Below are 57,671 nucleotides of genomic sequence, written 5' to 3'. Positions count from 1 at the left end.
ATCCAGAAAGGGAGCATTCTGAAACCCTTGAGCAGGGAGACCCTAAGATCCGTCCAGAGTTTGTTGGATTATCCGAACTTGGCTTGATAAAGGACTTTAGAAAAGGATCTGTGTCATTAACGCTTTACAATCAAAATATTAGAAATGTAATAAACCGTGTTAACAGTGTTTATAACGATACCATCTTGAATCGCATTTATACCAATGCCGGTAAAGCCAACTTATGGGGTGTCGAGTTGGGAACTAACCTGAAACCTGTTAATTGGTACCAATTTTATATAGGAGCTAACGTATATGATTATAGCCTTAAAGGTTCACTATTTGATAATGCAGTAAGAGTTAATACATCTAGTGTAGTTTATTCTGTTAACACGAATTCAAACATCCAGCTTAGTAAAACTACAAGCTTTCAGTGGAATGTGAATTACTTGTCAGAGCGGGTTACTGCACAGGGAAAAGATTCGAGGTACGTGATTCCAAATGCTTCTTTGAAGAAAAACTTCTGGAATGGAAAAGCTTCGGCTACTTTGCAATGGCAAAATATCGATCTTGGGATTTTTAATGCTAATGAACAAAGGATAACTACGTGGGGGAGTAATTTCTATACAACCACCAATTACATCCAGGAGAAAGACCTCTTGCTTCTAAATCTAAGTATTAACTTAAATCAGCTAGGCAAAAAGTTGAAATTGCCCGCTAGTGAGTTCGGTGAGCGGGAGTTTTAAATGCTTTGTCTTTTCATTCATTTTTTGTTTTCCTCCGTAAGGCTCTGCACTTTACGGATTTTTTTTATCTAACTGAGGAGATAGAAAATTACCTAGGTCGATTTAAATATTGATAACCAGTTATTTAATTGGAATAGAAAGGAGAATTCCCCATTATATAATAAAACCTATAAAATCTATAGATTAATTGATTATTTCGATTTTATCTTTATATTTGTTGTAGAGTTCTAAAGGATAGTGCAGTTGGATGTGTTGTTAGAATTTGTTGGAAGGTTTAAACAAATTAGCAATGAAACATTTGTCCTTAAGTATTAGAAATTCACATTTGTCTACCCCCTTAAAGCATTGGACAAGCTCAACGCTGTATTGTTGCTGCTGTTGAATGCTGTACTAAACAAAGTTTTTTAAGCTTTTATTTTTGGATAAGAAAGGCAGGAATTAATCCCGCCTTCCGAATGAGATCAGCACGTAACGCCAATCACTCACTGATCTACATTCCGCGTTTCTATTAACAAATGGGTCATTAACAAAAACAAACAAATATATGGAAAATTTTTCCGCTTCCATGCCGCCTATGCGTGATCATTCCAGAGAAAGTCATATCCTTGGCTTATCTCTTACTTGCAATCTGAAATTTTACAAAACGGTCTGTTGTTGTTAGTATCTCTGCTTCTCATGAGCATTTGCTAATACTGTCCAGCTACTGAATGTTGCTGGTTCCGAATTCTTTCAAAGACAATTAATCTTACATCTATGACAAGTGCTGATTTTATCCTTATTGGTAAAAAAATTCTTGTGGGTATTATAGTATCTATTATCCCGCTTCTTATTCTTCTTGGAGGATTGTATCTGGTTCAGGAATTATTAAAATAATTGGAAAGCAAAATGAAAACCCCTAAAAGTACTGTGCAGAAGATCTTTAGAAACGCTATTCTAAGTCTGTTTATTTATGCCTTACCTGTGATATTAATGTTTATCACGTTCTACATTAAAGGAGAAAAGCCTTGGTTGAAGAAGGACACAAAGCAACAAACGATTTCTCAACAAAAACAAAAAGATCAATAAAAGCTACCATGATAAAATTTATAGAAGAGATTTTCAGAAATCTTAATACCTGGGGCTTGACAGCCTTAACTTTTATTCTCGGCTTTGCTGAGTTTTCTCTGGGACTTTATGGAAAAAAATGGAGTAAGAATGAAAGGTTGTTAGACATAGCTTGCTATACCGTGCCTAAGCTAGTTGTTGGCCCTGCAGTAGCATATTTCGGTCTTAAGTTCCTTCCTCATGCCTTTCCTGCAGCCAAAGGGACGCTTAGTTGGATTCCTTTTACGTTTGGTGCTTTAATTATCGCTATCGCGGATGATTTGACGCAGTACTGGTACCATAGACTACACCATGAAATTCCTTGGTTATGGAGATTTCACCGAACTCACCATTCAGCTCCTTATATGGGAATGGCAATGGCAAGCAGGCAGAACATATGGTATACCTTCTTTTTCTCTCAAACTTATGTTACAACTATTCTGGTATATCTTGGATTGGGATATCCTGCTCTATTTGTGAAAGCAATTAAGTCCTTGATTACCAAACTTGCTCATTCAAGTATTCCATGGGACAGGCCTTTTTACCAGATCAAATGGTTGCATCCTATTGCGTGGGTGCTAGAAAGGACTATATCTACACCGGCAACACATCATGCACATCATGCTGATGTTACAGACGATGGTGTTGGATATTACAAGGGTAATTTTGGGAATATGTTCTTCCTTTGGGACATCATTTTCGATACAGCCCACATATCTCGTCAGTACCCCAAATCTTACGGTATATCACATTATGAAGGCGATGAATGGTATGCCCAGCTTTTTTGGCCGGTTTTAAAATCAAATATAGCAGGCAGTGAATTATCTGCCGAGGGTCCTATAGTAAGGGAAGATGTTCCAAAGCAATTTGCAAACGAAGATGATCAGGAAGAAAGGAGCGAAGAACTTTTGTTACAACCATCTCTGGTGGCTGCCACATCCACTAATCCTTCGATACTTCAGTAAAGAATACCATGAAACGAAATTTCTTTTTAGCTGCCTATATATTTTTTAATGGTGCTGCCGGTCTTACAACCAGTTTAGCGCAAAGTTCAGCTAGACCTAATGTTATATTTATTTATACCGATGACCAGCGCTACGACGCTTTGAGCGTTGTGCAGAAGGAGCAAAATAAAGAGGCCAGATTTCCCTGGTTCAAAACCCCCAATCTGGATCGCTTAGCGGCAGAAGGAGTGAGGTTCAGAAATTCTTTTGTTACTAATTCACTTTGCTCGCCAAGTCGTTCTGCATTTTTAACGGGCAAGTATAATCACCTGAACGGGATTGCAAATAATCATACTCCGCTTGCTGATACGACTGTTACGTATGCAACAGAGCTAAAGAAGAACGGATATAAAACCGGCTTCTTCGGAAAGTGGCATATGGGACGTCAAAGCGGGAAAAGACCCGGGTTTGATGAGTCAGCAAGTTTTCTAGGCCAGGGACAATACTTGGATTGTCCTTTAGAGATAAATGGAAAGACAACATCAACTAAAGGGTGGGTAGATGATGTAACTACTGATTATGCACTGGAGTTTATTCGTAAGAATAACCAGACTCCTTTTGCATTAGCCCTTGCGTTCAAGTCCGGACACGGACCCTGGCAGCCTGCTCAAAGGCATGCCTCTGATTTTTCGGATGTTTATCTCACCAAGCCAGCTACAGAACAAGATCTGCCTCCATACCTGGGAAAAATTGACGTTGGTAATAAAAACAACAACCCAAATGTTCAAAGGAAGATTAATAATTCCTGGACTGAAAATAATGATGAAAAGGTTAGGAATTATTTCAGATGTCTTGCAGGCGTTGATGATAATGTAGGCCGGGTGCTGAACTTACTGGATTCTCTTCATCTGGCTGAAAATACAATTGTAATATTTACCAGCGACAATGGATTCTTTTTGGGGGAACATGGTATAGGAGATAAACGCGCCGCTTACGAAGAATCGATTCGTACCCCTTTGTTAGTTCGGTACCCTAAAGCTTTACCTAAAGGAAAACTTGAAGATAAGCTTGTTTTAAACTTAGACATCGCTCCAACAATCCTTGACGCTGCTGGAATTAAAGCACCAGAGACCTTTCAGGGAAAAAGCTTAATTGTATTGGAAACCGGAAAAGTGAAAGACTGGCGTACATCGTTCTTATACGAATATTTTTACGAAACTAATTTTGCATTGCCAACGATAGAAGCTGTGAGAACAGAGACGGCAAAGTTGATAAAGTATCCTGGCCAGGAAGATTGGGCTGAATTGTATGATCTGACACAAGATCCTTATGAAACTAATAACCTGCATAATACTCCAGCAGGTGCAGCCTTGAGAAAAAGCCTTGAAGCCGAGCTGAAAAAGCAGAAAGAAGCTGTCAATTATTCCATCCCGGCATATGCAGACAAACGGCCGCTGGATGAGAACGGCAAATACATCCCGCCAAAGCCCAAAGTAACATTATAGGAATTCAATAACAGGTTCCGGCAACAGGCCGGAACTGCTTTCAAAAAACATTTAAGTAATGAAAACTAATAGCCAAAAGCTATCTGGGACTTCTCGTCCCTATCCGAAGGGTTTTTTGCCCGATTTTAAGAGTCTTAAAATTCCCTCTTTTTACCGTAAGCCCGTTTTTACACTACTAACGGTTGGTGCCCTGGGATTGTCTCTCAGTGTACTCCCAGAGGTTACGCTCGCACAGGAGACGAAACCTCTTATTCAATCTAATTTGGTGGGTACTATCTATGATGCAAAGACAAAGGAGCCTTTAATTGGAGTAACAGTTCAGATTAAAGGAACCACCCACACCGCTAATACCAACGTACAGGGGAAATTTACTTTTGTTACTGGACAAAAGTTCCCATACACCCTTGTTATCTCTTATATAGGGTATGAAAAACAAGAAGTAGTGGTAACAGGAAGTCCGGTTACAGTACTGTTAAAAGAGTCAGCTAACCAGTTAAGCGACGTGGTTGTTGTTGGTTACGGAACTCAGAGAAGAAAAGATGTAACAGGTTCGGTGTCTTCTGTGAAACTTGATGACGTCAGAAGTCTACCGGTGAGTTCTCCTGAGAGATTACTGCAAGGAACCATCCCCGGGATTCAGGTAACACAAACATCCGGTCAGCCGGGAGGAGGCGTCAGTGTTCAAATTCGTGGCAATAATTCTATTACTGCGGGAAGCGATCCTCTTTATGTAATAGATGGATTTCCGATTAATAATGATTATTCTGTTGCTGATGCCGGAGTTACGAACGGTTCAAAGATCAACCCAATGTCTTTTATTAACTCAGCAGATATTGAGTCTATCGATGTATTAAAAGATGCTTCTGGAACTGCTATCTATGGTTCTCGCGGAGCAAATGGGGTTGTTATTATAACCACTAAAACTGGTAAGCCCAGTAAACCATCAATCAATTACGATGCATACTACGGCGAGCAGAAGGTGATTCGTACATTACCGTTATTAAATGCCGCTCAATGGTGGGATTTAAGAAAGGATGCTGCAAGAAATTCTGGTAAGAATGTAGTGGTGCCTGTAACAAGTGGATATAGTCTTGACACTACAGGTACCGGTACAGACTGGCAAGATGCTGCGTTCAGACAAGCTCCATACCAAAGTCATAATTTGTCGATCTTATCGGGATCAGAAAGAACAAGATTTGCGATTTCCGGAAATTACTTTAAACAGGATGGAGTATTGGAAAATACAGACTTCATTCGTTATTCAGGAAGGGTGAATGTTGATCACGAGTATAACAAGCGCTTAAGAATATTCTCAAGCATTATAGCAAGTAATACGAAAGCCCAGGTAGCTCCGGCTAATATCGTGAGCAACCTTGTATTAACTCCTCCATCTCTGCCTATTTATAAAGACGATGGCACATTCGTAGTATTAAGTCCGTTTGAATCAGCTCTGCAGAATCCCATCAACTCACTATATAATCAAATAAACGAGACTCGTACCAATCGTCTCCTTGGGAACTTTTCAGGAGAATACACCCTTGCGAAAGGTCTGAAAGCCAAAGTTTTGTTTGGGGTTGATGTGATAGACAACAAACAAAACCGTTACCTGCCAATCTCAACTGGGGAAGGCCAGGCAGCCAGTGGAATTGCAACAATAGGAACTTTATTCACCAGTTCATGGCTTAATGAGAATACCTTAACCTACGATAAAGAGTTTGGTAAGAAGCACCGTGTTAACGCATTGGTCGGTTTTACCGCACAAGAGTCTAACTCTAAAGGCGCTATAGCTGAGGGTGCAGGGTTTGCGACAGATGAATACACCTATAACAATTTAGGTACAGGTGTAACCCAAAGAGCGGCCTCCTCCAGCGCCCTTAAATGGGCATTAGCTTCTTATCTGGGAAGACTAAATTATTCATTCGATGGTAAATACCTTGCTACTATCACTTTGCGTGCTGATGGTTCTTCCCGTTTTGGAGAAGGAAACAAATGGGGATATTTCCCTTCAGCAGCTTTGGGTTGGAATGTAACGAGCGAACGCTTCGCTAAAAAGTGGGAGGGCATTAATCAGCTAAAATTAAGAGCAAGTGCAGGGTATACTGGTAACCAGAGTATTCCTCCATATTCCGCTCTTGGTCAGATTAACTATTACCGCTACAACTTCTCCAATACTACAGTGTCTGGTTTTGCTCCTGCCAATGTTGAGAATAGTGAGTTGGGCTGGGAAAAGACATTGCAATTTGATGGTGGCATTGATCTTGGCTTGTTTAGTAATCGCATTGCAATCACGGCCGATTATTATTATAAGAAAACGACAGACTTGCTATTGAGTCGGACAGTTCCAGGAACTTCAGGGCTTTCAGACCCAGCTAATAGCCAGGCATCTGTTGTATATCAAAACATTGGAGCTGTTTCTAATAAAGGCTTCGAGCTTTCGGTGGCAACCAAAAACCTGACAAAAGGATTCAAATGGAGTACTACGGTTATATATTCCATAAATAGGAATAAAATATTAAGTCTCGGAGACGGGGTGGATCAGTACATTCCTTCTATAAGTGTACCGTCTATTGCAAAAGTGGGCTATCCATTGGGCTCGTTTATCGTTTATCAGGCTGATGGTGTTATTCAACCGGGCGAAACTCCTTTAACGCCTCAAGCTAATAAAGCAGCAGGCGGGCAGAAGTACAAAGACTTGAATGGTGACGGCCAGATCACCCAGGCGGATGACCGTATCGTCATTAAGAACCAACCAGGTTTTCTTGCTGGGTTAACCAATAATTTCAGTTACAAGGGTTTCGATTTCAACGTATTCTTTCAGGCTAGCATAGGAGGAAAGTTGTACAATCAAAACCGTGCAAATCTTGAACTTGCTACAGGCTATGTAAATGGATCTACGGAGCTATTAAACAGATGGACTCCAACCAATACCAATACTGATGTTAAAGCAGCTTATCAGGACCCTGCCATCACTATTTCTGACAGGTTTATTGAAGATGCTTCGTATGTAAGATTAAAAAGCGCTTCATTCGGATATAACTTCCCTAAACGGTTCGCAGCCAAGATTAGAACTCAAAATGTAAGGCTATATATATCAGGACAGAATTTAGTTACCTGGACTGACTATACAGGCTTTGATCCCGAGGCTAGTGTAAATGGCCAAAGCTTAATAAATCGTGGTATTGATAACAGCGTATATCCAAATAATAAGTCTCTTCAACTAGGATTATCTCTGAGCTTGTAAACCGCTATTCCAATTTGTAAAACAATGAAAATCTTAAAATATTCCATTTTATCGCTTGCTGTTTTATCAACAGTATCCTGCAAGAAATTTCTAACGGAAGATCCCGAAGGTATTCTTACATCTGATCAGTACTATAAAACACAGGCAGATGCAGTGAACGGAGTAAACGCAATTTATTTCTCACTTAACCAGGGAGGCAGCTCCCTCCAAACGCCCTATAACACCTTGTTCAATACCGGTATGAACATGGCAGATGACGACGAGGATCCGGGACCAGGGGCAACTAACCCGGATGTTCGCTCCTTATCTGTTCTTGCCCATTCATCGACCAATCTTCGTATATACGAAATCTGGCAGCAACATTACGCTACTATTCGTAGAGCGAATATTGCTATTGCAAAGATTCCTTCAATTGAATTTGATGCAAATTTGAAAGGCCGACTTATTGGAGAAGCCAAGTTTTTAAGAGGGCTTTATTACTTCAATCTGGTTCGTCTGTATGGGGATGTTCCTTTAATTACAGAAACTCAGGATTTCATTAAAGCTTCAGATTATGCAATAGCTAAATCTCCATCAACAGATGTTTACCTTCAGATAGAGAAGGATTTGAAGGAAGCTGCAGATGCTCTGCCGGTTTCTTATACATCTCCTAACGTTGGCCGGGCTACTAAGGGTGCAGCTAAGGCATTGTTAGCTAAAGTTTATCTTACAAAAGCATCTTTACCCTTAAACATTACAGCTCATTATGCCGACGCTGTAAGAGTTGCGGAAGAAGTCCTATCTCCCGGAGATGGTGGAACCGGTAACTTCGGTTACGACTTATTTGATAACTACGCTGATGCTTTCTTACCGGCCAGCAAGAATGGTAAAGAGCATATATTTTCTGCCCAGTTCAAGTCAAATTCGCAGGGACAGGGAAATAACGAGAACCCTCGTGCTATCATGAGTAACATTCCAGGCCTTACAGGTAACTATGCTCATATGACCAGATTCTATACCGTGGGTGCAGACAAGTTTTACAGCATTTATAAGTTATATCCGGCGAACGATAAACGCCGCGATGTTACATTTGTAACGCGTTATACGAGTCCAAATAATGGAAACTTCTATTCATTAGGTATTGATGGTAAAGCTTACACTTATAAAGTAGCTGACGCCGCTCCAACGGTTGAACTGGTTCCTTTCTTCAATAAATTCTGGGATCCTAATTCAACAGCAATTACATCTGAGTCGTCGGCAAACGTACCGATCATCCGTTATTCGGACTTGCTACTAATCCATGCAGAAGCTGAAAATGAACTAAATGGTCCGACAACTAAAGCTTTCAAATCACTAAATAAAGTTCGCAGAAGGGCCGGCTTGCCAGAGCTCACTCTTACCACTACACCAGATCGAAACGCTTTTCGGGAAGCAGTGTATCTGGACCGTCGTCTGGAGTTAGTTTATGAATACCAGCGTTGGTTCGATCTTATTCGCCAGAAAGATGCAAATGGAAACTCAACATTCGTTGCAAACCTTCACAAGGTTGGAAAAACTAATGCGAAAGACAAACACAGACTTTATCCTATCCCGCAATCTGAAATTGATAATAACCCACTATTAAAACAGAATACAGGCTGGGAATAAAAAATCTAAAACCACAGGTAGGGGAGAAATCCCTTACCTGTATATACTTAGTGAATTATGAAATCAATAAGACTACTATCGCTCCTGATGTTTATAACAGCGGGCGCCTTTGCTCAAACCTCACATCAAACCTACACTCAAAAAAGCCCGAATAAAATTAGGGTTAATCAAACAAACAGCAAGAAGATCCTAAAGGAAGTTGAGGAGGGGGAGGCTTATCTGATCGACGTTCGTAGCCCTGAAGAGTATAATGAGAAGCATTTGAAGAACGCACAGAATATTAATGTCAGATCAGCTGATTTCTCTGATAAGATCGCAAAGTTGGATAAAGACAAGAAAGTTTACCTCTACTGCCGGTCTGGTAACAGGAGCGGCCAGGCTACAGATTCTCTTATCACGCTAGGTTTTAATTCCAGCTATAATATTGGTGGCTTGGATAGTATAGCAAATAGCGGATATCCAATAGCGAAGTAGGAAACATATAAAGACTCAAATAAACAATCTTATTACCATGAAAAAGACCAAACTTTTAATCCTTTCAGCTCTGCTGATTATTATTGGAGCAAAGGCGCAAACAGCAAAAAACGAATTACCAATAACTCTGTCAGAGTTTGCGATAAAGTCGAAATCTGCGAATGCACAAATTATCGACGCCCGTACCCCTGAAGAGTTCGCTCAGAACCATTTGAAGGGAGCAGTTAATGTAAACGCCGCAGTTGCGGGATACGAGGAGGAACTGAAAAGATTGTCTAAAGAAAAACCAACCCTCGTATATTCTATTGCTAACGGTCGTAGTGTTTCCCTGGCTAAAGAGCTAAGATCAAAAGGTTTTAGAGAAGTAGTTGTATTACCAGGTGGTATCAGTAACTGGATTGGTGCTGGATATCCTATTGTAAATAACACCAGAAAAGGAGTGGCTTTAAATACTGAGCAGTTCAGTACCCTAACGTCTTCATCGGATCTTGTACTGGTTGACTTTGGTTCTAAATACTGTGGCGCCTGCAAAAGACTTGTTCCGGTTTTAGACTCCCTGGAAAAGCAACAAGGATTCGCCGCTAAAATAGTAAGGTTGGAAGCCTACGACAATACTGAACTTTTAAAGAGGTTGAAGGTAAGTCAGCTACCAACCCTTGTCCTCTATAAAAACGGAAAGGAAGTTTGGAAGAAACCAGGACAGTCAAGCACCTCTCAGGTATTGCAGGCGGTTGAAGTTCACAAGAATGCCAAAACTAACCTCGTAAATGCAGGGAAATAAGGCCCTCGGATTGGTGTCAGTTTATAAGTTTAATTAACTCAAATTTAATACGGTGAATAAGCTACTCTCTTTAACTACTTTAGCAGCAGGCTTAAGCATATCGCAGGTCTTTGCTCAAAACATCACTCAGCAGCAAGAGCCTTTTAAAGGCGTTGTTGGAAGAACTCTGGCCGAGTCAAAAGAAAACTGGGTTGAACCAATCAAGGCCCCGGCAGGTGCTCCGAATATTCTCTGGATCTTACTTGATGACGTAGGATTTGGTGGAACAAGTACATTTGGCGGACTAATAAACACCCCCACTTTTGATGAATTGGCTAATAACGGACTTCGCTTTACAAATTTCCATACTACTGCCATTTGTGCTCCAACGCGGGCAGCTCTATTAACGGGAAGGAATTCAGCATCAGTACATATGAGCGGCTTTGCTCATACACGAATGTCGGCAGGTTTCCCGGGTTGGGACGGTCGTATTCCTTCAGATAAAGGAACGGCAGCAGAAATTCTCCGCGAGAGTGGCTATAATACTTTTGCTGTGGGCAAATATGGTTTAACACCTGATGAGGATGCAACAGATGCCGGACCATTCGATCGCTGGCCTACAGGAAAAGGTTTCGATCATTTCTTCGGATTCCTCGGCTCGGCAACAGACCAGTACAAACCAGACCTGGTTGAAGACAATGCTCACGTTACCCCTGACGGTCGCCATTTAAATGACCAGATCACAGATAAAGCGATCAGCTTTATTAAACGTCAGCAGGCAGCTAAATCAGGAAAGCCTTTTTTCCTTTACTATGCCCCCGGAGCTACGCATTCCCCTCACCAGGTACCTGATCAGTGGAGAGATCTTTATAAGGGAAAATTTGATAAGGGATGGGATGTTTTCCGCCAGGAGATCTTTGCTAATCAGAAGAAGAAAGGGATTATCCCAGCAAATACAATCCTTCCTGATCGTAACCCTAACATCCCGGCATGGGATAAGCTAAACGATAAGCAGAAAAAAGTATATGCACGTTTTATGGAGGTATATGCTGCTTACCTGACTTATACAGACCATGAAGTTGGGCGTTTAACAGGTTATTTGAAGGACGCTGGATTACTGGAGAATACATTAGTTTTCGTAATTATTGGCGATAATGGTGCAAGTAAAGAAGGAACACCTAATGGAGTAATTAACAAAGGCTACACTTCTGTAGCAACCAACTCAGGCACTCCAACTAAGCCTCTGACAGAAGAAGAGCTGTTAGAGTACAATTTTGCAAATATCAATAAGATTGGAACTCCTGAGAATACTGTTGGAAATTATCCTTTAGGTTGGGCTCAGGCCTTAAATACTCCTTTTAAAGCCTGGAAACAAGACGCCAACTCAGAAGGTGGAACGCGCAATCCTTTAATTGTTTACTATCCTAAAGGAATAAAAGATAAAGGAACGCTTCGTACTCAGTATAGCCACCTTATTGATGTGCTTCCAACAACCCTTGAATATATCGGTCTAAAAAATCCAGAACATATACGCGGGATAAAACAGGATACTCTTCAAGGAACATCTTTGGTGTATACTTTCGATAATCCAAAAGCTCCAACTCGTCACACAATCCAGCATTACTACATCTTTGGAGCCCGTTCAATTTATAAGGATGGTTGGAAAGCCGGGTTGTCTTACAACAGGGATGGGATTTTAGGAACTCCGGATGTTAAGAAAGCATCCATTCAGAAATACGGTGAAGGAACCTGGGAACTTTACAATTTAAACGAAGATTTCAACGAACGTGTTGATCTCGCTAAGAAGTACCCTCAGAAATTAGAGGAGCTGAAGGCCCTGTTTGATGTGCAGGCTAAGAAATACAACTTGTATCCTTACATCACCTGGGACGATGTAACTAACAAAAGGATCCATCAGAAGCCTCAGGAACAGGCAAACAATTCGAGTATTGGAAAGATTAGAAATAAATAAATTCATCAAAAAACATCTGCTATATTGGTTCCTGTTTTCTTCGTTCAGGAAATCACCGCCAATCATGATATAGTAGGATAATGCACATTAGAGTTGCTAGTATTTTGCTGGCACTCTATGTGTCATTGTAATTTGTTAATATCCTTCTTGCTTAATAATTACTCGAAGTTTGGAGTAATACCTTAAATAGCCCGCTTCTAAGGAAACTAGGTTAGATATCTGTCCTGAAAAACCTCCACCTGTCTCTGATTTTACTATTAAAGTATTATAAACACTTCTTCTAACGCCTGTAATCTCCCTTTAGATCATTGGCATAATATTTTCTTAACAGATTGATAATATCTGTCAGAGGAAGACGGGAAATTCTTTCATTCATTTCCTTACGCCTACCGTCCTGAGATTTAGAATCCAATTCGTTAAACAATGAGAAAATATTTACCATGAATTACTCTACCCTTAAAACGATAAGTAACTGGTCAATTCCAGTGTTAACCTCTGTCTTTATAGTTCTGTATCTAGTTAACAGAGAGTTTTATCGCTTTGTAATAAGCGAAGATCAGGTTGTTGAATGGGGCACATTCGCCTTTTTAATGTTGTCAGGATGTATTTCTTTAGCTCTTGCAATAAAGCACTGGAACTTGTTCCATCAATACCATTACTTCTTTATCGCTTTTTTTCTATTTAACTTTCTAGCCGGCTTTGAAGAAATCAGCTGGGGACAAAGAGTGATAGGCATGGAAACAACGGGGGTCTTTCACCAGTACAGCGATCAGAATGAAATAAACCTGCATAATACTTTCCAGGGAATTTTTCATATCAAAACGAAACATATTGCTCTTGTTGCTATGCTTATCTACGGTGTTGTATTCCCCAGAGTTGCAGAACGGAGTGCGTGGATTCAAAAATTGATCAACTTTCGCTTTTTAGTACTACCACCCAAAAGTATGACACCCGCATTTTTAATTGCTACTATTATGATGCTTGATTTTCAAACCGGTTACGAAGAAGAAATAGGAGAGCTTTTCTTTAGTATCTGCTTTTCGATCATGCTAAGTTGGCAATGGCAGTACATGAATGAATTAACCCAAAGTGCTTCCACAGACAGAACAGTATTTGTTCAAAGATACCGGCGGCCAGGTCCTGCGTTTTCCGGTCGTTTTATACTTCCAGAATGATCAGAGCCTAAACCTTATCACTTTTCTTATAGTTATTCCTCGCCTTCTAATTTATAAATATCGTATTTCTTCAGAGGGATCTTTTGGAGTTCGTCTGCCGTATTTATCCAAACCAGCTTTTTTTTAAGGTCTACGTCTACCACCATTGCAATTACTCCACTCCAAAGTACCAGGTCTTGTATTTTTGGAATGCGGGTATCGATTTTTATTAAGCTCATTAAACTATTGTGCGTGCTTGCAAAATTATAAAGATGTGCAAACATATAAAACTGTATGAATAAATAGTCTATTTCATGAAGAAAAAAGCCCTGATACTATGAGAGCACCAGGGCAACCTAAACCTTATCACAATTTGATGTTATAACGCCTAACCCAAATAATTGTTGTAGAAAATTTCAAATATCTTTATTTAATCTGAACTATTACTGTATTAGTCTGCCTGTCAGAGGTTTATTATCGTTTAATGTCATTGAGGAATTGTGAAGGAGTTTTCCCGAACTCTTTCTTAAATGCTTTTGTAAAATAGGATTGAGTTTGTATACCAACCCGGTAAATAACGTCTGAAAGAGGAACATCTTCATGAGTCATAATTTCTATGGCTTTTCGCAGTCGAATTGTTCTCACGAATTCACCGATAGACTGCCCGGTTATCGACTTAATCTTTTGATACAGTTTAGTCCTGCTCATACCGATCTCTTTACATAAAAACTCAATGTCGAGCTCAGGATTAATCAATTGAGATTCTATGATTTGCAACAGCTTATCTAAAAATTCTTTGTCTTTCGCAGTATGTACAAGCTCTTTAACTTCCGCATGACGATCCTGAGTATAATGCTCTTTCAGCTTCTGTCGTTGCGAGAACAGATTCTTTAAGGTAAGTTGAAGTAGTTGAATGCTAATGGGTTTGGTGAAATAATAGTCGGCACCTGATTCTACCCCTTCAATCTCGGACTGAAGAGTGTTTTTTGCGGTAAGCATCATAAAAGGAATATGGCTTATTTCCATATCATTTTTTACAAGGCGGCAGAACTCGATGCCGTTCATATCAGGCATCATTACATCGCTAATAATTAAATCTGGAGAAACGTCTTTCGCTTTTAGTAAACCTTCGCGACCGTTTTTCGCCTCACTTATCTCGTACAGATCACTTAAACTATCTTTTATAAAGTTCCTTAGTTCCTCATTATCATCAACCAGTAATAAGTGTTTAATATGATTTTCCGGCTTTCCTGATTCGCCATCCGATGTTATTGCTTCGACAGGATAATTATCTTCTTTAAACTGTAAGCTTTCTAGTTTAACCTCTGGTTCATCATTTTGTATTGTTTTCCTTTCCTCTGTCTGATAATCTGAGGCTGATGATGGAATAGCTACTATAATTTCCGTTCCCTGATGTCTTTCGCTTGAAACAAAGATCTCTCCCTTATGTAGGAATGTTAGGCTTTTTACGAAGGCGAGACCGACGCCCGATCCGAGGTGAGCGTCTGCAATCCGGTAATATCGTTGAAATAGGTGTTTAATTGAATCTCTGGAAATCCCTATTCCTGTATCTACAACACTTATGTAAATGTACCCCTTTGCTTTAATGTCATTTTTCAATACTAGAGTGTTAGGGTACTTAGGATTGAAAGAAGACATCTGTTCGAAAGCACTAATTTCTATGGAACCTCCATCCGACGTGTACTTGAAGGAATTATTGATAAGATTTAAAAGGATCTTTTCCAATACCTGCCGGTCAAACCAAATATCCCTGTTGATAGAGGTCTGAATAGTATACCTGATATTTCTTTCAGCGGCTGTGTTTTCAAAGTCTTCTGCAATCTCAGCTATAAATGCGTCAAGGTTCCCGGGACTTGCTTTTAATCGCAATGCCCCTGATTCAATTTTCCTGAAATCCATCAGTTCGTTGATCAATCCCATCAGGCGGTTCGCATTTTTGTACATCACCTTATAATACTGCTTAAATCCGCCGGTAGGATCGGTTTGCAGAAGCTTCTCCAGAGGACCAATGATCAAAGAAAGGGGGGTACGAAATTCATGAGAGATATTGGTGAAAAATTGCAGTTGTACCTGCTGCATTTCTTCACGCTTTTTCTCTTCCAGCTCTTTCAATTCCTGTTGCCGCCTATAGCTCAGGTATTTGTAGGCAATGGTAAGGATTAGGGCAATAATAAGCAATCTAAACCACCAGGTTTCCCAGAAAGGTGGTTGAATAATAACCTTTAGTGAGGTACCCTTCACATTCCAGGTTCCATCGTTATTCGAAGCAATAACCCTGAATTTATAAGTTCCCGGATCGAGGTTTGTATACGTCGCGGTATGCTTATTTCCTACATAATTCCAATTATCTTCAAAGCCTTCCAGCTTGTAAGCATACTGATTCTTATCCGGAGATATGAAGTTTAGTGCAGCAAACTCGAATGAAAAAACCGACTGATCATAACTTAGATGCAGCTCTTCTGTTTCGCTGATGTGTTCTTGTAGCGGAGAATCTTCAGACCCAATAGTAACAGGCTTATTTGCCAGTAAGAAGTCAGTAAGGATCACGGGTGGAACTTGGCTGTTGAAGTTAAGACGTTGAGGATGGAATATATTTAAGCCTTTATACCCGGAAAAGTAAAGGTTACCTTTTAAATCAATAGTACAGGCGTTCATCAAAAACTCGCTACCCTGTAGCCCATCTTTCACACTAAAATTTCTAACCTTCTTAGAATCCGGATTGAAGCAGCTGAGACCCTTGTTTGTGCCGAGCCAAAGGTTTCCTTTAGTATCTTCAATAATACTTTTTATTACATCGTTAGGCAGTCCGTCTTTCTGGGTAAATACGGTGAAAGTTCCTTTTTTTCGGTCCATTAGATTCAGACCGTTAGATGTGCCAACCCAGAAACGACCGGCCCGGTCCTCAAAGATACTGATGACCGTATTGTGACTAATCGTACTAAGATCACCCTTTTTATGGGTAAAGTGGACAAAAGCGTTCTTCCTGGGATCAAACTTTTCCAATCCACCACCGTCAGTTCCGATCCAGATTTTTCCCTGCTTATCTTCAAAAATGGTATAAACAAGGTCGTTATTTAAGCTTGCCGGATTGCCGGGGCTGTGGCGGTAATTGCTGAAATCTTTGGTACTGTAATTATAGCGGCTTACTCCCATATTCCAGCCTCCACACCAAACGTTTTTGTTTCTATCAACAAGTACCGTATTTAATTCATGCCCCGCGATAGAATTCTTATTTCCTGGCTTCGGGAGGTAATGAATAAAGCTGCCGCTGCGTTTATCAAAAAAGGCCATGCCACCTCGCCTTACCGCAAGTACGAGTGTATCATTGCTAAATTCTTTTATTGAATAAATTCCAACTTCAAAGCGGCTGATATTGGGATTGGGATAGTAGGTGAATTTATGTGTTGGTGGATCGAAGCTGTAAAGTCCGTTTTCTACAACGCCTAACCATATTGTTCCTTTGCTATCCCTGGTAATTGATTCTACACCCGGAAATGTAGCCAGAGGAAATTTATTATACAAAGGAAATTTGAGTAGGGCAGGGCTATAAAAGTTGACGCCTCCAGCCCATGTGCCGATCCAAATATTCCCCTGTTGATCTTTAAACAACGAATGCAGTGAGTCATGATTGAGACTTTGGGGATTTGTTTTGCTGGGCTGATAAGTTGTAAATAGATTATTCCTGGTATCAAAAATACAAAGACCTCCATTTTCTGTACCGATCCAAAGGATACCTGGAGAACCTTCCACAATACACCTTACGTCATTATGGGGAAGACTGTTAGTGCTGACAGGGTGTAGTGCGAATTGGGGATCGGCCTTATAGGTTTTTATCGATCCGTTAGTGCTGTTGACTAAAGCAAGTCCTCCTTCACTCATCCCGATCCATATTCTTCCCTGCAAATCTTCAAAAATTTCATGGATCACAGGACTTTGAATACTTCCGGGGTCTCCTGGTCTGGCTTGGAAATGCGTAATTCTTTTGGTTTTTGCTTGAACGCAGTACAAACCATTTTCTCCACCTATCCACAGGTTGCCTTTACGGTCCAATAACAGCTTGTTAACAACTCCTATAACAATCCTCTCTGTAGAAAGGTTATGCCATTTATTAAATCGCCGTGTCTTTTTATTAAAGGAATACAGGCCCTTATTGGTGCCCAAAAGCAAATTATTAGAATTATCTTCAATAATATCGCGCACCTCAGTCAGATCTTTTTCCGGGCTGTAGTGCTTGAACCTTTCTGTGTGGGGTAGAAAAAGGTTTAGTCCGTCGGGTGTAGCAATCCAAACATCTCCATTTTTACCTACATGAATATCATTGATAAGGTTTTCGCTAATGCTTGTGGTGTCTTCCAGTTTATTTCTAAAGATCTTGATCTGAGTTCCATCATACCGGTTAAGACCATCCCTGGTACCAAACCAGATAAAGCCTTTTTTATCCTGACATATGCTTTCGACCGTGTTATTAGATAAGCCTTCGTCAGTTGTTATATGTTGAAAATTAAGTCGTCCCTTTTGTGGTTGAGCTTTCAGTTGCGACAGAGAGAGAAGCAGCATCAGCAGGGCCAAAAACGGGCCGGGACATATACGGTTTAATCTATATGGCATTTAGATGGATAGTAAGCGAAGAATGAGACCAAGTTAAAAAAAATTAAAGCTATGAGCTGTCTGCGTGGAGAAAAAACGCTTCCTGATGGTCGAAATGTACGTAAAGACTAAAAGATTGAACGATTGAACCAATCATAAAGCATAGTATTATTGTCCTTTGTATCATGATCGCCGACTCAAAAAGCGACTGGTACTAACCATAAGGAAACTAATTAAAATCTTATTTATGCACAGCTTTACAAGTTACTTTAGAAGTTATTGGCTTCTTTTGATACTTATCCTTAACGCCGTTTCTTTTCGCTCTAATGGGCAGGGAACAGTTACTGTTACTGGTGTTGTTACCTCTGCAGCCGATAAGGGAACACTACCCGGTGTTTCTGTAAAAGTTAAAGGAGCAAGTACGGGAGCAACAACCAATGAGAAAGGAGTTTTCTCTTTACGTGTGCCTAACCTCCAGGCTACTCTCGTTTTCAGTTACATTGGGTTTAAGCAAAAAGAGGTAAACCTTGCGGGTAAGAACACTGTTAATGTGGCCCTTGAAGAAGAATCCAAGTCCCTTAATGAGGTAGTGATTGTAGGTTACGGAACTACCCGCAAAAAGGACTTAACAGGGTCCGTAGCAGTAGTAGGAGCAAGAGATTTCCAGAAAGGAAACATGACATCCCCTGAGCAATTAATTGCAGGAAAAGTTCCTGGCGTTGCGATTACATCCAATAGCGGGCAGCCAGGGGCTGGAAGTACTATTCGTATTCGGGGAGGTTCTTCATTGAATGCAAGCAATGATCCTCTTATTGTTATTGATGGTGTTCCCGTGGAGAGCTCTTCGGTTTCAGGTGCATCAAATCCCCTGAGCTTCATAAATCCTAACGATATTGAATCGTTTACCGTACTTAAGGATGCTTCAGCCTCGGCTATATATGGAGCAAGGGCTTCCAATGGCGTTATCATCATCACGACTAAAAAAGGATCTAGTGATAAGTTAAGGGTGACCTTTAATAGCGTAAACTCGGTGTCAAATGTTTTCAGATACATTGATGTTTTATCAGGTGATCAGATCAGAGAGATCGTAAACGCCAGCGATAAAACAGCCTTGAAGTCGCGCCTTGGTACAGAAAACACAGACTGGCAGAAGGAAATTTACCAGACTGCTTTTGGTACAGATAATACCCTTGGTTTCTCAGGTGGTATTAAAAAACTACCTTACCGCTTGTCATTAGGTTATCAAAATCAAAGTGGCGTTTTAAAGACCGACAACCTTCAGAAAACTACACTTGCACTGAACTTGAACCCTTCATTCTTTGATAAGCATCTTACTGTCAATGTCAGCCTTAAAGGAAGTGCTCAAAGAGCTCGTTTTGCCAATACTGCTGCTATTGGTGGAGCTGTAAGCTTTGACCCTACACAGCCAGTGACAACAAATAGTCCCCGCTTCGGTGGGTACTTTGAACATTTGGACCCTACTCAGCAAACTGGTTTGTATAATTTGCAAGGACGCAACCCTCTAGGGCTTCTTTATCAAAGAGAAGATATAGGTAAACCACTAAGAAGTATTGGTAATGTTCAGCTGGATTATAAGTTTCATTTCCTTCCTGAACTTCGTCTGACTGTAAATGCAGGATACGACGTAGCTAAAGGTAAAGGAACGGTATTCGTAACAGATAGTGCTGCTGCAGAGTATGTGCTTAATGGCGCGGGTGGTTTGAATAACAGGTACCAACAGAATAGGACAAATACTGTTCTGGAAGCGTACTTGAATTATGCTAAAGATATAAAGTCTATTAAAAGCAGGGTTGACGTAACCGCGGGTTATTCTTATAACGACTTCAAGACCAAGGCATATAATTTTGCCAACTATAATGCTAAAGGAGAAAAGTACGCAAACTCTGATCCTGCGTTTCCTTACGATATTCCTCAGTACCGCCTGATCTCAGTATTCGGCCGCGCTAATTATACTTTCAATGATAAGTATTTATTGACAGCAACTGTTCGTCGTGACGGCTCTTCCCGGTTTGGAGAGAATAATAAATACGGCGTATTTCCTTCAGTAGCGGCAGCGTGGACGGTGAAAAACGAACCATTCCTTAAGAATGTAGAGGCAATTTCCACTCTTAAGTTCCGCCTGGGTTACGGAGTCACGGGACAGCAGGAGGGTATTGCTAATTATGGATATATGGCTGCATATAACCTGAGTCAAAACACAACCACCTACCAATTCGGAAACACTTACTACCAAATGTACAGACCTGGCGGTTATGTTGCGAACATAAAGTGGGAAGAGACAGCAACCAGCAACATTGCGGTAGACTATGGCTTCTTGAACAACCGTTTAAATGGTAGTATAGAGTACTATTATAAAAAGACCAAAGATTTATTAGCTGCAGCCCCTCAGGCAGCCGGAACTAATTTTTCTGCTGTGGCTACCCAAAACATTGGTAACATGGAAAACCGTGGGGTTGAGTTCAGTGTAAGCGCTCAGCCGATCAGGAGTAAGAATCTGACATGGGATGCCTCATTTAACGTAACATACAATAAGAACAAAATTACAAACTTAACTCTGGTACCGAATGATCCCAACTACCTTGGTGCTCCGGTCGGAGGCATAACCAGTGGGGTAGGAGGGCAAACATCTCAACTAAATCCAGTGGGTGGTACCAGGAATACCTTCTACCTGTTTCGTCAATTATACGATGCTTCTGGAAAGCCACTGGATGGAGTTTTCGAGGATTTAAACGGCGATGGAGTAATTAGTCTGGATGACAGGTACCTAAGCAAGAGTGCAGTTCCTGAGTATTTCCTTGGTTATACAAATAATATCAGCTATAAGAAATGGAGTACCGGATTTGTATTGCGAGCTAATCTTGGAAATTACTTATACAATAATAACTATAGTGCTACGGGTACTTTCAATCAGATTACTGGATCTGCAGTAGTTTATAATGCTTCAGCCAACTATTTGGCAACAAGTTTCAGAGGAAGTGATTTCCAGGTACTAAGTGATTATTACCTTCAGAACGCGTCCTTCCTAAAGATGGATAATTTCAATATATCTTATAACGCCGGAAAAATCTTTCCTAATGGGGGGAATCTTCAGCTGAGCGGAATTATCCAGAATGTATTTACAATAACCAAGTACAAAGGACTTGATCCGGAAGTAAGCGGAGGTGTAGATAATAGCCTTTATCCACGCCCACGTACTTTTTCCATCGGCTTGAACCTAACTTATTAAGCTACTGATAAGAACAATTAAAAGGAAATTACATGAACCGCTATAAAAATATTTTCACTATTGCCTTATTGTCGTTGGCAATGGCTTCCTGCTCCAAGTTAGACCTTACACCAACAAATGATTTGGTAGCAGAAGACGTTTACGCAACACCACAAGGATATAAACAAGCTTTAGCAAAGGTCTATGGAGCTTTTGCTCTAACTGGTAACGCTACTACCGGAAGCCAGGACATTCCAGCAAGTATTATCAGGGATGAAGGAAACTCTGATTTTCTTCGTCTTTACTGGAATCTTCAGGAATTAACCACCGACGAAGCGGCATGGTCCTGGCCGGGAGACGCTGGAGTGCAGGGTTTGCATGAAATGAGATGGTCATCGATCAATGCTATCGCTAACGGATTGTATTACCGTTCTTTCTTCCAGATCACTCTGGCAAACGATTTCATCAGACAAGCTTCTGATGCTAATATTTCAGCAAGAGGAATCAGTGGAACTGAGGCTGAAGAATTAAAGAACTTTAGAGCAGAGGCAAGGTTCCTGAGAGCTTATCAATACTGGATATTGATGGACCTCTATGCTAACCCTCCTTTTGTGACAGAGAATGATGAGGTCGGTTCAGGAAAGCTTCCACAACAGATCCAGAGAAAGGACCTTTTTGCTTATATAGAGTCTGAACTAAAAGATCTTGAGAATTTACTTCCTGCACCGAAGACGAATGAATATGGCAGGGCAGATAGGGCAGCAGCATGGGCTTTATTAGCCCGACTGTATCTGAATGCAGAGGTTTATACAGGAACAGGACGATATACAGATGCAATCACCTATGCCAAAAAGATAATTGACGCCGGATACACTTTACATCCTAAGTATCGGGAACTGACCATCGCTGATAATCACCTTAATACAGACGAGAATATCTTCACCATCACTTACGATGGTACATACACTCAAAACTATGGAGGTACAACTTACTTAATGCACGGTCCTGCCAATGTTCCTGCTGATGTTACTGGTTCAAGTGGCGACTGGGGAGGTTTGCGTTTCACAGAAAACTTTGTGAACCTTTTTGCTGACAAAACGGGAAATACCGATAAAAGGGCCCAATTTTATACTGGTACAGCATCCAAGCCCCAAACACTTGACATGACCGAGATCTATTTAAGTACTGCAGGTTACTCAAGCACTAAATACAGGAATTATACAAGAACCGGTGCTCCTGCACCTCATATTGATGCTAAAAAGGATTTCGCTGATATCGATTTCCCTCTTTTCCGGTTGGGTGAGATTTATCTTACATATGCTGAAGCCGTATTGCGGGGAGGCACTGGCGGAAGTACAAGTACAGCTTTATCTTATATTAATGCTTTAAGAACAAGGGCTTATGATGGTAGTACTGCGGGTAATATCAGTGCTGCACAACTAAACCTCGATTTCATACTTGACGAGAGAGGCCGTGAACTGTACTACGAAGCGCATAGAAGAACAGATTTGATACGATTTAATAAATTCACTACAAGTGCCTATTTGTGGGCATGGAAGGGTGGTGTAAGAAATGGAGCTGCGGTTTCTGATAAGTACAATATCTTCCCTCTTCCTCCAACTGACCTGTCTTCTAACCCCAACCTTAAACAGAATAAAGATTACTAATCAATAAACCCTCATAAAATGAAAAAGTCATTAAGCGCGGTTTTACTTATGATATTGTTTTCGTGCCTATATATGGGATGCGAAAAGGACATAGAACAGAAAGTTTTATTAAGTCCCACTAATGTACCTGGCTTTACTACAAGCGCTCAAAGCCTGGTACTTTCCACAACTAATGATAATTCAAAAGTTGTTACTTTCAAATTCAATAAACCTGATTATGGAGTGAGGGTAGTGCCCTCATTTACCTTGCAATTTGATATTCCATCAGATACAACCGGTACAAACGCATGGGCAAAGGCAGTAGAGGTAAAACTGAGTGGCGACAGTACCGAAAAGTCTTATACAGGCAAGGATTTTAATTCGCTACTAGTAAATCAATTAAAGCTCCCTACCGGAACGCAAAGTACATTAGTTGTTCGTCTGAAATCAGACATTAACCAACCATCCGGAGATGCAAGTCCGGTTCAGCCCGTGTACTCTGTTGTTACTATGACTGTAACGCCTTACAAGGTGGAGATCATATATCCGGCTTTGATGGTTAGAGGCGGGAACTCCTGGATCACTCCAGCTACCCGTACTAATGGATTAGTGCTTACTTCTGTTAATTTTAATAATAAGTACGAAGGGTACCTATATCTTCCAAATGCTGATGGATGGGGTGGCGATGCCTTTAAACTCGAATCTTCCACTACAGGAAAGGTTTATGGCTGGGGAACTAGCGCAACTACATTAAGTGAAGGTGGTGGGAACTTATGGCTTGCTCCGGCACCTAATTATATGAAGGTTACTGTTGATTTGGATGCTATGACCATCAGTTATACTCCGGTAACTTTTTATATCTCCGGAGATGATAATAATTGGAGCACATCTGCAACTCCAATGACTTATGATCCGGCAACCAAAAAGCTGATAGCTAATAATGTGAATCTTACCGCAGGCAAAAAGTTCGTGTTTACCTCTAACGGTGGATATGACAATAGCTATAAAGTGAATGCCGAAGGGAAACTTGTTTTTGCTGGTCCTCCAGCATGGACGGGTAATAATATTACCGCCCCAAGTACAGGCGTATTCAAAGTCACATTAGACTTGAGTCAAGGTGCAGGAAAATACACCTATTCAATAGAATAAAATTACATGGTTAGTTAGTAACTCCGAGAGGCGCTTGCTATAAGCGGCGCCTCAAAAGAGTTTAGTGTCTATGTCAATTATTAAACCTCTACCCAATGCTAAAAATTCCGTTAATAAAAGGGTTTATTTCCGCATTCCTGATTTTGGCCCTTACTGCCATTGCTTGCAAAAAGAATAGCGCAGCCGAAGTTGAAGAAAAAGAAGAGACACCAGCAAGTCCTGTAAATAGCTTTGCTAAAGGTGCAGACATAAGCTGGGTAACAGAAATGGAAGCTTCAGGGGTAAAATTTTATAATGCACAAGGTGCTCAGAAAGAACTGTTCCAGCTCTTGAAGGATAAGGGAATGAACACAATACGCCTTCGGGTTTGGGTAAACCCTTCAGACGGATGGTGCAATAAAGCTGATGTATTAGCGAAGGCCTCAAGGGCTAAGAATTTAGGTCTAAGGATCATGATTGACTTCCATTACAGTGATTCCTGGGCTGATCCGGGCAAGCAGCCAAAACCTGCAGCTTGGGCAGGGCAGAACATCACCGCCTTAAGAACTTCTGTTTATAATCATACTGTAGATGTGTTAACTACTCTTAAGAATAACAGTATTGTGCCGGAGTGGGTTCAGGTAGGCAATGAAACTAATAATGGGATGCTTTGGGAGGAAGGTAAAGCTTCCGTAAGTATGAAGAACTTCGCCGACCTGATAAACAGTGGTTACACTGGGGTTAAAGCCGTTTTTCCTTTAGCAAAAGTGATCGTCCATATTTCCAATGGTTATGATAATGGTCTTTTCCGCTGGATGTTTGATGGTTTGAAGAATAATGGAGCTCAGTGGGATGTGATTGGTATGTCTATGTATCCGGAAGTTTCGGACTGGCAAATTAAAAATACGCAGTGCCTAAGCAATATGAATGATATGATCAGCCGGTACGGCAAGGAGGTGATGATCGTAGAGGTAGGGATGCCAGCATCGGAAGGAAACGCTGCAAAATCATTTATTTTAGACTTGATTACGAAAGTAAAGTCTCTACCGGACAATAAAGGACTGGGGGTACTGTATTGGGAACCCCAGGCTTATAATAGTTGGAAAGGATACAAGCTAGGGGCATTTGATGATAGCGGCAAACCTACCGCTGCCCTTGATGCATTTTTAAATTAGGTTAATTAATTGGTTCAGGTCATTGGAACGTCCTTGTTAATGACGATTTTAAACATCTTTAGCTCACCTAACACTCAAAAAAAGACGTGTGGAATCTTTAGGTGTAAAACAACACACTTACAATTAGAATGACTGCAAAAAAACTGTTTATTTTTCTGTTTTTATCCACTGTGCTTTCTTTTAACATAGCTTTTGCGCAGGATCAAAAAGGGGTTTATGTAGATGCAAATGGTGTAATGAGATGGAGAAGTACACAAAAAGAAGCATCTTTCTTTGGAGTAAACTACACCCTGCCGTTCGCCTATGGTTATCGCTCGCACAAGGTTTTAGGAGTAAATTTAGAAGAAGCCATTCGGCAGGATGTCTACCATATGGCACGCCTTGGCTTAAATGCCTTCCGGGTGCATGTTTGGGATACTGAGATTAGCGATTCTGTAGGTAATCTTATTGAGAACGAACACCTCAGATTATTTGATTTCCTACTAGCAGAGCTTAAGAAAAGAGGAATAAAAACACTTGTTACTCCCATAGCTTTCTGGGGAAATGGGTATCCGGAAAACGATGAAAAGACTCCAAGCTGGGTAAGCAAATATGGTAAAGGTACATCCGTAGTTAAGGAAGAGGCTATCAAAGCTCAGGAGAATTACCTCAAACAGTTTTTTAAACACGTAAATCCGTATACGAAATTAAGCTACAAAAACGATCCTGACATTATTGCTATGGAGATCAATAACGAACCACACCATAGCGGACCGAAAAATGCAGCTAAAGATTATATTAACAGACTTGCTGCGGCCACCAGAAGTACGGGTTGGACAAAGCCTGTATTTTATAATATCAGCGAATCTCCTTTTTACTCAGATGCCGTTGCAAATGCTAGTATAGATGGTGTCAGTTTTCAATGGTATCCCACTGGCCTGGTGGCAGGCCACACCCTTCAAGGAAATTTCCTTCCTAATGTAGATAGATATCATATCCCTTTTGATTCTATTCCGGCTTTTAGAAGTAAGGCTAAAATGATTTACGAATTTGATGCGGGCGATGTGCTTCAACCACTTATGTACCCAGCCATGGCCCGGAGCTTCCGTACTGCCGGCTTTCAATGGGCAACACAATTTGCTTATGATCCTATGGCAACGGCATATGCTAATACGGAGTATCAAACCCATTATCTCAACCTTGCTTATACCCCTTCGAAAGCAATCAGTTTATTAATCGCATCTAAAGTTTTTAATAAGGTGCCAAGGCTTAAAAAGTACGGGAATTATCCTGAGAGTAATAATTTCGAGAATTTCAAGATTAATTACGAGGAAGGATTAAGTGAAATGAACTCGGGCGAGGAGTTTTATTATTCAAACTCTACAGCTTCGAAGCCGGTTAATGCAGCAAAACTCAAAAAGATAGCCGGAGTAGGAAGTTCTCCTGTAATTGTTTACAATGGCACCGGAGCATACTTTCTTGACAAGGTAGAAACAGGAGTTTGGCGGCTTGAAGTTATGCCTGATGCTATTTCAATTAGGGATCCTTTCGCCAAAGCATCTTTATCTAAGGAGGTGACCCGTATAGAATGGAAAGATCAACCAATGACTGTACGCCTGGCTGATCTAGGCGATGATTTTCAGGTCAAAGCATTGAATATGGGTAATACATTTAAAGCTACGGTTGCCAATAGCACCTTCCACGTTTCTCCAGGAACGTACCTTTTACTTCAGAAGAATAGGGAATTTAAGACTGCGGCAAAATGGGCAGGAAACCTTGGCCTTAATGAGTTTGTGGCTCCCAAAGTAAAATCAAACGATGTATTTATAAGGCATGAACCCTTTTTAGAAATTAGTGAAGGCGCAGACCTCAAAGTGGTGGCGACAGTAACTGGTCTTACTTCGAAGGCGAAGGTACTGCTTCTGATCAACCAGTTATCAGGAGATTATAAAACAATAGAAATGCAAGCGGGGCATGGTTATGAATACACAGCAATAGTTCCTGCATCTTTTGTTATCCCCGGTTTATTGAATTACCGTATCGCTGTTAAGCAGGGAGATCAGGATATTGTTTTTCCGGGAGGACATAAAGGAGATCCATGGGCATGGGATAATTTCAATAATGAAACATGGAAGACTTATGTTGCCGCAAAAGGTAGCACCTTAAAGATCTTTGATGCAGGAAGGGATATGAACATCAGTCGAATTCCTCAATGGGATAAAAATGTGAGATCGCTGTACGTTACTTCAGATAAAGGTAGTCAACTTGTATACCGGTTAGAGGCTGACCAGTATCCATCCGATGAAGTGCTAGGTTTCCAGGATTTTGTAACCGAAAAACTTACCGGACGGGCAGCTGAACTCAACAATTTTAGTACGATCCGCCTACGGGCAAAAAGGGTTTCTGAACAAAAAGTTAAGTTAAAGATCTCCCTAATAAATAAAGAAGGTCAGGCCTATTCAGTCCTTGTTGATCTGCCAGCTATGCTTAGCGATGTAAATATTCCGCTGAGCTCATTTTTGCCCGGAACTGCATTGTTGCTTCCGAGACCATATCCAGGGTTTCAACCATTGTGGTCACCCGCACGCTCGGTGGATCAGCGCCCCAACCTTAGGGATATTCAGAAACTGGAAATAACAATAACACCAGAAACCAAATCTACAGGATTTGATATTGAATCAGTAGAGTTGGTAAAGTAGAACTCTTTTTCATATATTTTATTTCAAAGGAAGGCGAAAGCTCAAGTCTACGGGCTTGGGCTTTTTTAGTACTGTTGGCGCATTAAGATTTGTAATTGAATGAGCAAAAATTTATCCTATTTTAGCTGTTCCCGGCTGGAAAGATAAGGGCTGGGAAGTATATTTAAGCTTATTTAAAATGACAGATTTTTCCCGTCGTCGGTTCCTTCAGTCCTTAACACTAGCATCCGCGACAGTATTCATCGAGCCTGAAAATTTAGTTGCGTCCGAACATCAGTATATTGAAGACCCTGAGAAAAAACTAACATTCCTGTTTCAAGGAGACTCGATAACTGATGGGAATCGCGGTCGCAATACTGATCCTAACCATATTATGGGACATGGATACGCTTTCTCAGCAGCAAGTAGAATTGCTGCGGATTTTGCTGAAAAAGATCTGGTATTCTATAATAGGGGAATAAGTGGAAACAAGGTGACCGATCTGCAGAAGAGATGGGAGGAAGATAGCATTGCTCTAAAGCCAGATGTATTAAGTATCCTCGTTGGTATTAATGATGTCGCTGCTGTTATCCAGAAGCCTGAATCCGCGAAGAGTCCGGAAGAGTTTAAAGCCATTTACCATGATATCCTGCAGAGAAGCATGACTGCCAATCCTAAATTGCTGCTTTTACTAGGCCTACCTTTTGTCTATCCCGTTGGCCGGGTAAAAGAAAATTGGGAACTATGGTCACGGGAGGTGGAAAAAAGGGGAGAAGTAGTTCGGAAGCTAGCCAGAGAGTTTGATGCAGTTTTGATTGATTATCCGTCAGTGTTTACAAAGGCATTTAAAAGAAAGGAGCCTGCCTATTGGATATGGGACGGGGTGCATCCAACCATCGCCGGACATGAACTAATGGCGAGAGAATGGCTGAAGCAAGTTAGCAGTCGGATACGTTTTCTTAAGAAATACAAGTACTAGTTAGTTAAGAGGGCTTTGAAAGTCCAGTTTTCTTTATTGGGATCATTAAATGTTTTTTTAGGCATCAATGAGATCACTGAGCTAAGTTTTATTGGCCTCCGGCAACCTTCAGATGACTTTACACCCCCCGCTTGCGGATTTTGCCTATGATGGTTTTCGGAAGCTCTTTTGATAGGCCAAGGGACTTTTACCTTTTAGTAATTTGAAAAACTTGTGAAAGCTTGAGAAGTTATTGAACCCGCTTTGAAAGCAAATCTCCTTGATATTATAATCGCTTTCTATCAAAAGCTTGCAAGCATGGCCAATCCTGATTTCGTTAATGAACTCGGAATAGGTTTTCCGGCTTCTCGACTTAAAGAATTTACAAAAGGAATTAGGACTCATAGCCGCCACTTCTGCAATTTCTTCCAGACTGATCTTTTTCCGGAAGTTGCTGATGCTGTAGTTATATATAGCGTTTATCCTGTCTTTTTCCGACTCCAGAAAATTGTGCTGAAATCCTACTGTAGCTAAAAGTTTTATGTCTTTAGATTCTGCAAGTGTAAGCATAACCTCAATGAGAGCCAGCACTTTTCGCGTTCCTTCGAGCGAGATTATTTGTTCAACTTTAGTCCCGAGCAGAGGATCATATTGTGCTCCCAATTGAATCCCTCGTTTCGATTTTTCTAACAAAGACCTTAGTGCCTTATTTTCCGGAAGGTTCAGAAATGCTTCTCCCCAAAATAATTCATTAAAATGAATCACAACAACATCAACTTTATCCTCCGTATCCGCTAAGAAGTATTTATCGTGGAACTGCCAGTAGTGAGGTAAGTTAGATCCAACCAAAACCACGTCTCCTTTACTGAAAGCACTTATATCATCTCCAATGAACTGAGTTCCTTCTCCCTCCTTAAAATATACCAGTTCCAGTTCGGGATGAAAATGCCAGCGATTATTAACATCGGGCTTTGTACCTCGCCTGGCGTTGAAGGAGTTTGACTCATCTTTGAAAACTTTTAATAACTGAGGCTTCATTGTAAAGGGAATATACAAAGTATTGCGTGCAATAGTCTAAGTAGAGCTCCAAAAATAAGACTAAGGACAATATTGCATAATAATTGGATAAAATGATAAACTTTTAAATGTAAGAGTTCACGTTCTTTTGTAATAGTTACAGCTAACGTATTATAAACCGGGGGGCATGGGTTCTCCCGATCAATAACTAGATGATGGAGAAAGCTTCTGCTCATACCTATATACAGATACATCCTGCCGATAATGTTTTAGTGGCCCTTACAGACTTGGGTAGTGGGACATTAATTAACTTCAATGGCTCTGTTTTTCCACTGATAACACCGGTTGCCGCCAAGCACAAATTCAGTATTTCAGACCTGGCAATTGGCGACGAGGTGTTTATGTATGGAGTACTGGTAGGGAAGGCTTCAGAATACATTCCTCGTGGAGCTGCACTTACGGTAGATAATTTAGTTCATGCTGCACAGGATTTCAAGCTTGGAGACAGGAAAACAGTCTGGACAGCACCGGATGTTTCAGCATTTAAAGAACGAAGCTTTTTAGGTTATCATAGGGCAGACGGAAGCGTGGGTACTGCAAATTACTGGCTGGTTATACCTCTGGTATTCTGTGAGAACAGGAATATATCGGTACTTAAGGAAGCATTAACGGAAAAGTTAGGTTTTTCAAAACCAAAGAAATACGAGCTCGAAGTTGATTCTTTAGTAGATCTGTATAAAGCAGGAAAGTCAGTAGAGGAAATACTTCAGGCAGATCTAAAGTTTTCGGAAAAGAACCCGGAGGGTCAGAAGCTTTTTCAAAATATTGATGGTATAAAATTTATCAATCACGAGCTGGGTTGCGGCGGTACCCGTATGGATTCTGATGCTTTATGCGGACTACTTGCAGGATATATAACTCATCCGAACGTAGCAGGCGCTACTGTTTTGAGTCTTGGTTGCCAGCATGCGCAGGCAAGTATCCTGCAGGCAGAGATACAAAAACGGGATCCTCATTTCGGCAAACCTTTGTATATACTTGAGCAACAAGCTCTGGGAACGGAAAGTAAGTTATTACAGGAAGCACTTAAACAAACTTTCGCGGGATTGATCCAGGCCAATAAGAATGAGAGACAACCTGCACCTCTTTCAAAACTAAATATTGGACTGGAGTGTGGAGGATCAGACGGGTTCTCAGGAATTTCTGCAAACCCGGCATTGGGTTATCTTTCTGACATCCTTGTAAGTTTGGGCGGAAGTGTGATCTTAGCAGAATTCCCTGAGCTATGTGGTGTAGAACAGGAGATAAGTGACCGTTGTGTTGATGTACCTACGGCTGAAAGATTTATTAACCTGATGCGCTCTTACAATGCCTTAGCTGAGGCTTCGGGTTCAGGTTTTTACGCCAACCCCTCACCCGGAAATATTAAAGACGGATTGATAACAGACGCAATAAAATCTGCAGGGGCGGCAAAGAAGGGGGGGACTTCTCCGGTTGCAGCTGTGTTAGACTATCCTGAAAAGGTAAGCAAGCCAGGATTAAATTTACTTTGTACTCCCGGAAGCGACGTCGAAAGCACAACAGCGGAAGTGGCAGCTGGAGCTAATATTGTATTATTTACTACCGGTCTGGGCACTCCAACCGGGAACCCAGTTGCTCCTGTTGTAAAGATATCTACCAATACAGCTTTATATCAACGTATGCCAGACATTATTGATATAAATTGCGGGACGATCATTGACGGTGAAGAAACAATTCAACAGTCGGCAGAACGTATTTTGGATTATGTAATTTTGGTAGCCAGTGGTGTTGTGCAACCGAAGGCAGTACAATTAGGTCAAGACGATTTTATACCCTGGAAAAGAGGGGTTTCACTATAGAAATTAAACTATGTTCAGTTTAGCAAATAAACACGCAGTTATTACAGGTGGCGGCAGCGGAATAGGAAGAGCGATCTCAATTCTGTTTGCAAAACAAGGTGCCACTGTTCATATTTTCGATCTTAATGAACAAACAGCAGAAGATACTTTGAAAGAAATCAAAAATGCTGGAGGAAAGGGAGATTTTTACAAGGTTGATGTAACCAATCAGCAACAGGTAATTGATGCTTTCGCTGCAATGGGAACGGTTGATATCCTGGTAAATAATGCTGGTATCGCTCATGTCGGAAATGTTGAAAATACGCAGGAGGCTGATTTTGAGAGAGTATACAATGTAAATGTTAAGGGTGCCTACAACTGTTTCTATGCAGCCATCCCTATGATGAAAGCTAAGAAATCGGGAGTAGCTTTAAGTATGGCTTCTATTGCTTCCTCTGTTGGAATAGCCGATCGTTTTGCATATTCCATGAGTAAGGGCGCTGTGCATGCCATGAGTATGTCTGTTGCGCGAGATTACCTTCAGGATGGGATCCGGAGCAATACAATTTCCCCGGCGCGTGTGCACACGCCTTTTGTAGATGGCTTCATCTCAAAGAACTATCCCGGTCAGGAAGCAGAGATATTTGAGAAATTATCAAAGAGCCAGCCTATAGGTCGCATGGGCTCTCCGGAAGAAATTGCTTACTTAGCATTGTTTTTATGTTCTGAAGAATCAGGCTTCATAACGGGTAGCGATTACGCTATTGATGGTGGTTTTATAAAATTGAATAATTAAAAGAAAATGAAATTAATAAGATACGGAAATCCGGGAGAAGAGCTTACTGGTGTACAAATTGATGGTATTAATTACGACACATCAGCTTTTGGTCAGGATTATGACGAAAAGTTCTTTGCTAATGATGGTATTGAGAAGCTTAAGTCATTTGTAGATGAAAACAGAGATAGCTTAAAAGTTATAGATGCTAACGTACGTTTGGGAGCACCGGTGGCACGTCCATCGAAAATAGTTTGTGTGGGTCTTAACTATGCAGATCATGCATCTGAAACCAATGCAGCATTACCTTCCGAGCCAGTATTGTTCATGAAAAGTACAACGGCACTAGTTGGTCCTTTTGATGATATCATGTTGCCAAAAGATTCTGTAAAGACCGACTGGGAGGTTGAACTTGCAGTGGTAATTGGTAAAAAAGCTTCTTATGTAGAGCAGGAAGAAGCAAACGATTATATCGCAGGGTATGCTCTTCATAACGATGTATCTGAAAGAGAGTTTCAGCTGGAGAGAAATGGTACATGGGATAAAGGAAAAGGTTGTGATACATTCGCTCCAATAGGACCATTCTTGGCAACAAAAGAGGAGATTTCTGACGTAAACAATCTGAACCTTTGGTTGACTGTTAACGGCCATAAGATGCAGCAGGGAACTACTGCCCATCTTATCTTCAATGTTCCTTTCCTGGTTTCCTATATCAGTAAGTTCATGACTTTACTTCCCGGTGATATTATTTCAACTGGTACCCCTGCAGGAGTAGGTTTAGGTTTCAATCCTCCTGTTTACCTGAAAGAGGGAGATGTTGTTGAACTTGGAATTGATGGTCTTGGTACTTCAAAGCAAAGAGTTATTGCTTTTTCAAAATCTTAAATTCTCATTATAACCTATAATAAGCCTGCAATTCTATTGCAGGCTTATCTAAATTAAAACTAACCTTTCTAAACTCTAAAAGATGGATTTGAAGCTTCAAAACAAGGTCATTATCGTGACCGGTGGTGCCAGAGGTATAGGCAAAGGGATAGCTCTGGTATTGGCCAGAGAAGGTGCTGTTCCTGTCATCGTAAGCCGGACTGAATCAGAAAGCTTAAAGACAGTTGCCGAAATTGAAGCAGCAGGTGGCTCAGCATTCCAGGTTCCTGCTAATTTAACTGATCCTGAAAGTTGCAAGACTGCGGTAGAAGCAGTAGTGGCCCGATTTGGAAGGATCGACGGACTTGTGAATAATGCAGGAGAGAATGATGGTGTAGGTTTAACAAATGGTACATATGAGAGCTTCATGAACTCCCTGCATAAAAACCTGGTGCATTATTTCTTAATGGCCCATTTTGCTTTCCCTGAGTTGATAAAGGCACAAGGAGCAATACTTAATATCAGTTCGAAAACAGCCGATACGGGCCAGGGTGGTACGTCGGGATATGCAGCATCAAACGGAGGAAGAAATGCACTTACACGCGAGTGGGCGGTAGAATTACTGCCACATAAGGTTCGTGTTAATGCTATTGTAGTTGCCGAATGTTGGACACCCTTATACGAGCGATGGATCCAGACCGTTGAAAATCCGGAAGAAAAACTCAGGTCGATCGAGAAACATATTCCTTTAGGAAACCGTATGACTACAGCTGAGGAAATTGCCAACGCTGCCGCTTTTCTTTTGTCTCCATTATCCAGTCATACAACCGGCCAGATTACCTATGTAGATGGCGGTTATGTACATTTAGACAGGGCAATCTAATTCTTTCCCAAATCCTTTTCTAATACATAAATTAAAGGCCTTGAACTTTTTCCAGGCCTTTACAACTCTTTGCTGCCGTTTCCTTTTCCAATAGCTCTTTCTTAATCACTATAAAACATAAACAAACAGAGTAATAAGAGGTTAAATTTAGAGTGCCCTGAATTGGTCAAAACGACAAGTTTTTAATAGGTAGATAATTAAGAGGATAGGAAAATGGCGGCTAAATCTTATGCAAGTTCCCGAGCGCTAAAGCTAGACAGGAAAAATACTTTTAAGCTTGAAAGTTCAAAAGATCTTGGTCCCTTATTAGAAAGGGTTGGCGAAGCACATTATGTCCTACTTGGCGAGGCGACGCATGGAACGCATGAATACTATACCTGGAGGACCGCGATCAGCAAAAGACTAATCAAAGAAAAAGGTTTCAATTTTATCGCGGTAGAAGGCGACTGGCCCGACTGTTATAAGCTTAACCGTTATGTAAAAGGCTACGAACACCAGGATAAAACAGCCCATGAACTTTTAGAAGAATTTGATCGGTGGCCAACATGGATGTGGGCTAATTGGGAAATAGTTTCTCTAATCAATTGGTTGAAGGAGTATAACCTAAGTCAACCTGTCGATAAGAAGGTAGGCTTTTATGGGCTGGATGTTTACAGTTTATGGGAGTCGATGGATGTTTTAATGGATTATCTTTCACTGAACGATCCTAAGGCGGCAGAATATGCAGCGGATGCAATTCGTTGTTTTGAACCTTATCAGGAAGATGAGCATCGCTATGCCCGGGCACAAAAGTTTATGGATGATAGTTGCCAGGAGCACGTGATAAATCTGCTTTCAGAGGTTAGAAGAAAGGCTTCGAACTATAGCCAGGATCCCGAGGCTGCATTAAATGCGCGGCAGAATGCTGAAGTGGCAGTAAACGCTGAAATGTATTATCGAAATATGACAGGGTTTGATGTTAATACATGGAACTTAAGGGACACCCATATGGTGGAAACCCTAAACAGGCTTATCCAATTCCATGGCACTGGAGCGAAAGCTATAGTTTGGGAGCATAATACCCATATCGGAGACGCCCGCTATACAGATATGGTGCAAACTGGAGACATCAATGTGGGACAACTATTAAGAGAACAGAAGGGCGAAGATGACACTGTTCTTGTTGGGTTTGGATCATATCATGGAACTGTTATCGCTGGTGACAGTTGGGGAGCTCCGATGCGAAAAATGATAGTTCCCGATGCAAGACCTGGTAGTATTGAAGATCTGCTTCATCGAGAGTTTCTAGAAAACCAGCTTTTAATATTTGATAAGAATAACAGAAATGAACTGTTTAGTAAAATGGTAGCACATAGGGCTATTGGGGTTGTTTATAATCCTGATCATGAACGTTATGGTAATTACGTACCAACTATTTTAAACAGACGTTACGATGCATTTATCTACATCGACGAGACCAAGGCGTTGAATCCCTTGCATATACGTATAGATGGGCACAAAATTCCAGAGACTTATCCTTTCGAGTATTAGGAAGCTCTAAGATTTATTTTTTAAGTTACAATTTTTGAACATTCTAATTTAAACCATAAATTGATTGATTTTTAATGGTATATTAGAGCTGCATTGCCTACTTTAATTATAGCAACAGCCTAACCATTTATATCAGAGCCTAATTGTTTTACACTATGCCTAAAAGAATACTTGCAGTTGATGATGATCAGGATATTTTAGATTGTATTTCTTTTATTCTTAAGTCTGAAGGATATGAAGTTAAAGGAATACCATCTCGCAGTAAGATAATCAAGTATATTGTGGAGTTTAAACCGGACCTTTTAATTCTTGATATTAACCTCGGTAAGGATAACGGACTTGAGATCTGTAAACGACTTAAAAATAATATTTATACAAGCCATATTCCCATCATTATCATTTCAGCAGATCCCTCAATTAACCTGGCTGTTAATAGTTATCAGGCTGATGCCATTATAGAGAAGCCATTTGAGATCGAGAATCTATTTGGTATCGTGAATGAATTTTTATTAGCCAAAGTTGTTCCCTTGATCAGAGCGTCTTAAACCCCCTTTCCGGTAAAATGGACAGTTGGGTTTTTTCTAATCACGTTTCGAGCTCTTTCTGATTTTTAACTCACACGCTATTATTTTCTTTGACTGTTCTTTCTTGTCCGTTTTCTTCAATAGCTCATCAAAATATACCTTGGCTGCCTGATACCCCAATTCTTCACCCTTTTGATCTATAGACGAAATTGGGGGCTCAATAAGTTCAGTAAAAGGTTCATTCGCAAAACCAAAAAGGCCTATATCATTAGAAACACGTAATCCTGCTTTTTCAATCGCTTGTTTTACCCCTAATGCTTGAATGTCTGATATGGTGAAAAAGGCATCTGGGGCATCATTCAGAGAAAGTAACTCTGTCGCTATTTCAAAGGCCAATTGCTTTTCAAGTGTTTCTTCAACTATAAAATTATATGGGATAGGAAGACTCGCTTCCTTAATCGCTTTAAGAAATCCTTCTTTACGTTGTCTATATATGTTAAGATGAGATGGGCCACCAATAAATGCAATTTTCTTGTATCCTTCTTCAATCAAACTTTTCACTGCCTTGTATGCCGCTTCCTGGTTGTCGTTCTCTACCTTGTGGCTATCGATCATCTCTATGCATCTGTCAAACTGGATCAAATGAATATTATGTTTCAGAATTTGTTCTAATGAAACAGCATTTGAAGTTTCAATAGATGCTGAAAGTAGGATACAATCAACATTCTGATGAATGAGTGTTTCAATGGCAGTTTTTTCTTTACTAAAGTTATCATGAGATTGACAAATGATCAGACTATGATTATTCTCCGCACAAGCTCTTTCAATCCCAGAAATAGTATCTGAGAAAAACCCTTGATTTATATGGGGTACAATTACACCCAATGTGCGGGAGGACCCGCGACGAAGGTTAGCGGCATGAGTATTATGCTTATAATTCAATTCCTCTGCCTTTTGCAGCACTAAAGCCCTTACCCGCTCGCTCACTCCTGGCTGGTTATTCAGTGCTTTCGATATATACGAAACAGAGATTCCCAGTTCTTTTGAAAGATCGTAAATAGTTATTCTTTTATTAATCATGCGCTTGGGGCAAAAGTATAAGATTTCTGGATAAAGTAAATTTCATATAAAAATGGAAATCGATTTTGTAATAAGGATATGAAGAAAAGTTAAACTAAGGAAAAGCTCTTTTAATTCCTTTGGAAATCGATTTCCAAGCTTTACATTTGCAGTCGCAACCAGTTGTAAACGAACTTTGTGATGGAACAAAATAAACAGCAGTTAGCATTGGCTCTTATTACTTCTTTGTTTTTTCTCTGGTGTTTTACATCAAGTCTTAATCCTGCTATCCTATATTATTCAAAGGAGACTTGCCAATTAACAGACAATTCGTTTGCATCAATTGAATGTGCAATTTGTTTAGGTTATTTCCTTCTTGCCGTTCCTGCCAGTAGATTTATGCACAAATATAACTACAAGCAGTGGATGATATTAGGTCTCTTGTTGTTTGCTGCCGGAGCTTTCCTCTTTTATCCGGCTGCAGCTACAGGGGATTATAGCCTTTTACTTTTTGCAATCGTTATCATAATGATCCTATTTGCTCTAAAAAATCTACCCGCTAAGAATATTAATTTTTCCACTGCTCAATAAGAACATATGTCACAAGCAACAGCTAAGCAAAATATTAAACTGCCTAAAGTTATTTTTGGAACCAGCGCTCTGGGTAATCTCTACACAGCTCTACCTATTGAAATTAAAGAAGAAATCGTATCTAACTGTGTGAAATATTCGCCCACACCAGTTGTTTTCGATTCTGCCGGTAAATACGGAGCTGGACTTGCGCTTGAATCGCTTGCTGAATGTTTAGATAGACTACAGGTTGATCCGTCATCTGTGGTGATCAGTAATAAACTAGGTTGGTACCGTACTGAACTAACTACAGAGGAGCCAACTTTTGAGCCTGGAGTTTGGAGAGATCTAAAGTTCGATGCCGTGCAAAGGATCAGTTATGAGGGGATTCTGGAATGCTTTCAACAAGGGAATAAATTGCTGGGCAAATACGCGCCACAATTTATATCTATTCACGATCCTGATGAATATTTAGCAACAGCTAAATCTGCAGAAGAGGCAGAAGAACTGTATACTGATGTCCTGGAAGCTTATAAAGCCTTGGCAACACTTAGAGAAACGCACGGAGTTTTAATAGGAGTGGGGGCTAAAACCTGGACAATTATACAACGAATTGCTGATGATATTGATCTGGATTGGGTGATGTTCGCTAACAGCATGACAATCAGAAAACACCCTTCAGACCTGCTCCAATTTATGGAAACTTTGAAGGCCAAAGGCGTACAGATTATTAATTCAGCGGTATTTCATGCTGGTTTTCTTACAGGCGGGGAGTACTATGATTACAAGTTAATAAAACCCGACAGCGAAGAAAATAGTGCGATCTTTAAGTGGCGCGAGGATTTTTTCAGGCTATGTGAACAATTCAAAATTAAACCTGCTGCTGCTTGTGTGCAATTTGCGCTTAGTGCCCCGGGTGTAGTTAGTATCGCCTTAAATACTACCAATCCAAAGCGGGTAGAAGAGAATGTCCAGCTTGCATATCAGGAGGTTCCTGCTGATTTTTGGACGGCAATGAAAAACGAAGGCTTGATCTCAAAAGAATATAGATACCTGTAATATGAAAATAGATTCTCATCAGCATTTCTGGAAGTTCGATCCTATCAGAGATAGCTGGATAAATGACGAAATGAAAACTATCCAGAGAGATTTTCTACCACCGGATCTCTTACCACTACTTCAGGAGAACGGTCTCGACGGATGCATCGCTGTACAGTCAGACCAGTCGGAAGTCGAAAACTCTTTTCAATTGAATAACGCAGAGCAGTATGACTTCATTAAAGGTGTTGTGGGATGGGTCGATCTGCAGGCGGAGGATATTCAGGAAAGATTGGAATATTATTCCCAATTTCCGAAGTTAAAGGGATTCCGGCATGTATTACAGGGAGAACCTCAACGGGATTTCATGCTCCGATCAGCCTTTAAGAATGGTATTGGATTGCTCCATAAGTATAATTTCACTTATGATATCCTGATTTTTCCAGACCAATTAACTTATTCGAAAGAGCTCGTGGCCGCTTTCCCTGACCAGCCATTTGTGGTGGATCACATTGCAAAGCCATATATCAGGGATAATAAAATAGATGAATGGAAGAGGGATCTTAAAGCTCTTGCTCAATTTGAAAATGTATCATGTAAGATTTCGGGAATGGTAACAGAGGCAGATTGGAAGAAGCATGCTCCTGTTGACTTCAAGCCTTATATTGATGCGGTGGTTGAGTCATTCGGTACAGACAGAATAATGTTCGGGTCTGACTGGCCAGTTTGCCTGGTGGCGGAAAGTTATGCTGGTGTCTTTCGTTTAGTAGAGGATTATTTCAGCACGTTCAGTCAGGGTGAACAGGATAATTTCTTCGGAAACAATGCCGTGAAATTTTATAAAGTATAAAAACGAAGGTATAAGGCCTGGAGCATCAAGGTTAACAGGTCGGATATTTAAATCTCATATCAAAAATTTTAGTCTCATTTCTAATAGTATGAAAGCATTAGTGTGTACAACTCCCGGTCAGTTTGATTATTCAGAAAAAGAAAAACCGGAATCGGTTGAAGGGAGAGCGATAATTAAAATTAAACGTATAGGCATTTGCGGAACAGACCTTCATGCATTTGAAGGAACACAACCATTCTTTAGCTACCCAAGAATACTTGGTCATGAGTTGGCTGGTGAATTGGTTGAAGCGAACGGTGCAGAAGGATTTTCTCCAGGTGAAAAAGTAAGCTTCATTCCTTATTTCAACTGCGGTACCTGTGTTGCCTGCAGGAGTGGAAAACCAAATTGCTGTACCAGCATCAATGTTTGTGGAGTACATGTGGATGGTGGAATGGCTGAATATTTGTCGGTGCCGTCTGCTTCCTTGTTGCATGGTGAAGGTTTAAGTTTTGATGAACTTGCGTTGGTAGAGCCCTTGGCGATCGGAGCTCATGGAGTGCGCAGAGCAGACGTTAAGCCAGGAGAATTTGTTCTGGTAATAGGTGCTGGTCCCATTGGTTTGGGAACAATGGAATTTGCGAGAATTGCCGGCGGAAAAGTAATTGCCCTTGATATTAATAATGACCGCTTACAGTTTTGTAAAGACAGACTTAAAGTAGACCATGTTGTTAACGCTCTTGATCCTGATATTACTGAGCAATTGAAACAGATCACTAATGGTGATATGCCTACTGTAGTTATTGATGCTACCGGAAACCAGAGGGCAATAAATAACGCCTTCCAATATATGGCTCATGGCGCCCGGTTCGTTCTGATCGGATTACAAAAAGGGGAGATCTCTTTCAGTCATCCTGAATTTCACAAACGTGAGGGAACCTTAATGAGTAGCCGTAATGCTACGCGCGAAGATTTCGAGCACGTAATTGCCTCTATGAAGATGGGATTGGTAGATCCTAAAACATATATTACTCATCGAGTGCAGTTTGACGAGGTAAAAGCTGAATTTGAAAGCTGGTTGAACCCTGCTACCGGTGTGATTAAAGCTATGGTGGAGTTGTAGAGTGAATTATGAAAGGGAGTTGTTTATTTGAAACAATTCTCTTTCATTTGTAGTTGCAAAGTTCATGGCTGGGTGGCCGGAAATACCAGATCAATTATTAACTGAACCAGGAAAATGTCGATTAGTGCGTTTGATTATACATTTGGTAATAATGTAGGGTGGGATGGGCACACTATACCCAGTGACGAAAAGGCATTCGAAGCTTTGTTCAAAACCTATTATGCCAGGCTGATATTCTTTGCCAACCGGTTTGTAAATGATGAAGATGTTTCCAGAGAAATGGTCTCGGAAGTATTTACCCGTTTATGGGAGGAAAGGAATAGCTTAAGCATAAAAACGTCCGTTAATGCCTACCTGTACAGAACAGTACAGAACCGTTGCCTGAATTATCTGAAACATAAAAAGATTGAAAGCGAGTACGTAAATTATCTCGCCAGGCATAATATGCTTTCCGAGATTCCCGCCCTTCACCGTAATCCTGCCCAGGAGAGGGAATTGAAAGAACAGATCCACAAGGCTATTGAAGAACTTCCTGAGAAGTGTCGGGATATCTTCAAGTTAAGCCGCTTCAAAAATATGAAGAACAAAGAGATTGCAGAGAGTCTCCAGATCTCACAAAAAACTGTTGAACGCCACATGACGATTGCGCTTGATCGACTTCGTCAGGGCTTGAAACACCTGCTCGTTTTAGCTTCTGTTCTACTAAATACACATTTTTAAAAATTCTTTTGGGGGTATTTGTCCTCTGAGTTGTCTTATGTCCGTTCTATGAATGAGGATATTAAAACAACGCTTGTAAAATACATTACCGGACAGGCTGATGAAACTGAATCAGCCGAGGTCAGGGAGTGGATTAAAAGCTCGTCTGAAAATCAGGAGCTTTACTTCCAATTATACGAAGCCTGGCATCAAAGTCTTGAAGCCCAAGGCTCTATTGACGTTGATGCAGCTTATGCCTCTTTCGCAGAAAAGAATATAGCCAGGAGAACTCTAATCAAAAGGCTTTATAAAGCTTTAAGGGTTGCCGCTGCTATTATTTTACTTCCTCTTTCTATAGGGGCGTTTTATAAGGTCTTTTCTAATCCACCAGAAGTGTCATTTAAAGTAGTAAAAGTACCCAAAGGAACACCTAGGAAACTAAAGCTACCTGATGGAACCCTGGTATGGTTAAACGCAGGAACAGAACTCAAGTACTCAGAAGATTTCGGGAAGGACAATCGAACTGTTTATCTGGTTGGAGAGGCTTATTTTGACATAGCTAAGTCTGATGCAAATTTGCCGTTTCTCGTCAAGACGGACAAGTTTACGATTCGTGATGTAGGTACGGTATTTAATGTTAAAGCATATCCTGATGAAGAGATCTTTGAAACAGCGGTTGTCGAGGGAAAGGTTTCAGTGGAAGGGCCGATAACAGAAAACTCTTCTCAGAATAGTAAGGTCTTTCTCGATGCACATCAACTTCTTAAAATTACTAAGGTAGCTACAAATAGCGGGACGCACGAAGTCGCTTCTGTAAATGATGAGGTAGAGCCGGTTAAAGTTGAGCAAATAGAACCTGGAGCGATGAATGAATTTAATGGTTGGAGAAGCGATCTCCTTATTTTTCAGGAGGATTCATTTGAAGATATAGCAAGAATTCTGGAGAGAAGATACAATGTAACAATTCAGTTTGAAAGTGAGGGCTTGAAAAATTACAAGTACACTGGAGCGTTCAAGAATTTGGATAATATATCTAAAGTGCTCCAGGTTATAAAAGAAACTACACCAATAAAATATACTGTTCAAAACCAGCAAATTACTATATCAGAAAACTAAGAACCAATTAAACAAATAATGGGCGTTACATAAAATAAAGAAGTACTTAACCAAATCGAGATTTAGAAAAACCCATGCGAACGAAAGTTCCTAAAGGGTTTGAAAGTAACTGCGGGACTTTAGAACCCAAAAAAGGCAAGTTAGGCTTTCAAGAAAAAAACCGGAGTGCTGCAACACCCCGGTCATTGTTGAATTTTAGATAATACCCAAGGCTTGGGGAAGCACGGTATTAACTAGTTATTGACCAAATTTATGATTTTTTTGTCTAGAAATTCTCTATTCGCCAATCCATTGAGGCGAAAAATCTTGAGAACAATGAAACTAACCACCATCTTGGTATTTGCGGGAATGATGCAAATACACGCTGCGGTTTATTCGCAGAGCACGTTTAATATAAACGAAAGGAACACAACGGTTAGGGAGGTATTAAAGAAAATTGAAAAAACAAGTTCGTTTACAGTTTTCTACCGGCTCGACCAAATTGACTTGAATCGCAAAGTAAGTGTCTTTGCAGAAAACGGTTCAGTTGAAAATGTAATGAAGCAGTTGCTTCAAAATCAGCCACTTACATTTGAATTAGTTGAGAATATGATTGTAATTAAATCAGTTACAGATCAGAGTGCAACTAAAGACTACACTATTTCCGGAATCGTTACCGACGAAAAAGGAGAGCCTTTAATTGGAGCAAGTGTTGGGATCAAAGGAACCACCAGAGCAGCTTCAACAGATGTTAACGGTAAATTTACGATCAGGGTAGCAGGGGATCAGCCGGTGATCCTTATTGTTAAATATATCGGATTTAAGTCTCAGGAATACAATGTTAACTCAGGACAATCTTCAGTTACAATTAAACTAGCGGCGGATGCTGAAACTCTGAATGAAGTTGTCGTTATCGGGTATGGAACTGTTAAAAAGAGAGATTTAACTGGGTCTGTATCTTCAGTCAAATCGGAGGATATTACCCGTGTTCCTACAGGTAATGTGATTGACGCTATTCAGGGAAGGATTCCAGGAGCGGATATCACAAGAACTTCTGGTGTACCAGGAAGTGGATCAACGGTTTTGATCAGGGGAACAAAATCAATCGCCGCCAGAGATAAACTTGCAGATAGGAACGGGCCTCTTTATATCATCGATGGGTTCCAGGGAGGTGATATCTCAGCAATTAACCCAAATGATGTGGAGTCAATTGAGGTTTTAAAAGATGCTTCCTCTACTGCTATCTATGGAGCGCAAGGAGCCAATGGGGTAGTAATTGTAACAACAAAGAAAGGTACTGCGGGAAAGACAAAAGTATCATATAATGCATTTTACGGGGCTAGTAACTATATCTTCCCTGAAATAAGAACAGGTGATTCATATCTTCAGTTAAGAAGAGATGCTGGTAAGAATGCAAAAATCTGGAATAGCCCTGCTGATGATAGCAAAGTGTTCACTGAAAATGGCGAATTCAACGCGCTTCAAAATGGTGAATGGATAGACTGGCAAGACCTTCTGTTAAAAAATGGAATGCAGCAGAATCACTCTATAACAGTAAACGGAGGTTCAGAAAAGACTAAAATAGTTGGATCAATAGGGTATTTCCAGGAAAAGGGTATGCTAAGAAATAGCGATTATAACCGTTATAATGGACGTTTTAACCTTGATCAAAATATTAATAAGTGGGCGAAAACAGGTGTTCAAACTCAAATTACCTACTCCCGTCAAGATTTAAGAAGAGATCCATTATCCCAAACAATGGTGGTTGCTCCAATGGGTACAGCTTATGACGAATCAGGGCAAGTTGATCCATTCCCTTTGATGGGCCCTGGTTTGACTTCTGCTAATATTAGTCCTCTGGCTGACGAAGCAAGTGAAAATATAGCAAAGAATACCGCTCTAAATACAAACATCATTGCCAATGGATATCTTGAGTTGGCTCCCATAAAAGGACTTACCTTCAGATCTAATCTTGGAACTAACTTTACCTTTAGAAGGACTGGTATTTATAATGATAGGTTCTCTATCCAACGATATACACAAGGTTCATCTCAAGCTTCGGTGAGAAACAATTATAACAGATTTTTAAACTGGGATAATATTTTAAGCTATAGCAAAACCTTAAAGGATCACTCCTTCACTTTAACCGGAATAACAAGTTATCTGCAAAGTGATGCAGATGAAACGTTTTCCGAAGGGATAGGTCAATTGTTGGCGTCTCAACTCTATTACAATTTAGGAGGCACAAGCACACAAGGCCGAAATATTTTAAGTCCTTACCAGGGATGGAATAATATGGCATATGCGGCGCGTGGTAATTATTCGTATAAGGGTAAGTATCTTTTGACTGTTTCCGGGCGCTTTGATGGTGCTTCCAGGTTATCGACGGGAAACAAATGGGACTTCTTTCCATCTGCAGCACTCGGCTGGAATGTTAGTGATGAAGACTTTTTTGAAAAGATCAGACCGGTTGTATCTAACCTGAAACTTCGAGCCAGTTATGGTGTGTCAGGTAATTATAATCTTGATGTGTATGGTACCCAAAGTAATCTTACCGCTTATAATCAACTAGGGTTTGGAGAGGTTCCTGCACCAGCTTATATGTTTGAAGGTACAGTAGCAAATCCAAACGTTGGTTGGGAGAAATCAGCCTCAACAAATATCGGTCTTGATTTGGGTCTACTTAAAGGCCGTATCACCGGAACAGTAGATTTTTATAACACTATTACTTCGGATATTTTGTTACCGAGAGATCTACCATGGTCTTCAGGGGCTACCCGGGTGTTTCAAAATATTGGTGAAACCAGCAACCGTGGTATAGAAATCGCTTTGAATACTACCAATATTTCAAAAAAGGATTTTAGATGGAACTCTACTTTAAATTTCTATAGAAATAAAGAGAAGATTACGGAATTACTCACAGGCACCGATATCTACGCAAGCCAAAACACAGAAGAAAATTCATGGCTTTTAGGCCGTCCTATAAGTTCGTTCTACACGTATAAAAAGCTTGGGATCTGGCAGACAAATGAAGCCGAGGAAGCTGCGAAATACCGTACAGGTACAACTACATTTAAGCCTGGAGATATTAAGGTTGCCGACCTTAACGGCGACAATATTATTGATTCAAAAGATCAAACCTTCGTGGGATCTACAGTTCCTAAATGGGTTGGAGGTTTCCAAAATAACTTCACTTATAAAAGCTTTGATCTGAATCTTTATTTTGTAGCAAGAGTTGGACAAACAATTGATGCCGAATTTTTGGGTCGGTATAATCCTTCTGGAACAGGAAATAGTCCTGCGTCAATCAACTATTGGACACCAGAAAATCCAACAAATGATTTTCCTGCCGCTTTCTGGGGGAGGACCTTGAATTCCTACGCTGGTTACCAGACATTAACCTACGTGGACGGTTCGTATGTAAAGCTAAGAAATCTAACCTTAGGGTATACACTTCCTCGAAGAGTAACTGAACGAATCAAAGCTGGACGGGTCAGAGTTTATGCAACTGGTTCAAACTTATTTACAATAAATAGAAGTCACTTACTGAAAAATTATGATCCAGAAGGAGGAGGTTCCGAATCTAATCCTTTAAGCAGACAGTTTGTCCTGGGGTTAAATTTTGATCTATAGTGTTAAACGATTGGAATTAAAATTATGAAAAGACTTAAGTATATATATATAGGCTGTGTAGGTTTTATTTTAGCCGCAGGTTTTACATCATGTAAAGATTTAGATGAATATAATCCTTCTGGCGCTACGGCAGATGCCGTTTGGAATACCCCTCAAGGCTTTGTCACTCTAGTCAATGCGGCATATTCCGACCAGAGAAACTGGTACGGAAAAGAAGACGGCATTTTTATGGGAGAGTCGGGAACCGATCTTTGGTTTAATAGGGAGAAAAATACCTATGCCCAGCAACTAACCCGTTACGTTGGCTTAACTCCTTTGGCGGGTAATCCAAATAGAGCGACATGGACTAATCTTTGGAAGGGTATAAACCTTTGTAACGCTGGTATTTCCAGAATAAATGAAGCAGGTTTTACTAACGAGACTGAAAAGAACAAACGCGAGGCGGAGTTACGGTTCCTAAGGGCATTCTATTACTGGCATATTGTAGAATCTTGGGGAGGTGTAATGTTACGTACCACAGAAACGAAGGAACCCGAGTTAACTGCTACCCGAAGCTCAATTGATGACTTCTATAAACTTATTATTTCTGATCTTGAGTTTGCAACTATAAACCTTCCTCAGCAGAGGGAGTGGGGCGCCGAATATAGTAGAGCGAGTAAAAAGTCAGCCTACGGATTTCTTTCGCGTGCATTGTTGTCTAGGGCTTATTATTCCTTAGAAGCAGGAAATAGAACAGAGGCAGATACTTATTTTACGAGAGCAAGAGATGTTGCTCAGGAAGTAATCAACAAAAAGGCAGATTTTGGTGTAGACCTTTGGGCTTCTCCTGCAGAACTCTGGAATCCGGCAAACAATAAATCGGGTACAAATGGTAATAAGGAGGCCATGTACACTGTAAGTATTTCCTCTAACATAGGTTTGAACATTGAAGCTACACCAAATCGGGTCTTCATGACTTTCCAAGCTCCCTATACTGGCGAATTTAAGCCAGGTTTGCAATACAGCTTAATTTACGGTTTTGATAGCGAAAGGAGGTTGATGCCAACCAGAACGCTGCTTGATTACTTTAATGAGTCGATCGACGCTCGATATGCTGCATCTTTTCAGGAAGTATGGATAGCAAATACCGTAAACAGTAGCAATGTTCCTACTAATTTCAGTTGGACTGCAGCAAATATTACTAAGTTCGGAAAATCCTCCTCTTTGACAGGAACAATTATACGTTCTGGTGTCGATACAGCTTTATTAATTACTAAGAAAAGTATTACTAATGAAGCTCAAAGACCTTACGTAGTGATTGATAGGGATAGTATATACAACTCTAATGGCACTATTAAAGATGGAACTCGAGATTTTGTAAACTTTAAAAAGTTTATGGACCCATTCCGGGAGAATCCGACTTCTCGTGTAGGTACGAGAGATATTATCGTAATGCGCTTTGCTGAAATGTATATGATAGCGGCGGAAGCCGAATTTCAATTAGGTAGATACAATGAAGCTGCTTCATTAATAAATGTACTTAGAACAAGAGCAGCTCTTCCTGGAAAGATTACTGAAATGCAAGTTACTGGAAACCAACTTCAAACTGCCGGTATTGATTTTATCCTGGAAGAAAGGGCAAGAGAATTTTGTGGCGAGTATATGCGATGGTTTGACTTGAAAAGGGTGAAATATGGTAACAAAGGTGAAGACTTTGCCACATTTATCAAAAACCGTAATCCTGATATAAAAGATGTTGCAGCCTTCCATCGGTTAAGGCCGATAAGGCAGGAAGAGCTAAATGCCCTTACTAACGGTGCAGAGTTCGGGCAGAACCCCGGTTACAATTAAAATTCTTGTTAGTTTGTTACATTAAATTGGTTCAACGGGGGGAGAGATCCTCCCGTTCTTTATTTGAAGTTATACGTTATGTAACTTTATATTTGCATACGGCGCTAAGATCGTACAATACCTAGAGAAAATCTTACAAACCCACCGTAGCTGTATTAGCTACTTTTGAAAGCTATTCTAACCAATAGTGACATTACCTCATATTAAACACACACACAAAAGGGTAGATGAAAAAAATTATTTTCTTATTTACGATTCTATCTTCTTTGCTTTTCGGCCTTACTGAAATAAAGGCGGAAAAGGTAGCAAAGGAGATCAAAATCGTCATTGCTCCGCAAAGCAGTAACCGGATACGGTTTGGAGCTGAGCGACTAAGCAAAAGTCTTAAAGCCATTGGGTACAATGCAAGTATCTCAGAACAATCGAAACCTTCTAAAGGTCAGCTTATTGTTATTGGTTTAAAAGGTAGTTCCCTTGTTGAAAAAGCAGCCACCGCGGCTAAGCTTTCACTCGGTACTCCCGGCAAAGAGGGTTTCTCTATTGCTGCATCCGGCAATATAGTTATTGCAGGAGCAGATGCTTCAGGGGCATTGTACGGTTGTATGGAGTTGGTTGAGCGTATTAAAGCTAGCGGAAATTTGCCTTCAGCTTTCAATTTCACAGATAAGCCGGAAATGGTTTTAAGAGGCACTTGTATTGGGGTACAAAAGACCTATTACCTACCAGGCAGAACGGTGTACGAATATCCTTACACTCCTGAAACTTTTCCATGGTTTTACGATAAAGAACACTGGGTAAAGTACCTGGACATGATGGTGGAGAACCGTTATAATTCCCTTTATTTATGGAATGGTCACCCATTCGCTTCATTGGTAAGATTAAAGGATTATCCATATGCTGTAGAGGTAGACGATGCCACCTTTAAAAAGAACGAGGAAATGTTCAAGTTCCTTGCCGAGGAAGCAGACAAAAGGGGCATCTGGGTGATCCAAATGTTTTATAACATCATCGTATCCAAGCCGTTTGCGGAAAAGCATAATATAAAAACCCAGGATAGGAATCGTCCCATTACTCCCTTATTGTCAGACTACACCCGAAAATCCATTGCTGCATTCGTAGAGAAGTATCCTAATGTTGGTCTAATGGTATGCCTTGGCGAGGCTATGGAAGGTGTTGGTAAGGATGATACAGAATGGTTTACCAAAACAATTATTCCAGGGGTCAAAGACGGATTAAAGGCTTTAGGTAAGACAGAAGAGCCTCCAATCGTGCTGCGTGCCCATGATACGGATGCTCCATCTGTGATGAAGGCCGCTCTTCCTTTATATAAAAATCTTTATACAGAAGCCAAATTTAATGGTGAAGCTTTAACAACTCCCGAACCAAGAGGGGCTTGGGCCGATCTGCACAGAACTCTTGCCCGTATAGGAACGGTGCAAATTGAAAACGTTCATATTCTTGCCAACCTTGAGCCTTTCCGCTATAGCTCGCCTGATTTTATTCAAAGGTCTGTTCAGGGAATGCACAAAATAATGGAAGGAAACGGACTTCATTTGTATCCACAGGCTTCTTATTGGGATTGGCCTTATACAGCTGATAAAGTAAGTGGTCAGAGGCAGTTGCAAATTGACCGCGACTGGATGTGGTATAAAACCTGGGCAAGATATGCCTGGAAGGCAGATAGGAACAGAGCCGAGGAGATAAACTACTGGACCGGCAGTCTTGCAAATACCTTTGGAACCAACACAGAGAAGGCTCGTCAGATCCTTGAAGCATATGAACAATCTGGAGAAATATCTCCTAAGCTTCTTAGACGCTATGGCATCACGGATGGAAACCGGCAAACCCTCACACTTGGGATGTTAATGACTCAATTAATTAATCCTTTCCGGTACGGCTTATTTACTCTATTATACGATGCTGAAGCCCCAGAAGGGGAGAAGATCATTGATTATGCCGAAAAGGAATGGAAAAATGAGAAGCACGTTGGAGAAACACCTATTCAAATTGCTGAAGAGGTAGTGGTGCACGGTCGCCTGGCGGTAGAAGCGATAGAAAAGGCTTCTTCAGGTGTCGCACAAAATAAAGAGGAATTTAACCGTTTGAAGAATGACATGTATTGTTATAATGCTATGGCTAATTTTTATTCGGAAAAAGCTAAAGCAGCAGTTGCTGTATTGCGATATAAGTATTCGGAGAATGTTGCTGATCTGGAAAAGGCTCTACCTTATTTGGAAAGTAGCGTAAAGCATTACGCTGAATTAGTTAAATATACAAAGGATTCATACTTGTACGCAAATAGTATGCAGACTCAGCAACGCAAGATTCCCATGCGCGGTGTAGATGCCACCTATAAAAATTGGTATGAAATGCTTCCAGTATTCCAGAAAGAGCTGGACAATTTCAGACATAGTATTGATTCATTAAAGAGCCCCAGAAAAGGTACAGCTATTAAGAAAGCTGCTTTTAAAAATGCCGAGGTTAAAATTATCGAAGGTGCAGAAGGATTTTATACCGTGGCTCCAGGCCAGACTGTATTTTCTGATACGACACTAAAAATTAAAGATCAGGCTGTTGAGATTGCAGGACTTAAAGGAATTAAATTATCCAACTCCAAGCAGATATCTCAAGGCACGAGCCTTAAGTTTTCTACCACCAAGCCAGTAAAGCTTTTGGTTGGATATTTTAATAAGGTAGACAATGCCTATGCAGCAGCTCCGCAGTTAGAAATAGATGCAAGTGCAGATGACTATGGCCAGGGTGAAATCAAAATTTCGAATAGTATAGTGGTTGAAGGAATGCCATACGTTAATATTCATTCCTACTCGTTTAAACCCGGTACACATACCTTAAACTTACCCAAGGGTGCTTTGCTGGTTCTTGGCTTTATAAATGGTAACCAGCAGATCCAGATTTATAACGCAGGTTTAGGAGCTCACGGAAAGGAAATCGACTGGTTGTTCGAATAGGAGAGCCTTTCGTCAACAACGGCTTTAAACGCAGCTTCAACTTAACTGCTTCCTGTTTACAAACCTGAAATAGAAAAATTGCACCGAAGTGCAACTAAAAAATTCAAATCGAAAATAAGTTTAAATGAAACGAATTCTTATAGGTTTTTTGCTGATGCTAAATGCAGGGATACTCTCGGCGCAAAAAGCTCATATTTTAACCACTGAAAAATTAAGCAAGTACGTTAACTACTTCAATTCCATTGATGACGAAGCTGTGAAAAACCATGTGCCTAATGCTCAGTCACTGGAATGGCTTTCTCAAAATATCCCATTGTTTGATTGCCCTGATTCTGCTATTCAGGAGGTTTATTATTATCGCTGGTGGGCTGTTCGAAAACACCTGAAGCAAACACCTGAAGGTTTTATTTTTACTGAATTTATTACCCAGGCAAACCACGCCGGAAAGTATAACGCCATCAGCAGCGGTTTGGGGCACCATATCTACGAGGGCCGTTGGTTGTTAAATCAACAGTATATTAATGACTATATCAACTTCTGGTTATATATCGATCCTGCCTGGAAAGTTCAGCGCTTTCATGCTTTTAGCAGTTGGATTGACGATGCTGTATACAATCGGTATTTAGTAAATAAAGACAAATCTTTTATTGAAAAAAATCTTTTGACCCTTAATGCCGATTATTCTAAATGGGAGAAGGAAAAGATGAACCCGGATAATACCTTCTGGCAATTCGATGTTCGCGATGCGATGGAGGAATCTATCAGTGGAGGCAGAAAGGAAAAGAATGTTCGCCCTACAATCAATAGTTATATGTATGGCAATGCCAAGGCTTTGTCGGCGATGGCTGCCCTATGTAACAACGATAGTTTAAAAAGAAAGTACGATAAAAAAGCATCTTTCCTCAGAGATTTTGTGAACGACAAACTTTGGGATGATACAGCTTCTTTCTATAAAGTACAATATGAAAAAGGTGGTCTGTGTGATGCCCGCGAAGCAATCGGTTTTATACCATGGTATTTCAACCTTCCGAAAGATAAAGCGAAATACGCTGACCAATGGAAATCTTTAACTGATACTGCCGGTTTTAATGCGCCATGGGGTATTACAACAGCCGAAAGACGTCACCCCTTATTCAGAACACATGGCTCCGGTCACGGTTGCGAGTGGGACGGTGCTGTTTGGCCTTTCGCTACCAGTCAGACATTAAAGGGCTTGTCCAACCTGCTTAATAACTACAAAAATCAGGATGGTATGAACAGACAGGTATTTTATAATGAGGTTCATAAATACGCTATGTCACATCAAATGAATGGCAAGATCTACCTGGGAGAATATCAGGATGAAAAAACCGGAGAATGGTTGAAAGGAGATAATCCTAGAAGTAAGTTTTATAATCACTCAACCTTTGCTGACATTATCATCAGTGACTTGGTTGGATTAAAACCCCGTCCTGATAATAAGTTAGAAATTAATCCACTGCTGCCTCAGAATCAGTGGGATTGGTTCTGTCTGGATAAAGTTCTTTACCATGGAAAGATCATGACCATTCTTTGGGATAAAACAGGAGAAAAATACGGAAAAGGTAAGGGATTCAGAGTTTTTGCCGATGGAAAGGAAATCGCAAAAAGCAATGGACTTAAGAAAATTAAAGCGAAAATCTAATTAGCGAAAATCATTACATGATAAGAATATTCTTCTGGGCAGCAATTGCTCTCTGCTCTCTCTCTGCCAATGCCATAGCACAGGAAACGTACAATGTTCTAAAATATGGAGCTAAAAATGATAGCTCTAAAATAGCCACCCAAGCCATAAAAAAGGCCATTGAATCTGCTGCAAAAGCAGGTGGTGGTACTATATACTTTCCTGCCGGAAAATATCTCACCGGTCCTATTCATTTAAAAAGTAACATCACCATTTTCATTGATGCCGGGGCAGAACTGCACTTCAGCGACAACTTTGATGAGTATCTTCCAATGGTGAAAAGCAGATATGAAGGCGTTGATGTAACCAGCTTTTCTCCATTGTTCTATGCTTATAAGGCGGAGAACATTGCTATCAAAGGAAGAGGGATCATTGATGGTCACGGTAAAAAATGGTGGGATTTTGTAGAGGGTTATAAAGAAGGACAGCCACGTTCTAAATGGCAAAAGATCTTCGACGAGAACAACAAGAATATACTTTTACCAGACGAAGCAAAGCAAATGAAAAGAGGCTTTTTACGTCCTCCGTTCATTCAGCCCATGTATTGTAAAAATGTACAGATAGAAGGTATTAGTATTCGCAATTCCCCATTCTGGACGGTGAACCCTGAGTTTTGCGAGAATGTTACAGTTAATGGAGTTACCATAAATAATCCTCATTCTCCAAACACTGATGGGATAAATCCTGAGTCTTGCAACAACGTACACATTTCCAACTGTCATATCAGCGTTGGGGATGATTGTATTACTATCAAATCAGGAAAAGACAAGCCTGGAAGAGCAATGAATACGCCAGCTCAAAATTATACGATAACTAACTGTACTATGCTTTCGGGTCATGGTGGAGTTGTTATCGGTAGTGAAATGTCTGGAGGAGTAAAGAAGATCGCTATTTCCAACTGTATTTTCGACGGAACGGATCGTGGAATCAGAATCAAAACAGCTAGGGGCAGAGGCGGAGTTGTTGAAGATATTCGAGTGGATAATATTATCATGAAAAATATCAGGGAGCAGGCTATTGTTCTTGATATGCAGTATGCGAAAACAGAAGTTGAACCGGTATCCGAGCGTACTCCTGCATTCAGGAATATTCATTTTAGTAATATCACTGCACAAACGAACGAAGCAGGATATCTAAATGGCCTTGATGAAATGCCTATTGAGAACATTACATTCAATGATATTAACATGGAAGCCAAGACTGGCTTTGTTATCAAGCAATCAAGAAAAATTGAATTCCATAACGTGGAGGTAAGCACTCAAATGGGGCCAGTAATTAAAGCCGAAAATGTGAGCTATCTGATAGCAAACGGTGTTAAAGCATTTAAGCCATTAGCAGGAACACCTATTCTTGATTTCACCAATGTTAAAGATGCTTTCGTTTACAATGCCTTCCCTGTAATTGGTACAGATGTTTACCTTAAATTAAAGGGTGAAAAAACTTCAGGGATAACTTTAAATGGAAATAATTTCAGGAACGTAAAAACTCCTTTAGATAAAGACAAGGCTATTGCAGAGAATATTAGCTTAAACCAGGCAAAGTAGAAATGGAAGTTTTGCAAAACCTAACAAAGAAATTAACCTATTTAGTAACTGCTGTTTTTTTAACCAGCAGTTCTTTTGTTTTTGGACAGGATAACTACAGCTTATGGTATAAACAACCGGCTGTAAAATGGACAGATGCCTTAGCGATAGGCAATGGAAGGATCGGAGGAATGGTGTTTGGCGGTCTGGATAAAGACCGCATACAGTTTAACGAAGAGACGCTTTGGACTGGTGAGCCGAGGAATTACAATCGGCAGGGGGCATATCAGTATCTTCCACAGATACGTCAACTTCTTGCGGAAGGAAAGCAAAAGGAGGCTGAGAAACTTGCTGAAGAGCAGTTCATGGGTCAGAAGAGCAATGAGGGGAAACGAGAAGGCTGGTTGAATGATATGCGTGGCTTGAAGGGGATGGAAGGTAACCCTGCTCTTCCTAATTTCGACGATAGCAAATGGCAAACCTTTCAGGTTCCAACCTATGAAGGTTGGGAGAGTGCGGGATGGGAAGGAATGGACGGAGCTGTATGGTTTAGAACATCTTTTAATCTTCCAGCTAAATGGGTAGGAAAAAATATCGTTCTTGATCTAAACCGGATCCGGGATGAGGACTTTACCTATGTTAATGGAACTCTTATCGGGCATACCAGTAATCCTGAAGGAAGGAAATATGTTATCCCCAAAGAGTCTTTGAAGGCGGGAAAGAATGTTATATCTATTCAGGTTCTCAACTATAATGATAAAGGAGGAATTGCAGGGTATAAGGATACCACGAGACATATTGCAGTTTATCCGGAGGGGATGGATGCAGCAAAAGGTATTTCTTTGAACGGGTTGTGGAAGTATAAGATCCAAAATGATGAACCTCCTGCTGTAGGGAAATATCAGGCAGATTACCAGCCTTTTGGAGACCTGTTCCTGAATTTCAAAAACACAGCTTCTGCAACCAATTACCGCAGAGAGTTAGATCTTAGTACAGCCATTGCTAAAACGTCTTATACCTCGGGTGGTGTCGATTATACCAGGGAATACCTGGTAAGTCAGCCTCAGCAGTCACTCGTAGTTCATCTTAGTGCAAATAAGGGAGCAAGCATTTCCTTTGAGGCAGTTTTAGGAAGTCCTCACAAAAAATATTCTGTCAAGAAAATTGACAATAATACGTTAGCACTTTCTCTGCAAGTTAGAAATGGTGTGTTGAGGGGCGAAAGTTTTCTAAGGATAGAAACCAGCAATGGAAATGTTTCTGTAAGTGATAATGGTATAAGTGTAAGCAACGCGGACGACGCAACACTTTTCCTTACAGCCGCAACAAATTACGTAAGTTATAAAGACGTCTCCGGCAATGCAGTAGCGAAGGCACAGAATGACCTAAGTGCTCTGAAAGGAATGTCGTATGACAAGATTAGGAAAGAGCATATTAAAGAATATCAACAATACTATAATACATTTTCTGTAAACTTTGGAAGCAGTAATAACGAAGCTTTGCCTACCGACCAGCGGCTGGCAAACTTTGCTACTTCAAAAGATCCTTCCTTTGTTGCGCTATACATGCAGTACGGGCGGTATCTTTTGATATCCAGTTCCCGTCCTGGAACAAGGCCTGCAAATTTGCAAGGTATATGGAATGACCTGCTTTCTCCTCCCTGGGGAAGCAAGTACACAACCAATATCAATGCAGAAATGAATTACTGGCCGGCCGAAGTATTGAATTTATCACCGATGCATCAGGCTCTCTTTTCGATGATTAAAGATCTTTCTGAAGCAGGAAAAGAAACGGCAAAAGAGTATTACAATGCCTCTGGATGGTTGGTGCATCATAATACAGATATCTGGAGAGGTACTGCACCAATAAATTCCTCTACTCATGGTATCTGGGTTGGAGGTGGAGGCTGGTTAAGTCAGCACTTGTGGGAACATTACCAGTATACGCAGGATAAGGAATTTCTCCGCAACGAGGCTTATCCTATTATGAAGTCTGCCGCCTCTTTTTTTGTGGATTTTCTTGTTAAGGATCCCAAAACTGGTTGGCTGATTAGTACCCCTGGAAATTCTCCGGAAAATGGAGGTTTGGTGGCTGGCCCAGCAATGGACCACCAGATCATTAGAACACTTTTTAGGAATACTATCGAAGCTTCTAAATTGCTTAATGTGGATGTGGATTTCTCGAAAGATCTTCAAAGTAAGCTATCTCAAATTGCTCCAAATCAGATCGGTAAATACGGTCAGCTGCAGGAGTGGTTGGAAGACAAAGACGATACAACCAACAAGCACCGCCATGTTTCGCACCTTTGGGGTGTACATCCTGGTGATGATGTTACCTGGGAAAAAAGTCCGGAATTAATGACCGCTGCAAGGCAATCACTGATCTATCGGGGCGACGAAGCCACTGGCTGGAGTCTCGCTTGGAAGATAAACTTTTGGGCACGTTTTAAAGACGGAGATCATGCCATGAATATGATCAAACTTTTATTAAGACCAGCAACGGGTAATGCCGGTTCTTATACTAATTTGTTTGATGCCCATCCTCCTTTCCAGATAGACGGGAATTTTGGCGCACCTGCCGGAGTTGCAGAAATGCTGGTTCAAAGTCATGAAGGATACATTGAACTACTGCCTGCTCTGTCCTCTGATCTTGCTGATGGCAGTATTAAGGGTATCAAAGCTCGTGGTGGTTTTGAATTGTCCATGAACTGGAAGAATGGAAAGCTTAGCAAGGTTCAGGTAGTTTCTGCTGCTGGCAATAAGTGCACATTGAAATACAGCGGAAAAGAAGTAAGCTTTAAAACGAAAAAAGGGAAGAAATATAATTTTAACGGAAGTCTAAAGTCAAAATAAAAAAGCTTTAAGATCAAAATTAGATTCTGTCCGTAGAGTTAAGCGCAGCGTCTCTATGGATGGTATAATGAACAGGAGTCTTCAGACTTAGTATAACAGGATTTCAATAAAATGAGAAACATCAAACACGCACTTTCGACACTATTAATATTTCTTGTTTCTACTGCATTTTCTCAAACCCGTGTTGATATCTCCCTTGATAATAACTGGATAACCACTGCTCTTGATAAGAACCCAGCTGCCCATAATGGTTTTGAAAAAGCTGGGTATAATACAAGGAATTGGAAACAGGTTAATGTACCTCATAATTGGGACCAGTATGATGGCTATCGGAGACTGATGCATGGTAACCGTCACGGTTATGCATGGTACCGCAAGAATTTCAAGGTTCAAAAATTGAAAGAAGGCAAGAGAT

Annotated in this window: 38 protein-coding genes (2 of these 38 only partly in view); 34 read left to right on the top strand and 4 right to left on the bottom strand. The window is 40.6% G+C overall.

What is annotated here, in order from left to right; all coding sequences use genetic code 11:
• The 9 genes from J4N24_RS18805 to J4N24_RS18765 form a co-directional block, all read left to right on the top strand.
• Positions 1-725, top strand: partial view of a TonB-dependent receptor gene (locus J4N24_RS18805; protein ID WP_207535260.1) — the final stretch only. Its footprint begins 1,717 nt before the window's first position; 725 of the gene's 2,442 nt are visible here — the last part of the coding sequence; its start codon lies off the left edge, out of view; its stop codon occupies positions 723-725.
• Between the two features lie 1,073 nt (positions 726-1,798).
• Positions 1,799-2,773, top strand: coding sequence for a sterol desaturase family protein (locus tag J4N24_RS18800; protein ID WP_207535259.1), 975 nt, complete (start codon positions 1,799-1,801; stop codon positions 2,771-2,773).
• Between the two features lie 8 nt (positions 2,774-2,781).
• Complete coding sequence (locus J4N24_RS18795) at positions 2,782-4,257, top strand: sulfatase family protein (RefSeq protein WP_207535258.1); 1,476 nt, start codon at positions 2,782-2,784, stop codon at positions 4,255-4,257.
• Positions 4,258-4,315: 58 nt separating this feature from the next.
• The gene (locus J4N24_RS18790) at positions 4,316-7,498 is read left to right on the top strand and encodes a SusC/RagA family TonB-linked outer membrane protein (RefSeq protein WP_207535257.1); all 3,183 of its coding nucleotides are present in this window, start codon (positions 4,316-4,318) and stop codon (positions 7,496-7,498) included.
• Positions 7,499-7,522: 24 nt separating this feature from the next.
• Positions 7,523-9,124 (top strand): RagB/SusD family nutrient uptake outer membrane protein, encoded by a 1,602-nt coding sequence (locus tag J4N24_RS18785; RefSeq protein WP_207535256.1) that lies wholly within the window; start codon positions 7,523-7,525, stop codon positions 9,122-9,124.
• A 57-nt stretch (positions 9,125-9,181) separates the two neighbouring features.
• On the top strand, positions 9,182-9,598 hold the full coding sequence (locus tag J4N24_RS18780) for a rhodanese-like domain-containing protein (RefSeq protein WP_207535255.1): 417 nt from the start codon (positions 9,182-9,184) through the stop codon (positions 9,596-9,598).
• Between the two features lie 37 nt (positions 9,599-9,635).
• The gene (locus J4N24_RS18775) at positions 9,636-10,379 is read left to right on the top strand and encodes a thioredoxin domain-containing protein (RefSeq protein WP_207535254.1); all 744 of its coding nucleotides are present in this window, start codon (positions 9,636-9,638) and stop codon (positions 10,377-10,379) included.
• A gap of 52 nt (positions 10,380-10,431) precedes the next feature.
• A complete protein-coding gene (locus J4N24_RS18770; protein ID WP_207535253.1) occupies positions 10,432-12,330 on the top strand; it encodes an arylsulfatase in 1,899 nt (632 codons plus the stop codon).
• A 440-nt stretch (positions 12,331-12,770) separates the two neighbouring features.
• Positions 12,771-13,505, top strand: a complete 735-nt coding sequence (locus J4N24_RS18765) for a hypothetical protein (protein ID WP_207535252.1) — start codon at positions 12,771-12,773, stop codon at positions 13,503-13,505.
• 32 nt (positions 13,506-13,537) lie between these two features.
• Here the strand turns inward: J4N24_RS18765 and J4N24_RS18760 are convergent, their stop codons facing one another.
• Both J4N24_RS18760 and J4N24_RS18755 read right to left on the bottom strand, forming a co-directional pair.
• A complete protein-coding gene (locus tag J4N24_RS18760; protein ID WP_207535251.1) occupies positions 13,538-13,723 on the bottom strand; it encodes a hypothetical protein in 186 nt (61 codons plus the stop codon).
• Positions 13,724-13,958: 235 nt separating this feature from the next.
• On the bottom strand, positions 13,959-18,113 hold the full coding sequence (locus J4N24_RS18755; protein WP_207535250.1) for a hybrid sensor histidine kinase/response regulator transcription factor: 4,155 nt from the start codon (positions 18,111-18,113) through the stop codon (positions 13,959-13,961).
• A 226-nt stretch (positions 18,114-18,339) separates the two neighbouring features.
• Between J4N24_RS18755 and J4N24_RS18750 the strand changes: the two genes are divergently transcribed.
• The 6 genes from J4N24_RS18750 (at position 18,340) to J4N24_RS18725 (ending at position 28,903) form a co-directional block, all read left to right on the top strand.
• Entirely contained in the window at positions 18,340-21,339 is a 3,000-nt protein-coding gene (locus J4N24_RS18750) for a SusC/RagA family TonB-linked outer membrane protein (RefSeq protein ID WP_207535249.1), read from the top strand.
• Between the two features lie 32 nt (positions 21,340-21,371).
• Positions 21,372-22,985 (top strand): RagB/SusD family nutrient uptake outer membrane protein, encoded by a 1,614-nt coding sequence (locus tag J4N24_RS18745; RefSeq protein WP_207535248.1) that lies wholly within the window; start codon positions 21,372-21,374, stop codon positions 22,983-22,985.
• A gap of 18 nt (positions 22,986-23,003) precedes the next feature.
• Positions 23,004-24,113 (top strand): SusE domain-containing protein, encoded by a 1,110-nt coding sequence (locus J4N24_RS18740; protein ID WP_207535247.1) that lies wholly within the window; start codon positions 23,004-23,006, stop codon positions 24,111-24,113.
• 95 nt (positions 24,114-24,208) lie between these two features.
• Complete coding sequence (locus J4N24_RS18735; protein WP_207535246.1) at positions 24,209-25,267, top strand: glycoside hydrolase family 53 protein; 1,059 nt, start codon at positions 24,209-24,211, stop codon at positions 25,265-25,267.
• A gap of 128 nt (positions 25,268-25,395) precedes the next feature.
• Positions 25,396-27,945, top strand: a complete 2,550-nt coding sequence (locus tag J4N24_RS18730; RefSeq protein WP_207535245.1) for a cellulase family glycosylhydrolase — start codon at positions 25,396-25,398, stop codon at positions 27,943-27,945.
• Positions 27,946-28,123: 178 nt separating this feature from the next.
• Positions 28,124-28,903 carry an SGNH/GDSL hydrolase family protein gene (locus J4N24_RS18725; RefSeq protein WP_207535244.1) on the top strand — a complete coding sequence of 260 codons (780 nt, stop codon included), beginning with the start codon at positions 28,124-28,126 and terminating at the stop codon, positions 28,901-28,903.
• 144 nt (positions 28,904-29,047) lie between these two features.
• Here the strand turns inward: J4N24_RS18725 and J4N24_RS18720 are convergent, their stop codons facing one another.
• The gene (locus tag J4N24_RS18720; protein ID WP_207535243.1) at positions 29,048-29,920 is read right to left on the bottom strand and encodes an AraC family transcriptional regulator; all 873 of its coding nucleotides are present in this window, start codon (positions 29,918-29,920) and stop codon (positions 29,048-29,050) included.
• A 194-nt stretch (positions 29,921-30,114) separates the two neighbouring features.
• Here J4N24_RS18720 and J4N24_RS18715 point away from each other — a divergent pair, with 194 nt between their 5' ends.
• The 6 genes from J4N24_RS18715 (at position 30,115) to J4N24_RS18690 (ending at position 36,355) form a co-directional block, all read left to right on the top strand.
• The gene (locus J4N24_RS18715; RefSeq protein WP_207535275.1) at positions 30,115-31,779 is read left to right on the top strand and encodes a UxaA family hydrolase; all 1,665 of its coding nucleotides are present in this window, start codon (positions 30,115-30,117) and stop codon (positions 31,777-31,779) included.
• 10 nt (positions 31,780-31,789) lie between these two features.
• Positions 31,790-32,554: an SDR family NAD(P)-dependent oxidoreductase gene (locus J4N24_RS18710; RefSeq protein ID WP_207535242.1), complete on the top strand. Its 765-nt coding sequence runs from the start codon at positions 31,790-31,792 to the stop codon at positions 32,552-32,554.
• Positions 32,555-32,560: 6 nt separating this feature from the next.
• Entirely contained in the window at positions 32,561-33,418 is an 858-nt protein-coding gene (locus tag J4N24_RS18705) for a fumarylacetoacetate hydrolase family protein (RefSeq protein WP_207535241.1), read from the top strand.
• A gap of 82 nt (positions 33,419-33,500) precedes the next feature.
• Positions 33,501-34,280 carry an L-fucose dehydrogenase gene (locus tag J4N24_RS18700; protein WP_207535240.1) on the top strand — a complete coding sequence of 260 codons (780 nt, stop codon included), beginning with the start codon at positions 33,501-33,503 and terminating at the stop codon, positions 34,278-34,280.
• 213 nt (positions 34,281-34,493) lie between these two features.
• Positions 34,494-35,810 (top strand): erythromycin esterase family protein, encoded by a 1,317-nt coding sequence (locus tag J4N24_RS18695; protein WP_207535239.1) that lies wholly within the window; start codon positions 34,494-34,496, stop codon positions 35,808-35,810.
• A 155-nt stretch (positions 35,811-35,965) separates the two neighbouring features.
• Complete coding sequence (locus J4N24_RS18690; RefSeq protein ID WP_207535238.1) at positions 35,966-36,355, top strand: response regulator; 390 nt, start codon at positions 35,966-35,968, stop codon at positions 36,353-36,355.
• A gap of 36 nt (positions 36,356-36,391) precedes the next feature.
• On the opposite strand, the gene J4N24_RS18685 is transcribed toward J4N24_RS18690, so the two are convergent.
• Positions 36,392-37,414: a LacI family DNA-binding transcriptional regulator gene (locus J4N24_RS18685; RefSeq protein ID WP_207535237.1), complete on the bottom strand. Its 1,023-nt coding sequence runs from the start codon at positions 37,412-37,414 to the stop codon at positions 36,392-36,394.
• 180 nt (positions 37,415-37,594) lie between these two features.
• Between J4N24_RS18685 and J4N24_RS18680 the strand changes: the two genes are divergently transcribed.
• The 13 genes from J4N24_RS18680 to J4N24_RS18620 form a co-directional block, all read left to right on the top strand.
• Positions 37,595-37,984, top strand: a complete 390-nt coding sequence (locus J4N24_RS18680; protein ID WP_207535236.1) for an MFS transporter — start codon at positions 37,595-37,597, stop codon at positions 37,982-37,984.
• A gap of 6 nt (positions 37,985-37,990) precedes the next feature.
• Positions 37,991-39,022, top strand: a complete 1,032-nt coding sequence (locus tag J4N24_RS18675; protein WP_207535235.1) for an aldo/keto reductase — start codon at positions 37,991-37,993, stop codon at positions 39,020-39,022.
• A 1-nt stretch (position 39,023) separates the two neighbouring features.
• A complete protein-coding gene (locus tag J4N24_RS18670) occupies positions 39,024-39,851 on the top strand; it encodes an amidohydrolase family protein (protein WP_207535234.1) in 828 nt (275 codons plus the stop codon).
• 88 nt (positions 39,852-39,939) lie between these two features.
• On the top strand, positions 39,940-40,953 hold the full coding sequence (locus J4N24_RS18665) for a zinc-binding alcohol dehydrogenase family protein (protein WP_207535233.1): 1,014 nt from the start codon (positions 39,940-39,942) through the stop codon (positions 40,951-40,953).
• 114 nt (positions 40,954-41,067) lie between these two features.
• Positions 41,068-41,673: an RNA polymerase sigma-70 factor gene (locus tag J4N24_RS18660; RefSeq protein WP_207535232.1), complete on the top strand. Its 606-nt coding sequence runs from the start codon at positions 41,068-41,070 to the stop codon at positions 41,671-41,673.
• A 48-nt stretch (positions 41,674-41,721) separates the two neighbouring features.
• Positions 41,722-42,768 carry a FecR family protein gene (locus tag J4N24_RS18655; protein ID WP_207535231.1) on the top strand — a complete coding sequence of 349 codons (1,047 nt, stop codon included), beginning with the start codon at positions 41,722-41,724 and terminating at the stop codon, positions 42,766-42,768.
• 315 nt (positions 42,769-43,083) lie between these two features.
• Positions 43,084-46,380 (top strand): TonB-dependent receptor, encoded by a 3,297-nt coding sequence (locus J4N24_RS18650; protein ID WP_207535230.1) that lies wholly within the window; start codon positions 43,084-43,086, stop codon positions 46,378-46,380.
• 24 nt (positions 46,381-46,404) lie between these two features.
• Complete coding sequence (locus J4N24_RS18645) at positions 46,405-48,210, top strand: RagB/SusD family nutrient uptake outer membrane protein (protein ID WP_207535229.1); 1,806 nt, start codon at positions 46,405-46,407, stop codon at positions 48,208-48,210.
• Positions 48,211-48,437: 227 nt separating this feature from the next.
• Positions 48,438-51,179, top strand: coding sequence for an alpha-d-galacturonidase (locus J4N24_RS18640; RefSeq protein WP_207535228.1), 2,742 nt, complete (start codon positions 48,438-48,440; stop codon positions 51,177-51,179).
• A 124-nt stretch (positions 51,180-51,303) separates the two neighbouring features.
• Positions 51,304-52,842 (top strand): MGH1-like glycoside hydrolase domain-containing protein, encoded by a 1,539-nt coding sequence (locus tag J4N24_RS18635; protein WP_207535227.1) that lies wholly within the window; start codon positions 51,304-51,306, stop codon positions 52,840-52,842.
• Between the two features lie 17 nt (positions 52,843-52,859).
• Positions 52,860-54,425 (top strand): glycoside hydrolase family 28 protein, encoded by a 1,566-nt coding sequence (locus J4N24_RS18630; protein WP_207535226.1) that lies wholly within the window; start codon positions 52,860-52,862, stop codon positions 54,423-54,425.
• Between the two features lie 2 nt (positions 54,426-54,427).
• A complete protein-coding gene (locus J4N24_RS18625; RefSeq protein WP_207535225.1) occupies positions 54,428-57,256 on the top strand; it encodes a glycoside hydrolase family 95 protein in 2,829 nt (942 codons plus the stop codon).
• A 111-nt stretch (positions 57,257-57,367) separates the two neighbouring features.
• On the top strand, positions 57,368-57,671 hold the start of the coding sequence (locus tag J4N24_RS18620) for a malectin domain-containing carbohydrate-binding protein (RefSeq protein ID WP_207535224.1). It continues 3,212 nt past the right edge of the window; the window shows 304 of its 3,516 coding nt (coding positions 1-304); its start codon is at positions 57,368-57,370; its stop codon lies beyond the right edge, outside the window.

This window comes from Desertivirga arenae (assembly GCF_017355785.1).
Classification (GTDB): Bacteria; Bacteroidota; Bacteroidia; order Sphingobacteriales; family Sphingobacteriaceae; genus Desertivirga; species Desertivirga arenae.
The sequence above is the reverse complement of the archived record's forward strand: the minus strand, read 5'-3'. Positions and strand labels throughout refer to the sequence as shown.

Excerpts from the sequence above, each read along its gene's own strand:
- J4N24_RS18800 (WP_207535259.1), top strand. The coding sequence starts at position 1,799 with ATGATAAAATTTATAGAAGAGATTTTCAGAAATCTTAATACCTGGGGC.
- J4N24_RS18795 (WP_207535258.1), top strand. The coding sequence starts at position 2,782 with ATGAAACGAAATTTCTTTTTAGCTGCCTATATATTTTTTAATGGTGCT.
- J4N24_RS18790 (WP_207535257.1), top strand. The coding sequence starts at position 4,316 with ATGAAAACTAATAGCCAAAAGCTATCTGGGACTTCTCGTCCCTATCCG.
- J4N24_RS18785 (WP_207535256.1), top strand. The coding sequence starts at position 7,523 with ATGAAAATCTTAAAATATTCCATTTTATCGCTTGCTGTTTTATCAACA.
- J4N24_RS18780 (WP_207535255.1), top strand. The coding sequence starts at position 9,182 with ATGAAATCAATAAGACTACTATCGCTCCTGATGTTTATAACAGCGGGC.
- J4N24_RS18775 (WP_207535254.1), top strand. The coding sequence starts at position 9,636 with ATGAAAAAGACCAAACTTTTAATCCTTTCAGCTCTGCTGATTATTATT.
- J4N24_RS18765 (WP_207535252.1), top strand. The coding sequence starts at position 12,771 with ATGAATTACTCTACCCTTAAAACGATAAGTAACTGGTCAATTCCAGTG.
- J4N24_RS18760 (WP_207535251.1), bottom strand. The coding sequence starts at position 13,723 with ATGAGCTTAATAAAAATCGATACCCGCATTCCAAAAATACAAGACCTG.
- J4N24_RS18755 (WP_207535250.1), bottom strand. The coding sequence starts at position 18,113 with ATGCCATATAGATTAAACCGTATATGTCCCGGCCCGTTTTTGGCCCTG.
- J4N24_RS18750 (WP_207535249.1), top strand. The coding sequence starts at position 18,340 with ATGCACAGCTTTACAAGTTACTTTAGAAGTTATTGGCTTCTTTTGATA.
- J4N24_RS18745 (WP_207535248.1), top strand. The coding sequence starts at position 21,372 with ATGAACCGCTATAAAAATATTTTCACTATTGCCTTATTGTCGTTGGCA.
- J4N24_RS18740 (WP_207535247.1), top strand. The coding sequence starts at position 23,004 with ATGAAAAAGTCATTAAGCGCGGTTTTACTTATGATATTGTTTTCGTGC.
- J4N24_RS18735 (WP_207535246.1), top strand. The coding sequence starts at position 24,209 with ATGCTAAAAATTCCGTTAATAAAAGGGTTTATTTCCGCATTCCTGATT.
- J4N24_RS18730 (WP_207535245.1), top strand. The coding sequence starts at position 25,396 with ATGACTGCAAAAAAACTGTTTATTTTTCTGTTTTTATCCACTGTGCTT.
- J4N24_RS18725 (WP_207535244.1), top strand. The coding sequence starts at position 28,124 with ATGACAGATTTTTCCCGTCGTCGGTTCCTTCAGTCCTTAACACTAGCA.
- J4N24_RS18720 (WP_207535243.1), bottom strand. The coding sequence starts at position 29,920 with ATGAAGCCTCAGTTATTAAAAGTTTTCAAAGATGAGTCAAACTCCTTC.
- J4N24_RS18715 (WP_207535275.1), top strand. The coding sequence starts at position 30,115 with ATGGAGAAAGCTTCTGCTCATACCTATATACAGATACATCCTGCCGAT.
- J4N24_RS18710 (WP_207535242.1), top strand. The coding sequence starts at position 31,790 with ATGTTCAGTTTAGCAAATAAACACGCAGTTATTACAGGTGGCGGCAGC.
- J4N24_RS18705 (WP_207535241.1), top strand. The coding sequence starts at position 32,561 with ATGAAATTAATAAGATACGGAAATCCGGGAGAAGAGCTTACTGGTGTA.
- J4N24_RS18700 (WP_207535240.1), top strand. The coding sequence starts at position 33,501 with ATGGATTTGAAGCTTCAAAACAAGGTCATTATCGTGACCGGTGGTGCC.
- J4N24_RS18695 (WP_207535239.1), top strand. The coding sequence starts at position 34,494 with ATGGCGGCTAAATCTTATGCAAGTTCCCGAGCGCTAAAGCTAGACAGG.
- J4N24_RS18690 (WP_207535238.1), top strand. The coding sequence starts at position 35,966 with ATGCCTAAAAGAATACTTGCAGTTGATGATGATCAGGATATTTTAGAT.
- J4N24_RS18685 (WP_207535237.1), bottom strand. The coding sequence starts at position 37,414 with ATGATTAATAAAAGAATAACTATTTACGATCTTTCAAAAGAACTGGGA.
- J4N24_RS18680 (WP_207535236.1), top strand. The coding sequence starts at position 37,595 with ATGGAACAAAATAAACAGCAGTTAGCATTGGCTCTTATTACTTCTTTG.
- J4N24_RS18675 (WP_207535235.1), top strand. The coding sequence starts at position 37,991 with ATGTCACAAGCAACAGCTAAGCAAAATATTAAACTGCCTAAAGTTATT.
- J4N24_RS18670 (WP_207535234.1), top strand. The coding sequence starts at position 39,024 with ATGAAAATAGATTCTCATCAGCATTTCTGGAAGTTCGATCCTATCAGA.
- J4N24_RS18665 (WP_207535233.1), top strand. The coding sequence starts at position 39,940 with ATGAAAGCATTAGTGTGTACAACTCCCGGTCAGTTTGATTATTCAGAA.
- J4N24_RS18660 (WP_207535232.1), top strand. The coding sequence starts at position 41,068 with ATGTCGATTAGTGCGTTTGATTATACATTTGGTAATAATGTAGGGTGG.
- J4N24_RS18655 (WP_207535231.1), top strand. The coding sequence starts at position 41,722 with ATGAATGAGGATATTAAAACAACGCTTGTAAAATACATTACCGGACAG.
- J4N24_RS18650 (WP_207535230.1), top strand. The coding sequence starts at position 43,084 with ATGAAACTAACCACCATCTTGGTATTTGCGGGAATGATGCAAATACAC.
- J4N24_RS18645 (WP_207535229.1), top strand. The coding sequence starts at position 46,405 with ATGAAAAGACTTAAGTATATATATATAGGCTGTGTAGGTTTTATTTTA.
- J4N24_RS18640 (WP_207535228.1), top strand. The coding sequence starts at position 48,438 with ATGAAAAAAATTATTTTCTTATTTACGATTCTATCTTCTTTGCTTTTC.
- J4N24_RS18635 (WP_207535227.1), top strand. The coding sequence starts at position 51,304 with ATGAAACGAATTCTTATAGGTTTTTTGCTGATGCTAAATGCAGGGATA.
- J4N24_RS18630 (WP_207535226.1), top strand. The coding sequence starts at position 52,860 with ATGATAAGAATATTCTTCTGGGCAGCAATTGCTCTCTGCTCTCTCTCT.
- J4N24_RS18625 (WP_207535225.1), top strand. The coding sequence starts at position 54,428 with ATGGAAGTTTTGCAAAACCTAACAAAGAAATTAACCTATTTAGTAACT.